Genomic DNA, 54,758 nt, shown 5'->3' on the forward strand with positions numbered 1-54,758 from the left:
GACTACAAGGCCGCACAGGAACTCGCGGCCCTGTGCGGCGAGCCGGCGGTGGAATTCCCCGGCGGGCACAACGGGAACCTGACCCACCCGGCCGCGTACGCCGCCAAGGTGTGTGAGGTCCTCGGGGCGGCGGAGTAGGCGGTTCGGCGCGCTCGCGGGTGGCCCTCCGCGCGTTCGGTCCGCTCGCCGACGGGTGGCGTGGCCCACACGAAAGGCACCCGCCAGGACTTGTGAAGGTGCTCACAGTGAGGAATGCCGACGCTGGCGAGGGAGGGCCGCCCGTCGATCGCTAACAGTACAAGCGTTACGCTAAAACCGCACGTCAGCGCTACCGGCCAGTAGATTGCACCTTTGCAATTCAGTGGCAAATTTTGCAGAGTTAGCAAAGGTGTCCGAAAACCTAGCTGAGATTCACACTAACAACAGGTAGACGCCCATTTCTTCGTGTGCCATCGTGTGAAAGTACACCCCAAGGGCCTAGCAAGCCTGCAAATTGCCGCTCCAGCAGTACGAGCTGCCTCGTAGCTCGGGACCGGGCGGCATGGACCGAACGAAGAAGTGGAGTCACAGATGTCGACCACCGGCACCCCGAGGACCGCCGCGGAAATCCAGCAGGATTGGGACACCAACCCCCGCTGGAAGGGCGTCACCCGTAACTACACCGCGGAGCAGGTGTCGAAGCTCCAGGGCACCGTCGTCGAGGAGGCCACCCTCGCCCGCCGCGGTTCGGAGATCCTCTGGGATCTCGTCAACAACGAGGACTACATCAACTCCCTCGGCGCTCTCACCGGCAATCAGGCGGTCCAGCAGGTCCGCGCCGGCCTGAAGGCCATCTACCTGTCGGGTTGGCAGGTCGCCGGTGACGCGAACCTGTCCGGCCACACCTACCCCGACCAGTCGCTGTACCCGGCCAACTCGGTTCCGTCCGTGGTCCGCCGCATCAACAACGCGTTGCTGCGCGCCGACGAGATCGCCAAGGTCGAGGGCGACACCTCCGTCTCCAACTGGCTGGCGCCGATCGTCGCCGACGCCGAGGCCGGCTTCGGTGGCGCGCTGAACGCCTACGAGCTGCAGAAGGCCATGATCGCCGCCGGCGCCGCCGGTGTGCACTGGGAAGACCAGCTGGCCTCCGAGAAGAAGTGCGGCCACCTGGGCGGCAAGGTGCTTATCCCGACCCAGCAGCACATCCGCACCCTGACCTCCGCGCGTCTGGCCGCCGACGTCGCCGACGTGCCGTCGGTGATCATCGCCCGCACCGACGCCGAGGCCGCCACCCTGATCACCTCGGACGTGGACGAGCGCGACCGTGAGTTCCTGGACGGCACCCGCACCCCCGAGGGCTTCTTCGGTGTGAAGAACGGCATCGAGCCCTGCATCGCGCGTGCCAAGGCCTACGCCCCCTACGCCGACCTCATCTGGATGGAGACCGGCGTGCCGGACCTCGAGGTCGCGCGCAAGTTCGCCGAGGCCGTCCGTAGCGAGTTCCCGGACCAGCTGCTGGCCTACAACTGCTCGCCGTCCTTCAACTGGAAGGCCCACCTGGACGACGCGACCATCGCGAAGTTCCAGCGTGAGCTCGGCGCGATGGGCTTCAAGTTCCAGTTCATCACCCTGGCCGGCTTCCACTCGCTCAACTACGGCATGTTCGACCTGGCCTACGGCTACGCCCGCGAGGGCATGACCGCCTTCGTCGACCTGCAGGAGCGCGAGTTCAAGGCCGCCGCCGAGCGTGGCTTCACCGCCATCAAGCACCAGCGTGAGGTCGGCGCGGGCTACTTCGACACCATCGCCACCACCGTGGACCCGAACACCTCCACCGCGGCGCTCAAGGGCTCCACCGAAGAGGGTCAGTTCCACTGAGAACGGCGCTCGACGGCCTCGCGCGTGAGTTCGGTCGCGTAACCAGCCGAACTCACGAACGGATGCCTACCACCGGTGCTCGCTAGGGAAATGAGGTTCCCGACGTGAAAACCGCCGATCCTCTACTCCGGTAGGGGTGTACTGCCCTCCCCGCTGAACAGCCCCGGCGGGGAGGGCATCCCTATACCTTGGACCATCGAAGGACGCGCTCACACCGGAGCGACACCTTCGCAGACCAGCCACCCCAGAGCCAGACAACCCAGCAGGAGCGGGACGTGAGCAGCGAAAAGATCCAACGCGTCGGCATTATCGGCGCCGGCCAGATGGGCGCAGGAATCGCGGAGGTGTGTGCCAGGGCGCACGTCGACGTGCTGGTGTACGAGCAGACGCGGGAACTGGCCGCCGCGGGCCGCGCACGCATCCTGCGTTCCCTCGATCGCGGCGTGAGCAGCGGCAAGATCACCGAGCGCGAGCGCGAACAGGCCGCCTGGCGTCTGCGGTTCACCTCCGACCTCGGCGACTTCGCCGATCGCCAGCTGGTGGTCGAGGCGGTGCTCGAGGACGAGAAGGTCAAGACGAGCATCTTCGCCGAACTCGACAAGGTCGTCACCGACCCCTCGGCCGTGCTGGCCTCCAACACTTCGTCCATCCCGATCATGAAGATCGCGGTCGCCACGGCGAACCCCGAGCGCGTGGTCGGCATGCACTTCTTCAACCCGGTCCCGGTGCTGCCGCTCGTCGAGCTGGTCACCACGCTCAAGACCAGCGAGTCGGTCTCCAAGCGGGCCGAGGCCTTCGCGGGCGAGGTGCTCGGCAAGCAGGTCGTGCGCTCGGCCGACCGCTCCGGCTTCGTGGTCAACGCGCTGCTGGTGCCGTACCTGCTGTCGGCGATCCGCATGGTCGAGTCCGGCTTCGCCACCAAGGAGGACGTCGACAAGGCGATGGTGCTCGGCTGCGCCCACCCGATGGGCCCGCTGGCGCTGACCGACCTGGTCGGCTTGGACACGGTCAAGTCCATCGCCGACTCCATGTACGGCGAGTTCAAGGAGCCGCTGTACTCGGCCCCGCCGCTGCTCATGCGCATGGTCGAGGCGGGCCTGCTCGGCAAGAAGACCGGCGCGGGCTTCTACCAGTATCGGGCCTGACTTGCAGCGCCTGCGGCGCTGCGTGTTCGCGGCCCCTGGAAGTCTCGCGTCCGAGCGTCCCCTGCTCGCGCCTGCGGCGCATGCGCAACGGACACTCGGAGGCGAGATGGGCCGCGAACGGTGCTCGTAAGACTCGCACCCGGCGGGTCAGGCAGGCGAGTTCCGAACGATTGACCGACGCCACGGTGCGCGACCGGTGAGAAACGAGACCGGCACACCTCGATGCGGAGTCGACCAGAAGTTGGTGTTGCCGAGCCGGTGACGGCAATCGGCATAAGCTGCACAACAGCCGGGCCATGTCGACGGCTCGGCTGGGTATCCAGAGCGCAGCGCTGGATCGTCCCGTCGATCTCGGCGGGCCGCGCAGGTGATCGAAAGGGGTTGTCCCGCTCATGGTGAACGTGACCGACGGCTACGGGTCGAGCATTCTCGGCTATCCCAGGATCGGGCCGCACCGCGAACTCAAGCGGGCGCTGGAGGCCTACTGGCACGGTTCGCTCGACCGCGAAGAACTGCTGGCGGTGGGTCGTGAGATCCAGGAGACCCAGTTCAACGAACTGGCCGCCACCGGCCTGACCCAGGTGCCGGGCAACACCTTCTCCTTCTACGACCACGTGCTGGACAACGCGCTGCTGTTCGGTGCGGTGCCCCGGCGGTTCGAGCCCTACCGCGACGGACTGCACCCGCTGGACTTCTACTTCCTGATGGCGCGCGGCCGCCCGGATCTGCCGCCGCTCGAGCTGGTCCGGTTCTTCGGCACGAACTACCACTACCGCCAGCCGGAAGTGGACGCGGGCACCGAGTTCTCGCTGCACCCCGAGGCGCTGCTCGACGAATTCGACCGCGCGAAGGCGGTCGGCATCGAACTGCGGCCGGTGGTCATCGGCCCGGTGTCGCTGCTGCTGCTGTCCAAGGCCGGGCACATCCCCGGTGAGTCCGGCGGATTCGACACCCTCGGCCTGCTGGACAAGCTGCTACCGGTCTACGAGGAACTGTTCGAGATCCTCGCCAAGCGCGGCGCCACCTGCGTGCAGCTGGACGAGCCCGCGTTCACCAGCGAGCGCACGCCCGCCGAGCTGGCCGCGTTCGAGGCCGCCTATCACCGCTTGGGCAAGGCCCCGCTGCGCCCGCGCATCCTGGTCACCGGACAGTACGGCGATTTCGGCGAGGCGCTGACCATCCTGGCGGGCACCAATATCGAGGCGATCGGTCTCGACCTGGCCAGCTACCGGATGCGCCCGGAGGATCTCGCCAAGGTGCCCGGCATCCGCCGCAAGCGCCTGTACGCGGGTGTGATCAGCGGTCGCAACGTGTGGCGCGCGGACCGCTACGTCACGCTGGAATACCTCAACGAACTGGCCCAGGTGTGCCCGGACCTGGTCGTCTCGACCGGGACCACGCTGCTGCACGTGCCCTACGACCTGCTGATCGAATACGACATCGAAGGGCACGTCGCCGACCGGCTCGCGTTCGCGAAACAAAAGGTGGGCGAGGTGGTCTCGCTCGCGAAGGCGCTCACCGAAGGCCCGTCGGACAAGTGGCGCAAGCGCCCCACCGAGGTGCACTTCAAGCAGAAGCACGCGGTGCGGCAGCGGGTCTACGCGGTCACCCCGGACATGCGCTCGCGGGAGCCCTACGAGGTGCGCCGCGAAGCCCAGCAGCGCAAGCTGAACCTGCCGCCGGTGCCCGCGACCACGCTCGGTTCCTTCCCGCAGACCGCCGGCATCCGCCAGGCGCGCTACGAACTGGGTGAGGGCCGGTTGTCCTACGAGGAGTACCGCAAGCGGATCGAGGCCGAGATCGAGGCGACGATCCGCTTGCAGGAGGACATCGGCCTCGATGTGCTGGTGCACGGCGAGCACGAGCGCAACGACATGATCCAGTACTTCGCCGAGCTGCTCGACGGCTTCGCGACCACCCGCTTCGGCTGGGTGCAGGTGTACGGATCCCGTTGTGTGCGGCCGCCGATCATCTACGGCGATGTGTCGCGCCCGGCGCCGATGTCGGTGGAGTGGATCAGCTACGCGCAGTCGCTGACCGACAAGCCGGTCAAGGGCATGGTCACCGGGCCGGTCACCATGATCGCGCGATCCTTCGTCCGGCAGGACCAGCCGCTGCACGAGACCGCCGACCAGGTGGCGCTGGCCATTCGCGACGAGGTGGTGGACTTGGAGAAGGCGGGCATCGCGATCATCCAGGTCGACGAACCGGCGATCCGGGAGATGCTGCCGCTGCGCCCGGAAGGCCGCGCCGAATACCTGCGCTGGGCGATCGGCGCGTTCCGGTTGGCCACCTCCGGGGTGCAGGCCGAGACGCAGATCCACACGCACATCGGATATTCCGGCCGCGCCGAGGTGGTGGAGGCGATCGATGAACTCGACGCCGATGTCACCGCCATCGTGGCGACCCGCTCGATCGAGTGGGTGCTGCGGGCGCTGAAGGAGGACTGCGCCTCCGGGCACGGGCTCAGTCACGGTGTCGGCCCCGGCGTGTACGAGAGCCGGTCCGCGCGCATCCCGGACATCGATGAGCTGGACGAACTGCTCACCGCGGCAGCCGAAGCGGTGACGCCGCAGCGGTTGTGGGCCAATCCGGACGGCGGTCTGAAGACCCGGCACTACTGGCAGCTCGAGCCGTCATTGCGCAATTTGGTCGCCGCGGCGCGCCGCATACGCAGGCGGGTGGAGTCCACCGACTGAGGCGGAATCGCGCGCCGAGGGCCGTCTTCGTTCGACCGAACGCGGACGGCCCTCGGTCTTTCTCTCCTTATTTCAGTACAGTACGTACTGTATTATTCAAGGTATGCGCACCGATGACAACTGGCCCGACACCCTGCGCGTCGCGCAGGTCCGGATCGCCCGCCCCACCGACCGGCTCGACGAGGTGGTCCGCTTCTACGTCGACGGACTCGGGCTGCGCGAGCTCTACCGATTCCAGAACCACGCCGGTTACGACGGGGTGATGCTCGGATTGCCGGGAGCCGGATACCACTTGGAATTCACCACGCATGTGGACGGCAGTCCCGGCGAAGCGCCGAGCGGGGAGAACCTGTTGGTGCTCTATTTCGCGGGTGAGTCGGACATGTACGACGTGGCACAGCGGCTCGGTGAGTTCGGCGTCGAACCGGTGCCTGCCGAGAACCCGTACTGGGCGGCCAACGGCGGCTTGACCTTTCCCGATCCGGACGGCTGGCGGGTCGTCCTGATGCCGCGGCCGGTCTTCTGATGGCGGGGCGAACCCGCGACGACCGCATCGACGCCGCGGTGCTCGTCGCCGCGCGTGAGTTGCTCGACGAGGTCGGGTACGCCGACCTGTCCATCGGTCAGGTCGCGGGCAGGGCGGGCCTGCACCGGCCCGCGATCTACCGCAGGTGGCCGTCCAAGCGGCACTTGGTGGTCGACGTGGTGGCCGGTCTGCTCGGCCTGCAACCGACTCCGGACACCGGCGACCTCCGCGCCGACCTGACCCGCGCCATGCGCGATCTCGTCATCGCACTGCGCGACACCTCGCTGCACCGGGTGCTGCCCGCGCTGGTCGCGGACTTGGCGGGCGACGAGCAGTTGCGCGCCCACTTCCTGGCCACCGTCTTCGAACCGCGGCGGCAAACCACGGCGACGGCCCTGCGCTCGGCCATCACGCGCGGCGAAGTGGACCAGGGCATCGATGTGGATTTCGTGCTGGACTCGGTCGCCGCGCCGATCTACTACCGCGCGTTGTTCGGACACCTGCCGCTGACGGACGAACTCGCCGAACAGTCGGTCGCCGCGGTGCTCAGCGCGATCGCCCGCTGACGGCGGGCAGGGCGCTCAACGTAGCGAGCAGGTCGGTGGCGGCGTCGGCCACCGCGTCGGTCTCGGCGACGGCCAGCGCGGCCGCCGTGGCGGCCCGCACGCGCGGCAGCAGCGCCAAGCAGTCCGCGGCCGCGGCGCGGTCGGCCGGGGTGAGTTCGGCGTCGTCCTCGGCGGCGGATTGCCATGCCGCGGTGGCGATCACCTCGTGCAGCCAGTTGAGCAGTTCCACCCGCAGCGGTTGCGGCTCGCGCAGCCAGGCGCGGGCGTAGGTCACCTCGGTGCGCTCGTGTAGCAGGGCGCCGAGCACGACTTCGGCGGCGGGCGCGGTGACGGAGTAGATCGACCCTTGATGCAGGACGGCGGAGAACAGGAAGACGACCCCGCGCACCTGGTCGTCGACATCCGCGCCGATCAGATCGGCGAGCATGGCCGGAGCGTCGCCCGCGGACCCGTGGGCGTGCGCGAGCGCCGCCCAGTCCGTCTCGCGCAGCACGGTCGCGGCGCGCTCGTGGTAGGTCGGAGCGAGCGCGGCCGCCGCCCGGGTGCGGGCTTCGGCATCCGCCGAATCCAGCGCACGCTGGAACGCCGCCAGCGCCACGTCCGGTTCGCCGAGCCGCTCGCTGAACACCCCGACCTCGAAGCTGGCCCGCGCCGCGACCGCGGGATCGTCCGATTCGGCCATGGACCGGCTGATTTCCCTGGCCCCCGCCCAATCGCCCGCCTCGCCGAGATGCTGCACCAGATCGCCCGCGACGATCAGCGCCTGATCCCCGGGCCAGTCATCGATCACGGAGCGGTAGGCGGCCTTCACGCCCGCGAGGTCGTCCTCGGTGCGCAGGAGGTAGGCCAGGTTGGACAGCGCCAGCCGGGCGATATCGCCGGGTCCGGCGTCGATGGCGTGCTGGTAGGCCGTGCGCGCCGCGTCCGAGTCGCCGCGCTTGGCCCGCGAGTAGCCGAGATTGATCCAGGCCCGTGGTGCGGCGTCGGCATGGCCGGACGCGGCGGCGCGCTCGTACATCGCTTCGGCCGCCGCGGTGTCGCCGCGCTCGGCCAGCAGCAGGCCGAGATTGTAGGCCGCGCGCGGCGCCGCGTCTTCGTGGCCGGAGTCGACCGCGACATGGTAGGCGCCTTCCGCGGCCGGCTTGTCACCCGACGCGCTGAGCAGCCCGCCCAGCTCCGCGGCGGCCAGCGGCGCCCAGTTCGGATGACCGGAGGCGATCGCGATCTGGAACGCCTCGCGCGCGGCCGCCAGGTCGTTGCGCCTGCGGTGCATCTTGCCGAGATCGAAGGCGAGGTCCGGCGGCCGCTTCAGCATTGTTCCCATCCAGCCTCGGCACCGAGTGGTGCGAATCGTTTCCGAGAAGTTCTACATCGACGCGCGATCCCTGGCTACCCATGGCGTGGGATACGCCGGTCACCGGCGTGGACTCATTCCGCGGGCGGGTTGTGACGGCCCGCCAGGCGGAGGGTCAACTGCCGTGCGAACTTCCGGCGCCGCTTGGGCGGACTCGTGTGCTCGATGTCGGCCTCCACGTCGGCCGGGACGTCGTAGCGGCGGATGTAGGCGCCGGCGAACGCCTGCACCGTCGCGGTGACCGGGATGGCAAGCAGTGCGCCGGTCGCGCCGAGCAGCGCCGCGCCCGCCAGCACCGCCCCGAACGCGACGGCCGGGTGCATGTCCAAGGTGGTCGCGGTGACGCGCGGTTGCAGCACGTAGTTCTCGAATTGCTGGTAGAGCACGATGAACCCGAGAATCCACAGCGCGGTGCTCGGGCCGTGCACGAGCCCGACGATCACCGGCAGCGCGCCGGCCAGATAGGTGCCGACCGTGGGGATGAACTGGGAGACCACGCCCACCCACAGCGCGAGGGCGAACGCGGACGGCACGTCCAGTACCCGCAGTATCACGTAGTGCGCCAGCGTCGAGGCGAGCGCGAGCAGCCCGCGCGAGTAGATGTACCCGCCGGTCTTCGCCACCGCGATGTCCCATGCGCGCAACACATGTCGCTGGCGCCGCGGCGGCAGCAGCGAACAGACGGTCGCGCGGATCCTGGGCCCGTCGGCGGCGAAGTAGTAGGTGAACAGCAGGATGCCGAGGCCCTGGAAGAGCGCGCCGAGCGCGGCGGTGCCGATGCCCCAGACGTTGCCCGCCAAGCCGGTGAGGTAGCCCTCCAGGGTCGAGCTCCAGTCGGTGGCGTACTTCTGGATGTCGGTACTGGACAGATCCTGATGGAAGGTGTGGTTGATCCACTCCACGCCCCGGTCGGCGTATTCGGGGGCGTTCTTCACCAAGGTGGTGACCTGCTCGACCAGCAGGGCGCCCAGCGTCCAGAGGAAGCCGAAGACGAGGGCCGTCAGGACGAGGAACACCAGTCCGGTCGCGGGACCACGCCGCATACCGCGCCGTGCCAGCCAGTTCACCGCGGGCTCGATCGCGAAGGCGAGGAACAGCGAGACCAGCAGAACCGTCAGCAGGCCCCGCAGCCGCTCGAGCACCCAGAAGGACGCCAGCAAACCGGTGACCGTCGCCGCGGCGAGCAGGAACGCGCGCGGCAGCCACGGCGGCATGCCCCGGGCGCCGTCGGCGGATGGCGTCTCGTCGTCGTCCTGCACAGACACAACGCCAAGGTACCCACGCCGCGACCGGTTCGCGGCCGGACTTCGCGGGGCCGCGCCGATACGGCGAGCAGGCTCACATGGTCGAGACGTCGATGACGAAGCGGTAGCGCACGTCGCTGGCCACGACCCGGTCGTAGGCGCCGTCGATCTCGTCGGCGGCGATCAGCTCGATCTCGGCGCCGATGCCGTGCTCGGCGCAGAAGTTCAGCATCTCCTGGGTCTGCGCGATGCCGCCGATCATCGAGCCCGCCAGCGAGCGGCGGTACCCGGCGAGGTTGAACGGCTTGACGCTCATCGGGTTGTCGGGGAGACCGAGGATCACCAGGGTTCCGTCCAGGTTCAGCAGCCGCAGGTAGTCATCGATGGGCAGGTCCGCCGACACGGTGTTGAGGATCAGGTCGAACCGGCCGCGCAGCTCGCGGAAGGTCTGCTTGTCGCTGGTCGCGTAGTAGGCGCTCGCACCGAAGAGCTTGCCGTCGTCCTGTTTGCTCAGCGAATGGCTCAGCACGGTCACGTCGGCGCCCATGGCGGCCGCCAGCTTCACCCCGAGGTGGCCGAGTCCGCCCATGCCGATGATCGCGACCCTCTTGCCCGGGCCGGCGTTCCAGTGCCGCAGCGGCGAGTACAGCGTGACGCCCGCGCACAGCAGTGGCGCGGCCACATCCAGGCCGATTCCCTCGGGGATGGCGACGACGAAGTTCTCGGTCACCACGATCTGCGTGGCGTAACCGCCGAGGGTGTGCCCGCCGGGCTGCACCGCTGGGGCGACCGTGCTGTTGTAGGTCATGGTCGCGCCCGCGGTGCAGTACTGCTCCTCGTCGGCCAGGCAGGGCGCGCAGACCCCGCAGGAATCGACCATGCAGCCGACGCCGACGCGGTCGCCGACCTGATGCCTGGTCACCGCGGCGCCGACCGCGGCGACCACACCCGCGATCTCGTGGCCCGGCACGCAGGGGTAGCGGGTTCTGCCCCACTCGTCACGGGCGGTGTGGATGTCGGAGTGGCAGATGCCCGCGAATTCGATGTCGATCAGCACGTCCTGCGGGCCCAGGTCCCTGCGTTGGATCGTGACCTTCTCGAACGAGCCATCAGGGGTGGACAGGGCATAGGCGGCGGCTGTGCTCATGAGGACATGCCTACCGTCGCATGGGTGCGATTGCCAACTGTGACCCGAAAAAGACCCGCTCACGGCACATTTTCCGGCGCGGAAGCCGGATCGATGATCTTCGGCGGCGTTCTCCGGCGACAATGGATTCGGTGAGCGGTTCGGCCGAGGCGGGAGTGCCATGGACGAAGAACGGCAACAGTGGACCGGAGCGCGGCGCACGCCGCGTGGTGGCCGGGTGTTCGTGCTCGTCGTCACCCTCGTGCTCGCGGTCGCCGCGTTCCTCGGATATCGCGGCGAACCGGCCGGTAGCGACCGGCCCGGCCCCGCCGGGACCGCGGCCCCGGTCGCGTTCGCTCCGCCCGAGCCGCTGGATCTCGGGCTCGTCACCGCGGCGGTGCGACCGGCGCTGGTCAACATCAACGCCTCGACCGAGCGGTCCGGGCCCGGCGCGGCGGGATCCGGCATCGTCCTCACCGCCGACGGCGAGGTGCTCACCAGTCATCACGTGGTCAAGGGCGCCGACACCGTGACCGTCACCGACGTGGGCAACGGCAAGGTCTACGACGCGGAGGTGCTCGGCTACGACGCCGAGGCCGACATCGCGCTGCTCGACCTGGCCGCGGCCACCGAACTGCCCACCGCGACCATCGGCACGTCGGCCGGACTGCGCGTGCGCGAGGAGGTCCTGGCGATCGGCAACGCTGGCGGGACCGGCGGCACGCCGACCGCGGTGCACGGCCCCCTCACCGACCTGGACACCGCGATCGTGGCGGTCAACGCCGCCGATCTGTCGCGCAAAGCGCTCAACGGGATGCTGGAGGTCGCGGCGGCGGTCACGCCGGGACAGTCCGGGGGAGCGCTGGTCGATCGGAAGGCCGCCGTGGTCGGCGTCATCGCGGCGGCGTCGGGCGAGGGAGCGCGGGCGGCCGACCACCCCGCGAACGGCTACGCGGTGCCGATCGACGCCGCGATGCGGGTGGTCGCTCAGATTCGCTCCGGCACCCCGACCGACACCGTGCACATCGGACCCACTGCCACTCTCGGCGTGCTGGTCTCCAACGCACAGCCGGTCGGTACCGGCGCCCGGGTGGACGCGGCGCTGTACGGGTTGCCCGCCCATGCCGCCGGTCTGGCCGCCGGTGACGTGATCACCTCGATCGACGACCGCACCGTCACCAACGCGCAGTCCCTGCGCAGTGCGCTGAACACACACAAGCCCAACGACACCATTCGCTTGGGCATCACCGGCGCGAGTGGCCGGCGCACGGTACCGGTGGCGCTGGTCGCAGGCCCGCCGAACTGATCCGGATCAGACCAGCGACAGCCAGTAATCCTGGAAGCGCAGGAACACCAGCAGCAGCACGACCGCGAAGAACAGCGCGACGAGCGTCCAGCGCCATTCGGCGAGCACGCCGAGCGGACCACGGGAACGCCCCCACAGCTGATCGGTGCTCACCGCGAGCAGCGGCGTGATGATCGCCCAGACCACCATGCAGTACGGGCACAGCGCGTTGATCCGGTACAGGCTCTCGAAGATCAGCCAGCAGACGAAGGCGAGCCCGAGCAGGTTGCCCAGCCAGAGCCCACCCCAGACCCAGCGCGGGAAGCCGACTCCGGCCACCGACAGCGCGGCCAGTGTGACGACGACCGTGAACCCGACGATGCCCATCAAGGGGTTGGGGAACCCGAAGACCGAGGCCTGGTCGGTCACCATCACCGACCCGCAGGACAGGATCGGGTTGATGCTGCACGACGGCGTGTAACCGGGATCGGTGAACAGCTTGAACCGTTCCACGGTCAGCGCCACCGCGGCCAGCCAGCCGGCCAGCCCGCCGACCAACAGGACCCAGGCCGCCCGGGGCCCCGCGGTGATCATCGGCCCGCGGCGGCGCTGATCACGGGTGCGAGAGCGCCGTTACCGAAGATCTCCTGGCTGGACTCGACCTTCTTACCGTCGACGAACACCGACGGCGTCGACTGGATGCCGCTGTCCAGCACTTCCTTGGTGCGGGCCTGGATGTACTTGTCGTACTTGTGGTCGGTGATGCACTGGGCGACGGCGTCGTCGGTGTAGCCCGCGCTCTTGGCGATCTGGACCAGCTGGTCGTCGGACAGACCCGCGCCGCCCTCCGGCGGCTGCTGCGCGAACATCGCCTTCAGCCAGGCCTGGTATTTCGACGGGTCGGCTTCGGCGACGCAGTAGGAGGCGCTGCCGGCGCGCGAGGAGTACCGGGTGGTGGAGGCCTTGTCCAGGAAGGCGATCACGTTGTATTCGACGGCCGCGGTGCCGTTGGCCACCGCGTCCTCGAGCACCTGTCCGTTGGCCGCCTCGAAGGCCTTGCAGGCGGGGCACTGGAGGTCGGCGACGACGCGCACGGTGACCTTCGCGTCCGGCTTGCCGATCCGGATGGCGCCGTTGTCGGTGATCGAGGCGGGCACGGGGCCCGCGTTCGTGGTGCCGGTCGCCGCGATGGACGGGGTGGGGCCGGGATCGTCGTTGCGGGCCTTCTTCACCGCGATGCCGATGCCGATCGCCGCGATCAGCGCGACGAGCACGGCGGCGACGGCCACCTGGATCAAGATCTTGCGGTTGCGGTCGGCGCGTTCCGCCGCCAGCAGCGGGTTCGACTTCCCACCCTGGTTTTTGCTCACCGTGCGCTCACCACGCCTTTCGCTCGCCGGACGGTTCCTGCCGCCACGATCGTAGATCCGCAGGCCACCCACCCGCGTGATCGGCCCACAGTGGTCATCATCGTCGGCTTTCCTGAGAGATTCCGAAACATCCGTCCCGCCACCGGTGATACCGGCCGGATCACACCGGCGGCGGCATGGTCAGCGCGGTTCGATGCCGGTGAGGATCAGATCGACGGCGTGACGGGCCAGGCCGGGCGGCAGCTCACCGCCGAGCTGCGTGACGTGCAGATGGACCAGGCCGCCCAGTGTCAGCATGGTCAGCCGGGGGTCCACCGTCGCCGCCACGTCCCCGCGGGCGATACCGCGCCGGACGATCTCTTCCGACGACGACAGCCGCCGCAGCCAGAATTCGCGCCGGATGGCCTCTACCTCGGGATCGGACTCGGCGATCACGGTGCCGCGGATCAAGGCCCGGCCCGACGGAGTCTCCGCGAAGCGAATGAGATCGGTCATGAACCGCTCCAGATCGCCGCGCAAGGAACCGGTGTCCGGTAGCGGGATCTGTTCGCCCACCCTGGACAGCAGCGCGTCCAGGAGCAAGCGGGGCAGCGATTTCCACCGACGGTAGATCGAGGTCTCGTGCACGCCCGCGTCCGCGGCGACATCGGCGATCCGCACGTCGCCGATACCGGCCGACTCGATGCGGGCCAGCGTCGCGTCGAGCACGGCCTTCTGTAACCGCGCACCGCGGATCTGTGCGGGGGAGTCGCCCATGCGGCGATTATCGCAAGTCCTCTTGCGTTCCTTCGATGCGGAGCCTTAGCGTGGTGCTATCGCAACTCAACTTGCGATAGCAGGAGGAAGCGGCATGGAGCAGGTGGTGGCGTCCTCGGGACGCTGGCGTGGCGAGGCTCGCGGTGCGGTCGCGGTGTTCCGCGGGATTCCCTACGCGCGGGCCGAGCGGTTCGGCGCGCCGGAGCCGGTCGAGGCCCACGAGGGGGTGTACGACGCGACGCGCCGGTACGCCATCGCACCGCAGTCGCCGGGACGGCTCGAGGGCGTGATGGGGCGGGCGGGTGCCCTCGAGCAGTCGGAGGACTGCCTCGCCCTCACCGTCACCACCCCCGTGGGCGCCGAACCGGGCAGCTGTCCGGTCCTGGTGTGGCTGCACGGCGGCGCCTATCTCGCGGGCAGCGGGCAATGGAACCTGTACGACGCGGACCGGCTGGTGCGGCAGACCGGCATCGTGGTGGTGTCGGTGAGCTACCGCCTCGGCGTGCTGGGCTACCTCCGCGCACCGGGCGTCTCGGCGGGAAATCTCGGTCTGCGCGACCAGATCGCGGCGCTGGGGTGGGTGCGGGAGCACATCGCCGAGTTCGGCGGCGATCCGGAACGCGTCACCGTATCGGGACAGTCGGCGGGCGCGCAGTCGGTGGTCGCGCTGCTGGGGATCGCGGAAGCGAGGCGGCTGTTCGCCCAGGCGCTCGTGCAGAGCGCACCGTTCGGCGTCGGCTTCCAGAGCCACCGGCGGGCCGAGCGGATCGGGGCGATGTTCCTCGCCGAACTCGACGCCGATCCGCGCACCGCTCCGGTACCCGACCTACTCGCCGCGCAGGGACGTACGGTCCGCCGGGTGGCCGGGCCCGCCGCGCTGAACCCCGCCCCGCCCTTCTTGCCCGTGGCCGATGCGGGCCCACTGCCCGGCCAGCACGCTTGGCGGCGAGCGGTACGAGACGCGGCCACCGATCTGCCGGTGGTGCTCGGGTGCACGGCCGAGGAGTCGCGAGCGTTCTACGGCGGCCCGCATCCGGTTTTCGGCAGGTTACGGCGACTGCCGGTGACGGGCGCGCGGCTCGACGCGGCGGTACAGCATCTCATCGGGCGAAAGGCGTTCGAGCACGGGTTGTTTCGTTTCGCCGACGAATTGGCCGATGCCGGGGCGCGGGTGTACTGCTACCGCGTGGAGCAGCTTCACCCCGCGAATCCGTACGGCGCCTGCCACTGCATCGATCTGCCGCTGCTGTTCGCCGACGGCGACACCTGGCACGACGCTGCGATGCTCGCGCCCCTGACCGCCGCGGAGATCGACGCGCTCGGCCACCGAACTCGGGAGTATTGGGGCGAATTCGTGCGCACCGGACGGATCGCCGACGCCGGCTGGGCGCCCCACCGTCCCGGCTCGCGTATCGTCCGTCAGCTGCCCTGAGCAGGCACGCGCGTAAGCGGCGAACTAGCGGAACCCGCCGGAACGCTGCGCGAGGCGGCCGCGGAGCAGAGGGCGCGACGCGGTGACCTAGGCCTGCGCCAGGCGCCGCTTCTGCTGCTCGACGTCGAACGTCGGCAAGGGCCAGTCCAGGTCCAGCCGTTCCAGGGCCGCGATCAGCAGTTCGGTGACCGCGAGCCGGGAGAACCACTTGCGGTCGGCGGGCACCACGTGCCAGGGCGCGTACTCGGTGGACGTGCGGTCCAGCATCGCCTGGTAGGCCTCCTGATAGGCGGGCCAGTACGCGCGCTCGTCGATGTCGGCCGGGTTGAACTTCCAGAACTTGTCCGCGCGTTCCAGCCGCTCGGCCAGCCGCCTCTTCTGTTCGTCCAGCGAGACGAACATGGCCACCTTCACCAGCGTGATGCCCTCGTCCACCAGTTCCCGCTCGAACGCGTTGATCTCGTCGTAGCGCGGCTCCCACACCGTCGGCGGCACCAGGTTGTGCACCCGCACCACGAGCACGTCCTCGTAGTGCGAGCGATCGAACACGCCGAGCTGACCCGCGCGCGGCAGCGCCTCGCGGATGCGCCACAGATAGTGATGGCGCTGCTCCTCTTGCGTCGGCACGCCGAACGCGGCGTGATCGACGCCCTGGGGGTCGACCGAACCGATGACGTGCCGGACGATGCCGCCCTTACCCGCGGTGTCCATGCCCTGCAAGACCAGCAGCACGCTGCGCCGGTCGCCGGAACGGCCGTTGGCGTACAGCTTCTCCTGGAGATCCGACAGCACCTGGCTGCGTTCGGCGAGCAGTGCGACGCCCGCCTTCTTGCCGCCGGTGAACCCCGGCGTCCCGGAGGTGTCCAGCTCGGCTACTCGCAAGCCGTCGGCTTTCATGGCCTCGGCAGGACACACCGTCCACTGTTCAGGCATAGCCCCACCCTAACCACGCGGTAGTTCGCGGCCCGGTCACACTTGCGCGAGCCGCAGCAGCTGGGTGGCGAACTCCTCGTCCGACACGGGAGTGAGGGCGAGATCGTGCGCGGTGGTGAGCAGGTAGCGACCGTCGCCGGTGAAGTCCAGCCAGGTGCGATGGCGGGTGGGCGGGGACATCGGGTTCTCGGGTTCCACCGTGACGGTGATGAAACCGCGCCCGTCCACCGGCTTGCGCAGTGTCTGACGGAATTTCGCCGCGCCGCGATGGCCATTGGTGACGAACGGCTCGGTGCGGTCCGGGCTGAGCACGGCGTCCTGCGGCTCGCGCATCGGGGCGAGCTTGCCCGGCCGCGCCGAACCGATGATCTGCACCAGGCGGTCGCCTATGGCACGGGCATGGCACATCTGTACGGTCACCCGGTCCGGGGTGGCGACCAGGATGCCCGCGTGGTTGTGCACGACCGCGGCGAACGCGAGAATCCGTTCGGTCTCGCTTTCGCTCCCATTGCGCGCGAGGGCGGAGCGTTCGCCGGAGACGGTGATGGTGGTCGCGTCGTTGCGCGCGCAGAGCACCAGCGCGGCCGCCAGGTCGGGCTCGGCCTGCCGGGCGAAGCGCTGCGGCAAACGCAAGGCGTGGTATTCCGATTCGGTCCGCGCCGTGGCCGAGGGGACCATGTTGACCGGGTAGGGCCTACGGTCCAGGCTCGTTTCGTTCGTCCAGACATGCGTGAATTCGTCCGGGGTCAGCACCCATTTCACCGTGCGCCGCCTCCGCGGACGGAATTCGGATCGCCGGATGCGTTGTCGGCCGCCGAACCTTCGTGCGGCCGGGGGAATCGGGGAACACAGTCGCCGGTGGCCGGCATCGTCGGGGTATAGACGTAGGTCATCGTGTCCCGGACATCCGCCTCGATGTCTGCCGCCGCACTATCGTGTTCCATCCTACGTTTTCCACCGTAAACCGCTTCGGCGGCCGGGTCCGCCAGCGGCCGATACCGCTGCGGCGGCGCGATCGCGCCCCGGACCGTTTGCGCGGCATCGCTATTCAACTCCATCAGCCGAGCGACCGCCCGGCACACGTCCTGGGCATCCCCGCCCGCGCGGACGAACTGCCTGGTCGCGCCCACGGCGGCGTCGGCTGCGCGGCCGGACCAGCGCGCGAATTCCCGGTTGGTGGCATCGGAGAAGGCTTGGAACGCGTCGGCCACCGCGGCCGCGTTGGCCTGCCATGCCTCGGCGATCCGGCCGAGCGCCGCCGGGTCGAGCGCTTCGTGCACCAGATCCCAGATCTGCTGATGGGTGTACGCGCCGAACAGTTCCCGATCCGGCGCGTAGGCGGGATCGGTCGCCCTGTCGGCGAATCCGGCCAGCTCCTGCCGGATGTCGTCGGCGGCGGCGCGTGCCGCGGAGTCTGCCATCCGTCGTCCCCCTCAGTCGGTCCCGGCGCGCGGGTGCGTGCTCAACTGGGCTCCAGGTATTCGGCGATCAGCCGCAGCGCGGCCTGATTCGCCGCCTCCGCGTCGGCCAGCCGGTTGGCCGCGGCGAGATACGCCGCCTTGAACAGCAGGGCCGTCTCCTGGAACGCCGCCAGGGTGTCCAGGTACTGCCGTCCTTTCGCGGCGAAACCGCGGGACAGGCCCTGTCCGGTGGGCAGGTCGGGAAAGCCGGTCACCTCGGTGACGAGGTGTTCCCCGGCCATCGCGCGACGTAGATCGTCGACCAGTTGGTCGCACGCGGCGGCCAGATTCTCCGCGACCGCCGTATCCAGCTCGAACTTCTCGCCCCCGCCCGCGCCGACGGCCGCCGCGTACAGCTCTCGCGCCGTCCCCTGTCCGGTATCGGGTACCGCCACGTGGAAGCCCCCTTCCGCTCGGTCCTGTTCGTACCGCGCTGTACTGGATCCGCACTTTACCGCTCGGTTCAGCGCGGCGGACCGCCTCGGTATGCGCCTTGTGCCGCGCCCCCGGAACTCGCATCCGCCGTTGTTACACTGACCAGCGGTCGGAGGGGCGGTATCCGCAGGGGAAGGCGACCGGTGGCCGAAAACGACGACGTAGTCCCGAAATACCTGCAGATCTCGGGTCATCTCCGTGCGCTGATCGAACGCGGCGAGCTGGCGCCCGGCGCCGAGGTGCCCTCGGAGCGGGAGCTCGCCGCGCGCTGGAAGGTGGCCCGGCCCACCGCCGCCAAGGCGCTGAATACGTTGCGCCAGCAGGGCATCGTCCGGTCCCGCCGCGGATCGGGCACCTATGTGGCCGAACAGCCTGTGCTGCTGCGGGAGAGTGCGCCCCGGTACGGACCGTCCTCGCCCGAGAGCCGGTCGGTGACCGTGCTGCGAGCCGGAGTGGTGGAAGGACCGCGGGAGGTCACCGATCCGCTCGCCCTGCCCGCTGCCGGCTCGGTGATCCTGCGAAAGACGTTGCATGAGGACGTATCCGGATCTGCTCGATTGGCCACCTGCTGGTATCCGGGCGGTTTCGCCGAAACCGCCGCCCTGCTGCTCGAACCCGAGGCCGTGCCCGGTGGAGTCGCGCGGTATTTGGAAGACGCGACCGGACGCGCCCTCACCGTCGTGCGCGAGAGTGTCGGCGCCCGGCTGGCCACCGACGACGAACGCCGCCACCTCACGCTTCGGCGCCCGGCGGCGGTGCTGGTCGTGCGCCGCCTCGGCCTGGACGCTCAGGGCGTCCCGCTCGAGTACCGCGAGACCGTCCACCCGCCCGGCCGGTGGATCATGCCGCGCGAGTATTTCACCAGCTCAACGGCCGATTCCCGCCGTTGACACCCCGCTGCCGCAACTGGCATAGTCCACTTGTCGGAAGTGTCGAAGGGTGGGAGGGGCGATGTCCGATCGGTTGACCGTCGGCGGCTGGGTGATCGTGGGGGAGCAATGCTCGGTCCGCCTGGCCCCGGTACCGCGCGACGACTACCTCGCGTTCGTCTTCGAAAGCGGCGGAACCGAATTCGAATTGGCCCTGGCTCCCGCGATCCTGCACCGCATGGTCGATCTCGGCTCCGGGCCGCCGGTGCCGTGACAGCTGGTGCCGGGATGTCACTTCGGCCGAGCGCATCTTCCGCTCCGGCAATCCCTCAGGCATGCCTGTGCGCGTCGCAGCAAACACCAGCCGTAGCAGGCGGAGGTATCTGCGAACCGGGTATGGCTGCCGAATAGCTGTCACTCACCAGCGCCTATGTCAATCTTCGCAATATAAAAGAACTTTGAGAATTTCGGCACTGAGATTCCTCGCCGGAGGCAGTTAGGCTCAGGCAACGCATTGCCGAGCCGCACAGGGTGGCCTCGGGGCAGGGCAGAGGATGTGACATGGCAGCGGCGGAATCGATCGGGGAAATGCGCTGTCAGAGGGGTTGGCATTGTCGTCGAGTCTGAACAGAGGATCGCACAGCGGGACCTCGCGGCCGGTTACGTGCCATGAGCGCTCGTTCGTTCCCGACGAGTACACCGATGTGGAGTTGCTGCGGGCCCACGTGCGGGGGCGGCGGCACGCGTTCGCGGCGTTGCTGCGCAGGCACAACGATCATCTGTGGCAGATCGCGTTGCGTACGTCCTATACGCGAGAGGATGCGGCCGATTCGCTGCAGGATGCGTTGCTATCGGCTCATCGCACGGCCGCCTCGTTCCGGGCCGAGGCAGAGGTGCGCAGCTGGTTGCATGCGATCGTGGTGAACGCCTGCCTGGACCGGATCCGGCGCAACACGGCCAGGCGGGTGTTGTCGCTGTCGGTGGAGACGATGCCCGAGCCGGCGAACGCCCGCGACGAGATCGCCGAGCTGGAGACGTCCTTGGTGATCGACCGCGCGTTGTTCTCGCTACCGCCGGATCAACGGACGGCGCTGGTCGCGGTCGATATGGAGGGATACAGCGTGGCCGAGGCGGCCGCACTGCTCGGTGTTCCCGAGGGTACGATCAAGAGCCGCTGCGCTCGCGCGCGGCGGCGGTTGAAAGAGGGCCGATACCTTGTTTCGCTCGGCGCCCGATCGCCGAACGCTGCCGGTACCGCGCCCGACGAGGGATGTGGGTCCGCCTTGGCGGCTGCGGGCTGATGGCGACGAGACCATCAGGAGTGAGCGCTGTGCACAGTGGCGAGTCGAACTTCGCCCGCTTGCTACGTACGTGGCGAAAAGACCATGGCTTGACACTGAAGACCGCGGCGAAGCGCAGCAATGTGTCGTCGCAGGCTCTGTGGTTGCTGGAAAGCCGCAATCACATACCGACTCTGCCCATCATCTCCGCTGTCCTGGACGGACTGCGCGTGCATCCGTGGCGCCGGCCCGCCTTCTTGGCCCAGATGCCGCAGCAGCAATTGCTCAACCAGCTGCGCTGGAACCTGCCGAAGACTGTGCCGCCGAGTGACCAGGTCGGCCTGGACCAGATCGGCGATCCGGCCTGTTACCACGATCCCGGGTTCGATCTATACGCGGCCAATTCCCTCTTCCTCGAGGTATTTCCCGGCCTCGAACCACCGCAGCCGGAGACGATCGGCCGTTCCAATCTGCTGACCTACGTGGTGACCGATCCCCGCGCCAAGATCGCGATCCGTAATTGGCGTCAGCGCGCAGCGGTCATGGTGGACGCGTTCTTGACTGTGGCGCCCGGACGGATACCCGAGGAGCGGTTCGACGAGATCGTCGCCGTGTGCGAGCAGGCGCCGGAGTTCGCGGAGCTGCGTGCGTTCAAGGCCACCGACAGCGACATCTTCGACCAGACGATCATCCTGCGCAATCCCCGACGCGGCAGATACGAGAACCGCTCGGTTGTCGCCTGGACGCCCAAGTACCCGCCACGCCCGTGGGACATCCTGATCTTGCAATCCGCGACGGACACCGATCAGGACGTCGAGCCGCTCGCCCCATGAGCGCCATGTCCTGGCGGCCGAAGCCGTGCGCTTTCGCCGAGGCGTTGGCCGCCCGCAAGCTCGGGAAAGGGCTGTCAGCCGGGCCGGTCGCTCGTTCGTGGACATGTGGCGGAAGCTACTGGTGGACAGCGATTTTCAGGAAGGCTGCCCCATGCTCGCGGTCTCGTTCGAGGACGACCAGCCGCAGCGGGCGGGCTGTCACCCGCGATTGATCACCGCGCCGGTCGCCGTCTTCTGCGCCGCCTGAGCGGGCTTCGTCGCGCTGACGTACTGGAGCAGGCGATGGACCCGCTGGTCGATCTCCACCAAGCCCTGTTCGGCGAAGAGGGCCGGGAAAGTCCGCGTGCCGAATACCCGTAGACCGCTCAAACCGCCGACCACGCGGCTCACCTCGCCGATGGGGTTGGCGGCCCGATGGCTGGTGGTGATCGCGATGCGGCCACCGGGGGCGAGGACGCGAATCATCTCGCGGGCGGCGACGAGCGGGTTGGGAATGAGGTAGAGCGCGCCGAAACAGCAGACGGCGTCGAAGGTGCCGTCCGCGAACGGGAGTGTGCGCGCGTCGCCGCGCAGATATCCGACGCGTGGTCCGGCGTTGTCGGCGACGGCGCGCGCCAGCATCGGCTCGGAGTAGTCCAAGCCGATCGCGTAGCCGTCGCCGGACAGCGCCTCGCTCAGATATCGGGTGAAATTGCCCGGCCCGCAGGCGATGTCGAGCACCTTCTGCGCGCCGCCGAGCCGCAGGGTGGCGGCCGCGTCACGCCGGTCCGCCGCTGTCGTCCGCCCGCTGGCGAGATAGAACAGCGTCGGCCGCCAGGCTCGCTCGTACACCGCCGCGAGCGCGGGGGCGTTCATCGTTTTTCGTGCGAGGTTCACCGGTGTGCGTCTCTCAGGCGCGGTCCACGGTGATGGTCATGCCCGCCGCGCGCAGCCGCTCGGTGAGCGCGTCGCCCATCGCGGCGGCGGGTGTGAGGATGCCCGCGAGCTCGGGTTGGTTGTCGGTGTCGAACGCCAGGCACAGGCCGCTCTGGCCGAGCAGCACCGCGGTGGCCTGGTAGCCGGGATCGCCGGTGCCGGAGAAGGTGGCCACGTACTTCGCGCCCGAGGTGGTGTGCGCGAACGTCTTCATGGTGAACCAGCCACTCTTGCGCGCCTTCTCGTCCGGCCCGGTGCCCGGCTTGGGCAGCACGCGGTCCAGCAGCTTGCGGCCCGCGGCGGCCCGCGACAGCAGCGCGCCCGCGGTCAGGCCCGCCACGATGCCGCCCGCCATGCCCGCCGCGACCAGCGGCGCCATCCGCGACCTTCCCGCGCTCATCACTTCGCGGTAGCGGAAGTTCTTGCCGTACACCCAGCCGAGCAGGCCGTTGGTGCGCCGCACGACCTTGGTGTTGTGGGCGGCCATGACGAACGTGCTCACCCACCCGTCCAGGCTCGGATCGACGGCACTCGCCCGGGACAGCGCCTGGTCGGACTGGCGGCCGACGTCGGGATCCATCGACTTGTCCGGGCTCAGCGAATACGGGTGCGAGAGAACCTTGCCCTTGGCCGGATCGGTGGCGACCGCCTCCATCATGGCCCGGCCGGAATCGATGGTGCCGCCGCTGACGCCGCCTTTGAGCGAAGCCACCAGCGTGGTGTCGACGAGCTCGCCGGCGTTGTCCTCGACCGTGCGGCGGTAGAGCTGGTAGACGCTCAGATCGGATGGAATCGAGTCGTAGCCGCACGAATTGACGATTTTCGCGCCCGTGGCGACGGCCTGTTCGTGATAGGCGTCGATGGCTTCGCGGATGAACAGCGGCTCACCGGTGAGGTCGGCGTAATGGGTGCCTGCCTTGGCGCACGCCGCCACCAGCGGCAACCCGTAGCGCAGGTAGGGGCCGACCGTCGTGACCACGACCTTGGTGCGCGCCGCCAACTCGTCCAGTGCGGCCTGGTCTTTCGAGTCGGCCACCACCAGGCCCCAGCTCGCGGCCTTCGGGCCGAGGTCGTCGCGCACGGCGGTCAGCTTGTCCAGCGACCGTCCCGCGAGCGCGATCCGCGCGGATTCCGGCGCGGCCCCGGTGAGGTACTCCGCGGTCAGCTTGCCGACGAAACCGGTGGCGCCGAAGAGGATCAGGTCGTATTCCCGAGTGTCTGCCATGGGTCTTCCGTTCTGCGGTCGTGTCGCCGTTCGGCGGCTACTTCGTGGTCTTCTTGCGCGGCCGTTGCGGCGCTGCCTGCGGGCGGCCGTCGAGCCAGGCGTGATGGGCGCGGCCGAGTTCGGTGGCCGGTGGTTCGTCGTAGAGCCATTCCCGGGCGATGCGATGCCAGTTCGCGGTGCAGCCGAGCTGGCCGAGCATGCCGAAGGTCAGGAAGTCGGCGCGGCGGGAGAAGAGATGTTCCGGCGGCAGGTTCTGCTGCTTCATGCCGGTGAACTCGCTGGCCCTCGGGTCCACCGCGAGCAGGAAGGCGCCGCTGGCCAGCTCCGGGGTGATGGTCAATTCCTCGTCGACCAGACACCATTCCGAGGCGGCGAGTACGTATTCCAGGCACTCCTCGGCGCCGATCTCCTCCGGTGAATCGATGACGCCGCGCCGGATCATCAACTCGCGCAGATCTTCCGCGCGGTCTTCGGCGGCGGCGCGCAGACAGACCAGCTCGAACTGCACGTGCTCGGGATCCATCCGGTTGAACAGCCCGAAATCCAGGAACCCGACCCGGCCGTCGGCGGCCAGCAGGACGTTGCCCGGATGCGGGTCGCCGCAGAACTCGTTGAAGGTGAACAGCGACCCCATGTAGAACCGGTAGATGATCTCGCCGATCCGGTCGCGCTCCGCCTGGGGCAGTTGCCGGATCTCGTCGAAACCCTTGCCCTGGACGTACTCGGTGACCAGGACCCGCGTGGTGGAGAACTCCGGCAGCGAGCGCGGCACGATGACGAACGGGTGCTCGGCGTAGAGCTCGGCGATCTGCAACTGGGTGGCCGCCTCGGCCCGGTAGTCGAGTTCGGCCTCCATGTTCAGCCGCAGCTCGTCCAGTACCGCGGGCGTCACCCACGGCATGGCGGACTGTAGTACGCGCCGGAACATGGCCAGATTCTTCAGGTCCGCGCGCACCGCGGCGTCGATGCCCGGGTACTGCACCTTCACCGCGACCTGACGGCCGTCGTGTAGTCGCGCCCGGTACACCTGGCCGATCGAGGCGGCGGCGACGGGCTCGGCGTCGAACTCGGCGAAGACGGCGTCCAGCGGCTTGCCGAAATCATCCTCGATCACTTGGCGCATGGCCGCGAAGGACACCGTCGGGGCCGCGTTGCGCAGCACGGCCAGGCGTTTCTGGAACCGCTCCCGGTGGTCCTCGGGAACCAGGTCCAGATCGAGCACCGACATCATCTGGCCGAGCTTCATCGCGACGCCCTTCATGGTGCCCAGCACCATGACCACCTGCTCGGTGGTGCGGATCATGGATTCCTCGGCCATCTTCGCCCGGACGGCCTCGGATCTGCCCCGCATGGTCAACCGCGTGCGCTGGGTGCGAAGCACCGAACTGGCTGCCACCGCACCCAGCTTGGTGCCACGAGCAAGCCGAGAGGTCGGTACTTGCTTCGCCATCGAGGTACCTCCGTTGGTGCCGCGGTCGGAGCGACGGACGCGCAGGCGGCAGCGTGCGGACCGTCGTGTCCCGCGCGGACCGCCGTCGAGTACGGCGCCGGCGGTGACGCAGCGCACTCGGCGCACCGCTCGGGTTCAGACTAGCCAAGGTTCCGGCAAAGTCGACAGTGCCGGTGAACTTCAGCAAGCGGTCCAGCTAGCACCTGGGCCGACGGCCCGAGTCAGTCCTGCGCGGGCGCCTCGGGGGTGGGCAGCACGTGCTGCTGCGCGTTGAAGGTCGCGGGCGAGCCGCCCGCGCGGGCCATGCCCTCGATGGCGCTCCAGGCCAGCATGGTGAGGTAGTCGATCACGTCCTCGCGGGACAGCGACTTGTTGGTGGTCCACCAGTGCGTCGCCAGCTGAATGCCGCCGACCAGCACGTACGACGCCAGCGCGGCGCCCTCGGTCGCCACGCCCCGCTCCCGGGCGCGCTCGGTGATGACGGCGCACACCACCTCGGCGAACAGCTTCTCGAACTCGGCGAGCGAGGACTGGTCGGCCGAGCCGTTGCCCATGATGAACCGGTAGACCTCCGGGTCCTCGTCCACCGTCCCGACGTATTCGGCGAGCGCCGAGCGCACCAGCTGGTATTCGTCGGCGTCCAGGCTGATCGCGCCGTACACCCGGGGCATCAGCGTGGTCTCGATGAACCGCTGCATGGTCGCGTGGACCAGGTCGTTCTTATCGGAGAAGTAGCGGTAGAGGACGGTCTTGGAGACGCCGATCTCCGCGGCGATCTCGTCCATGCCCGCGTTGCTGCCGCGGGCGCGCACCGCGGCGAGGGTTCCGTCGACGAGTTCCTCGCGGCGGTCGATCTTGTGTTGCCGCCACCGGCGCTTGCGGCCGTCCATCCGGCCGCCGCGCACCGCCGACGGTCGCTCGCCGATATCGACAAGGTCTTCGGTGGACAGCGTGGGCTCCCTCGTTCGTCTGGGCTCGGTGGCTACCAGCTTAGGTCCCCGCTACCCGTGATATGCGCTTTTGAGCCCGGATGCGGTAGGAACCACAACTTCGGGCGCGTCCGGCGAGTCCACATCACGCTCGCCCGCTCGCCCACTTCGCCGCGCACAGCAGAATGGGAGGCATGGAGAAAGCTCCCGGCAACACCGCGGTGGCGGACGCCCCCGCCGGGCCTGCCGCCGCGCCCTTCGGCTTAGCCGCCGTACTCGACGAGGCTGCCAAGCGTCGTGACCTCTGGCGGATGAAGGCGTTCGCCACCGGCCTGCTCGGCCTGGCCACCGCGATCTATCTGTTCTGCCGCTGGACCGAATCGCGGGGGGCGGGTGGCGACTGGGTCGGCTACCTGCGGGCCGCGTCGGAGGCGGGCATGGTCGGCGCGCTGGCGGACTGGTTCGCGGTGACCGCCCTGTTCCGTCATCCACTCGGCCTGCCGATTCCGCACACGGCGATCATCCGGCGCAAGAAAGACCAGCTCGGCGCCAGCCTCGGTAGCTTCGTCGGCACGAACTTCCTGGCGCCGGAGGTGGTGTCGGCGAAGGTGAACTCGGCACAGGTCTCCTGGCGGGTCGGGCGCTGGATGGCCGATCCCGGTCATGCCGCTCGCGTGGCGCAGGAGAGTTCGACGATCTTGCGGGCCGTCGTCGGCGTGCTGCGCGACGAGGACGTGGAGCAGGTCATCGACAACACCATCGTCAAGCGGATCGCCGAGCCGCTGTGGGGTCCGCCGATCGGGCGGGTGCTCGCGGAACTGCTCGCCGACAACCGGCAGCTGGCGCTGCTGGATCTGCTCGCCGAGCGCGCGCACCAATGGGCGCTGGGCTCGCAGGAGACGATCGATCGGATCGTGCTGCGGGACGCACCGCAATGGGCGCCGAAATTCGTCAACATCCTGCTTTCCGAACGGATCTACCGGGAACTGGTCGAGTTCACCTGGAAGATCCGCTCCGATCCGGAGCACGAAGTCCGCCTCGCCGCGAATCGGTTCCTGGAGGAATTCGCCGAGGACCTGCAGAACGACGACGCCATGATCAAGAAGGCGGAGCGCATCAAAACGCAGATCATGGGCAGGGAGGAAATCACCGGACTCGCCTCGGCCACCTGGCGCGCGGCGAAGCGGCTGATTCTGGAGTCCGCCGACGATCCGCGCAGCACGCTGCGGCGCAAGGTCGCCGAGAACGTGCAGCAGCTCGGCGAGCGATTGCGCGACGACGCGGACATGCGCGCCAAGGTGGACGGCTGGATCGACCGCGGCGCGCGCTACTTGGTGGAAAACTATGCCGGTGAGATCAGCACCCTGGTCACCGACACGGTTGCCAGGTGGGATGCCGAAGAGGCGAGCAAGAAGATCGAATTGCAGGTCGGCCGGGATCTGCAATTCATCCGCATCAACGGAACCGTCGTCGGTTCGCTTGCCGGACTGGCGATCTACACGATTTCCCATTTGATGTTCGGCGGTTGAGCCGCGGCACGCGGACCGTTTGCCCGAACACTGCTAGCAGACTGCTTGCAATAGCTAGCACCCTGTCCTAGAATCGAACTCGTACAACCGCCAGAAGGTGAGTGATGGCAGACCAGCCCGAGGTTTCCGCCGAGTACACCGACAGATCGGACGAGCACTCGTCCGGCGTCGGCGAACGAGGAGGGCGCGTCGTCAATGCGGCGCACGACATCGGAGGCTTCATCAGGGCGCAGCGGGAAGCCGCGCAGGTCTCGCTGCGTCAGCTCGCCCAGCTGGCGGGGGTGAGCAATCCGTACCTCAGCCAGATCGAGCGCGGACTGCGCAATCCGTCCGCCGAGGTGCTCACGCAGATCGCGAAAGCGCTGCGGGTCTCCTCGGAGGTCTTGTACGTACGGGCCGGCTATCTCGAGCAGCGGCCGCACAGTCCGGTCCGGGATGCCCTGCTCGCCGACACGTCCATCAGTGAGCGGCAGAAGCAGGTGCTGCTGGACATCTATGAATCGTTTCGCCGGGAAAACGGAGGAAACGAGGCAGGGGGGGATGTATGGGACAGCGACGTTCCGCGCACGACAACCGACACTCCGCCACGCCAGGAGAACGAAACATCATGACCGAGAAGAACGCCACCGTCACCAAGCCCTTGCTCGCCACCGTCGGTGCGGGTGACGCCCTCTACGCCGCCGTCAACGACGTGGTCGCGCAGGTGCGCGAACGCGCGGTCACCACCGACGTGCAGGCCCGGGTCGAGGAGGCGCGCGAGCGCTTCGCCACCGTCCCCGCCGACGTCCAGGCGCAGTTCGAGTCGCTGCGCGAGCGGCTGTCCGGGCTGCCGTCGGAGCTGCCGGAGGACCTCGCCGAGCTGCGCGAGAAGTTCACCGCCGAGGAGCTGCGCACGCTGGCCGAGAAGTACTACCGGCAGGCGCTGGATCTCTACGCCGACCTCGCCGTCCGCGGTGAGGAGGCCATCGAGCGGCTGCGCGCCAACCACTTGGTCGAGGAGCGGATCGGCAAGGTCGAGACCATCTACGGCGACGCGGTGAGCCGGGCCGAGGACGTGTTCGGGCGTGTCAACGGGCTGCTCGGCCGCCCGGCCAAGGTCGAGGACACCGAGGCCGCGCCGGTGTCCGAGCCCGCGCCGGTCGTCGAGGCCGAGGTCGTCGAGGTGACCACCGAGGCCACCCCGGCTCCGGTGACGAACGGTGCGCCGAAGAAGGCTCCGGCCAAGAAGGCCACCACCACCACCACCACCACCCCCGCCGCCGCGGCCAAGAAGGCTCCGGCGAAGAAGGCCGCTTCCAAGAAGGCCTGACCGCCCGCCGCCGAAGCTGTCCGACGCCCCCGCGCACCCCTGGTGCGCGGGGGCGTTGCTTCTATGATGGGTGGGGTGAATATGGTGCACGGATTGACCGGGATGATCCTGCTGGTGTTGTGGCTGGCGGCGCTCGGTGCGACGATTTTCGCGCTGATCCACGCCGTTCGTCAGCGTCCGGACGCGTTCACCGCGGTGGACAAGCTGACCAAGCCCATCTGGCTGGCGATTCTCGGGGCGGCTGTGCTCGTGCTCCTCCTCTCGCCCGCGGGTCTGGGCCTGCTTTCCTTCGCGGCGATCATCGCCACCGGCGTCTACTTGGCCGACGTCCGGCCCAAGGTCGACGAGGTGCAGCGGGGTCCGCGCTGGTGAGGGCGGAGATCGCCGACCGGTAAGGGTGCTTGCACTAGCAAGCGGTACGAATCGGGGTTACTGTATCTAGCAGTAACACAAAGGAGTGTCCGATGCGTGCCATGCTGCCGACCGCGTTGACGAGCTTCCCGGGGCTGCTCCGGAGCTTGCGCGACGCGCACAGCGCCGACTTGCGTTCCCGTACCTATCGGATCGCGGCGTTCAATCCGCCGACCGTGCCCCACGAGGTGATCCCGGTCCGCGCCGGGGACGGAGCCCGGCTGCGCGTCCACGCCTACGGTTCGTCGGACAAGCCGGTCATCGTGCTCGTGCACGGGTGGACCTGCTGCCTCGAATACTGGAATCCGCAGATCAACGCGTTCGCGGGCGAGTACCGAGTGATCGCTTACGACCAGCGCGGCCACGGCGAGAGTGAATACGGGTCGAGCGAGTTGACCATGGACCTGCTGGCCGACGACCTGGCCGCGGTGCTCGACGCGGCGCTCGCGCCCGGACAGCGCGCCGTGCTGGTCGGGCACAGTCTCGGCGGCATGACGCTGCAGGCGTGGGCGGGACGCTACCCCGAGCGGGTCGCGCGCCAGGCGCAGGCGGTGCTGCTGACCAATACCGCGGCCGATCGGCTGATCCTGGAGACCACGGTGGTGCCGCTGCTGAACCGGCCGTGGCGGATGCTGCAATTGAAGGTGCCACTGCCGTTCCTGTTCGGCAGGCTGGGGCTCGGCGCCCCGATGGTCTTCCCGCCCATCGCGCCGATGCGCTGGCTGTTCGCGCGTCAGATCCTCAGCACTGCGGCCAAAGGCGAGCTGCTGGACTTCAGCATGGCCATCGTGCGGTCCTGCCCTGCCCGGGTGCGTTCCAGGTTCGGTTTCCTGCTCGCCACGATGGATGTGGGGGAGTCGGCACGCAATCTCGTGGTCCCCACGACGGTGCTCTCCGGACAATTCGATGACATGACGCCACCGGTCCACTCCGAGCGGATCGTCGAGCTGCTGCGGGAGACCGGGAGCCGCGTGCGTTACCAGATGCTGCCGACCGGCCATCTCGGCAATGTCGAGGCTTATGAGCGGTTCAACGAGGAACTCGGGCGCCTGCTCGCCGAGGTGGGCAAGCGCGCCCGCGCCGACCTCGCGGGCTGACGCGCCGGGGTGGCGTTCCCCCCGTCAGGAGAAGACGACCGTCCGGCGGCCGTGCACCAGCACGCGTCCCTCCAGATGCCACCGCAGCCCCCGCGCCAGGACCACCCGCTCGATGTCGCGGCCCTGGCGGACCATGTCGCGCACTTCGTCCGCGTGATCGATGCGGATGACGTCCTGCTCGATGATCGGGCCCGCGTCCAGTTCCGCGGTCACGTAGTGACAGGTGGCGCCGATCAGCTTCACGCCGCGGGCGAACGCCTGGTGGTAGGGGCGAGCGCCGACGAACGACGGCAAGAAGCTGTGATGGATGTTGATGGCCTTGCCCGCCCAGTGCTCGCACAGCTCGGCGGGCAGCACCTGCATGAACCGCGCCAGCACCACCGCGTGCGGGTTGTGCGCGTCCACCAGGGCGCGGACCTCCTCGAACGCCGGACCGCGCTCGGCCGGGTCCTTCGGGAACGGCACGTGATGGAACTTCACCCCGTGCGCCTCGGTCATCGCCGCGAGATCCGGGTGGTTGCCGATCACCGCCTCGATGGTGGCGGGCAGTTCACCGCTGGCGGCGCGCCCGAGCAGATCGTGCAGGCAGTGGCCGTCCTTGCTGACCAGCAGCACCGCGCGGCGGCGGGCGCGGGAGTCCAGCAACTGCCATTCGGTCTGCGGACCCAGGTCGGCCGCCACCCCGGCGAACCTGTCGCGCAGTTCCTCGATCCCGAACGGCACCGTCGCCGCCTTGATCGCCTGGCGAGTGAAGAACCAGCCCGTCTCCACGTCGGAGTGGTACCCCGCCTCCACGATCGAGCCGCCGAACTCGGCGATGAACGACGTGATCCCGGCGATGATGCCCGGACGATCCGGGCAGCCGAGCGTCAGCACGTAGCGGCGGTCGTCCAGGACGGGTGGAGCGGAACTCATGCGTTCATCCTCGCAGGTGCGCCAGGCGGGATTCGCCGCGCCTTCGCCCAGCCTTCGAGAGGCGCCAAAGGCCTGCGGGCAGGGTCGGCGACGCCTTCGACCTGGCCGCGTCCACCGCCTACGCCGAACTCATGGCCACCGCCCGTGCCGCCGGGGCCGCGATCGGGACCGCCGACGGCTACATCGCCGCGACGGCGGGCGCCGCAAACATGGCCGTGGCCACTCGCGATACCGCGCCCTTCCGAGCTGCCGGCGTACCCGTTATCGACCCGTGGGCTTAGCGCATGCTGTGCGCTCGGCTCGGCGGGCTGAACTGCACCCGGTCGGCATCGACTGTTCGGGTCGCGGTCAAAGGTTGTAAAACGGCTCCGCGTAGTGGAATTCGCCGGTGATCCGGGAGTCGTAGGCCGACAGGGAGCGGACCTGGAAGTGGCTGATCCAGGCCGGGTCGTCCGGGGTGATGCCGAGGCGGGCGGCGGGGACGAAACCGAAGCGCGGGTAGAACTCCAGGCTGCCGAGAAGGCCGATCAGGGGTTCGTCGAGGGCGTCGGCGGCGCCGAGCGCCGCGTGCATGAGGGCCGAACCGACCCCGGAGCCTTGATGATCGGCGAGCACACCGATCGGGCCGAGCGCCAGCACCGGGAACGGGCCGACGGCGGCTCTGGTCAGGCACAGGTGACCGACCACGCTGTCGTGTTCGATCGCCACCAGGGAGAGCGTCGGGATCCAGCCCTCGTCGCTGCGCAACCGCGTGATCAGGTTCACCTCGGGCGGATCGGCGCTACCGGGAACACCAGCGCCATCTGTATCGCCGGCATCGGCATAGCGCGGTGCGAATGCGCTGCGGTGCACCGCCGCGATCGCAGCGGCATCGTCGGCGCGTTCGCGACGGATCAGCACGGTCGTCTCCTCCCGAACGAAGTAGGGCCCATCCGCACACGTTAGTCAGTCGACCGTGGCGAAACGTTCTCCGATGCGCCATCAGCTACGAGTGTGCGGGAAGCGCCGCCAGGCGCGCAACGGAATTCGCCTCCGGTGTGCCAGACTCTCACCCCATGGCAAGTTCCGCGTCGCTGACCAGGGCCGAAGTGGCCGCCATGATCGATCACACGCTGCTCGCCCCGGAGGCGACGGCCGCCGAGGTCGACGTGTTGATCGAGGATGCGCGGGCATTGGGCGTGTTCGCGATCTGTGTGTCGCCGTCCATGTTGCCGGTGCGCGCGCCCGGACTGGTGGTCGCGACGGTCGCCGGATTCCCTTCGGGGAAGCATCATTCGCTGGTGAAGGGCGCGGAGGCGCGGCTCGCGGTGGACCAGGGCGCGGCCGAGGTCGACATGGTCATCGATGTCGGCGCGGCCCGCGCGGGGGATTACACGGCGGTGCTCGCCGACATCGTCACGGTGCGTGAAGCGGTGGGCGATCGGACCCTGTTGAAAGTGATCATCGAATCCGCCGCCCTGCCGGACGAAGCGATCGTGCAGGTGTGCCGGGTCGCCGAGCGCGCGGGAGCCGATTTCGTGAAGACCTCCACGGGGTTTCATCCCGCCGGCGGCGCGAGCGTCCACGCTGTGCGGTTGATGGCCGAAACAGTCGGCGGGCGGCTCGGCGTCAAGGCCAGCGGCGGGATCCGGACCGCCGAGGCGGCCGCGGAGCTGATCGCGGCGGGCGCGACCCGGCTCGGGCTGTCGAGATCCCGTGAGGTGCTCGACGGCTTCGCGCCCTGATCGGCAGCCGAGAAGCGTTCGCGGATATCCGGTCTTCCCCCGAGTGCCTCCGCTACGCCCGAAGGCGTTGTGGCGGGGCGCGTTCAGCAGCGCATATCGGAGCTGTCGCCCGCGGGCTCGAGCTGGGTGCGTCCACCCGACAGGTGGACCGCGACGCCGGAGTCGGTGACCTGTAGTTCGGTCGCCGCCATGCCGAGCGGGTAGCTCTGCAGGCTCTGGGTGAACAGGTCGACGATGCTCTGTACCAGGTCGGCGGGCAGGCCCATGCCGAGCAGCTCCGCCGACATCGTCTCCACCTGCACCGTCCCGTTCACGATCTGGGGCTTCAGCTGGAGCTGGGCGAGGCCGCCGAGCACCGACAGGGTGAGCAGGCCGGTACTCGCCGAGGAGCTCACGTCACTGACCATGCCGCCGAGGGTCTCCTTGATCCCCTCGTTGCTCCACGTGACATCGGCCGAGGAACTGCCGATCTCGCCGCCACCGTGGTCGGCGAGGTCGACGTCCCGGAAGACGGCGCGCACCACCATCCCGACGGCGGGCCCGAACTTGGTGTCGTCGCTGTTCACCCGCACCGAGGGCACCTTGCCGTCGATCCAGGTGATCAGCATCGGCTTGGGGCCGAAGCCGACGTCGATCTTCGATCCCATTTCCTTCTCGAACTGCGAACTGATGCACTTCGACACCGTGTGCCTGGCGTAGGCCTCGCCGCCGACCAGGATCGTGGCGAGCAGAACAGCTACCACGGTCAGGGCGATCAGCAGGGCTCGCCGGTTGATCGTCTTGGTGGAGGTTGTGTTCGTACTCATGGCGAAAATTCTTCCCGACCTTTCTGTGCCGTCTCTGAGGAGGCAGTGAGGGGTTCGAATGTGACATGCAGCACAAAAACCGAGCGTAGCCTGATGCCCATGGCTGGCGATGTGGCAAGCCGCGCGATCGGATCCGCGGAACAAGGATGGCGTGTTCTGCGCCGCTGGGCCGGTCGGCACGCCGGTTTCTTCACGACTCGGCAGGTACTGCGCACGGGGTGCGGGGCGCGAGTGCGGGCAGGACTCGGCGACGGTTCGGTGACCAGGGCGGGAATCGGCATGCTGCGGTTGGCCGGGTGGCCGGAAGGTCCGCTCGACGAATACGCGATGTGGGCTGCCTGGTTCGACGGCGCCGCGGTGGTCTCCCATCAGAGCGCGGCGGAGTTGCACGGGCTCGGCAGTCTCGGCCCGCGGTTCCTGCACCTGTCCGTGCGCGCGGGACGTCCACCGGTGACGCCGCGGCTGGCGGTCGTGCGCCGGTCGCTGGCCGGCGCCGATGTCGAATCGGCAGGCCCGTTCCTGGTGACGACGCCGGTGCGCACGGTGCTGGACCTGGCCGAGGGCGATATCGGGCAGGCGGCGTTGAACGAGGTGGTCGCCGACGCGGTCGCCATCGACCGCTGCGCGGGCCGGGAGATCACCGACGCGGGAGCGCGCCTCTCGCCCCGCGCAGCCAGACGGGTGTACCAGGCGCTAGCCGTAGCGTGACGAAACTCTGGCTAGCCCGGATCGAGCGGCGCGACGGCCGACCACGGCACCGAGAGCACATTGTCGCGCAGGCGGCGGCGGTAGGGGCGGATCGGGAAGCCTTCCGCGCGCAAGGCTTGGGCAGCCGCACGCCAGCGGACACGGGGACCGAAAGGCGCCATCGGCGCGGCGTGGGCCCAGGCACGATCGGCTGCCGCGAGCAGCGCGTGGATGGGTTCCCCGGGGACATTGCGGTGGATCAGCGCTTTGGGCAGGCGTTCGGCGAGGTCGGAGGGCCGCTCGACGGTGAACGGATCCCAAGCCAGCGTGAGCGAGCGCGGCCCGTCCCGGTCGAGCAGGATCCACGCGCAGCGTCTGCCCAATTCGTCGCAGGTGCCGTCGACCAGCAGTCCGTCCGGCGCCAGCCCCGCCAGGACCGTCGACCACGCGTCCGGGACCGCCGATTCCGGATACTGCCGCAGCACATTGAAGGCGCGAACGAGGACCGGCCGCAGCCCCGCCAATTCGAAGCCGCCGCGTGCGAAAGTGACGCCGTCGCGGCCGGGCACCACGCGCTGCGGGTCGATCTCGAGCCCCACCACGCGCACGTCGGCGCGGATCGTGCGCAGGCGCGCCGCCAGCTCGAAGGTGGTCCACGGGCTCGCGCCGTACCCGAGGTCGACCACCAGCGGATCGGGTGCGCGGACCAGCCGGTCGGCGACGAGGTCGTCGTGGATCAGCCTGCGGTCGCTGCGGCGGAGGCGGTTGACGGCGGTGGTGCCACGGGTGATGTTGCCGACCGGTCTGGTCAGCGAGTGGGGTGCTGTTCTTCCAGCCACTTGACCGTGAACTCGGCCTCGCCGCGGAACAGGTCGACCAGGTTCACCAGCATCAGCTGCTCCAGGCGCGGCCCGACCATCGGGATGAACACCTTCGCCTCCGAGGAGAAGCGCATGGTGCAACCGGTGTCGGTGGGGAAAAGGCGGATGGTGCCGCCGAGGCTGCCGGGGCCCGCCGGAATGGCCGCCGAGTACTTGCCGGTGACCTCGTCCGGGGCGAACGGGCTGTAGGTCTCCTTGCGGGTGATCACCATGTCCTTGCGGATGACCGTCTGGGCGATCTCGGGCAGCATCTCGCGGGGCAGGATGTGGTGCAGTTCGACGTCGATCCCGCCGTCGCCCGCCTCCAGCCGGACCACCTCGTTGCCGGGCGAGTACTTCCTCATCTCCTGCATCCGCGCGTCCCAGTAATCGCGGTTCGACAGCGCCGCGTACAGCTCTTTTGCGGTGTGCAGCGGATAGCGGGCGGAGTAGTCCAATCGGCGTGCCATGGGCTCACACGTTACTGGGTGCGGCGCCGCCGACCTCGGCGGGCGGGTGGAGTGCGGACCTGCCACGAACGCGGGGACCGCACGGTGTGACGTCGAACAAAGTCCGCATTCCGCGCGTGGATCAGTGCTCCGCGAGCCAGCGGCCGGTGAATTCCGCCTCGTTCTTCAGCAGCTCGGTGAGGTGCTCCGCGATCGCCTTCTCGATCTTGCTGCCGAACAGCGGGATCTTCACCTCGATGGTGCCCTCGACCGTGGCGACGGCGCCGGAGCCGTCGGCGGCCAGCGTGACGGTGCCGCGCACCTCGGCGGGCGCGCCCTCGACGCGGGCTTCGAAGTCGGCCCGATCGCCGGTCCAATCTTCGACGCGCGGGATGATCAGATCGCCGGGACGCACCGCGGTGACCGCGGCGGGCAGCTGTTCGGCGGCGATGGCCTGCACCATCTCGACGCGCACCTGATCACCGCTGACGGTGACCGAATCCAGCCGGGCATTGGGGCCGCCGACCGCCGCGATGCGATCCTTCCAGTACTGATCGTTCGCGAACGCCGCGCGCACCGCGGCGGGCGGATGAGAGTAGCGGGCCGTGTACGCCAGCGGTGTAGCCATGGGTGCACACGCTACCGTGCAGCGCCGGAGCCACACGAGTGGTGTTGTCCGATCTGCTCGCGGGCCGAACGACGCCCCTGCGGCCATCGGCGCGCCCGCTATCGGGTGGCGCTCGTGCTGTCCGAGTGGTGCCATCCGATCCGCCGCGAGAGGAATACACCAGCGTGTAGCCGTCGGCACGCACGCTACCGTTTAGCACCGTGCGAACTTCACGAGTTGTGCCGTCGGACCTCCTCGCCGGTACCGGTGCGCGGTTGCGCGCCGACGTGCGGCTGGCAGAGCTGACCACACTGCGGGTCGGCGGCCCCGCCCTGGTCGCCGAATGCGCGACGACCGAGGCCCTGGTCGCGACGGTGCGCGCGCTGGACGCGGCGGGCGTCCCGGTCCTGCTGCTCGCGGGTGGCTCCAATCTGCTCATCAGCGACGACGGCTTCGACGGCGTGGTGGTCCGGGTCGCCACCACCGGCGTCGAGATCGGCGATGGTGGTGTGGTCGCCGAGGCGGGCGCGAACTGGGACGCCGTGGTGCGTGCGACGGTCGACGCCGGTCTCGGGGGACTGGAGTGCCTGTCCGGCATTCCCGGTTCGGCGGGCGCGACGCCCGTGCAGAACGTGGGCGCCTACGGCGCGGAGGTGGCGGGCCTGCTGCGCCGGGTGCGCCTGCTGGACCGCGCGAGCGGGGAGATCCGCTGGGTGGAGCCCGGCGAACTCGGCTTCGGTTATCGCACCAGCGTGCTCAAGCACCGTGACGACGCCGTCGTGCTCGCGGTCGAGTTCGCGCTGCGCCCGGACGGTTCCAGCGTGCCGCTGCGTTACGGCGAACTGGCCTCGGTGCTGGGCGCCGGGGACGGGGAGACCCGGCCCGCGGCGCAGGTCCGGGACGCGGTGCTGCGGTTGCGCGCGGGCAAAGGCATGGTCCTCGATCCCACCGACCACGACACCTGGAGTGCGGGCTCGTTTTTCACCAACCCGGTCGTCGCGCCGGAGCGGGTGGCGCAAGTGCGCGCCGCGATCGCCGCGCACCTGGGCGATGTCGCGGTGCCGACCTACCCGGCGCCGGAGGGGGTCAAGTTCTCGGCGGGCTGGCTGATCGAGCGTGCTGGTTTCGCCAAGGGCTTCCCCGGCGCCGGAGCTCCGGCTCGGCTGTCGACGAAACACACACTGGCGCTGACCAATCGCGGCGCCGCCGGTGCCGCCGATCTGGTGGCGCTGGCCCGGACGGTCCGCGACGGCGTCGCCGAGCGCTTCGGGATCCGGCTGGAGCCGGAGCCGGTCACCGTGGGCGTCACGCTCTGACGCGCTGAGGCCGACACCACACGCCGCGGAAACGAGACCGGCCGCGCGCCGCGCGTAGATTCGACGAAGTGAACCACCGTCCGATGATCCGCCGATCGGTTGCCGTGGCGTCGGCCGTCCTGCTGGTGGTTGTCGCCCTGGTGGCCGGTTGCACGATAGACCGTGACTCCGGCCCGTCGAGTCGCGACTCCGGCCCGATCGCCAAAGTGAAGTTGACCCCCGCCGACGACGACGCCGACGTCAACCCGACCGCCCCGGTCTCGGTGACGATCAGCGACGGCACCATCGATCAGGTCGCGCTGACCAACGCCGCGGGCAAGCAGGTGCGCGGTGAGCTCGCTCCGGATCGGCGCGGCTACACCATCACCGAGCCGCTCGGCTACGACGCCACCTACACCTGGTCGGGCACCGCCGTCGGCACCGATGGCAAGCCGATCCCGATCGATGGCTCGTTCCGCACCCTCGCGCCCAAGAACACCGTCCCCGCGACCCTGAACATCGGTGACAACCAGGAGGTCGGCATCGCGGCGCCGATCATCTTGCAGTTCAAGTCCTCGGTCGTGAACAAGGCCGCGGTGGAGAAGGCGCTCACGATCACCACCGACCCGCCCACCGAGGGCGCGTGGGCCTGGTTCCCGGACGACGGCGGCTCACGCCTGCACTGGCGTCCGAAGAACTACTGGACCCCGGGGACGAGCGTGCACGTCTCGGCCCGGCTCTACGGACTGGACCTCGGCGCCGGCAACTACGGCGATTCCGACCTGACCACGGATTTCCGCGTCGGCCGCAGCCAGATCGTCAAGGCGAGCGCTCCCAGCCACCGCATCCAGGTGGTGCGTGACGGGCGGACCGTGTTCGATCTCGCGGCCAGTTACGGCGAGGGCAACGAACCGCGCAACGTGACCCGCTCCGGCGTTCACGTGGTCACCGAGAAATACGAAGACTTCATGATGTCGAACCCGCCGTACTACACCAACGTTCGCGAACGCTGGGCGGTACGCATCTCCAACAACGGCGAATTCATCCACGCCAACCCGGAATCGCTGGCGGCGCAAGGCTCGGCGAATGTCACCAACGGGTGCATCAACCTGTCGCCCGCCGACGCCCAGGCCTATTTCCCCACGGCTTTGTACGGCGATCCGGTGGAGGTGACCGGAACATCGATTCCGCTCTCGGCCGCCGACGGCGACCTCTACGACTGGACCATCGACTGGAGCACCTGGAAGACCATGTCGGCGTTGCAAGGCGCGCCGTCGCCCGTGGTCTCCGCCACGCCCCTGCCCCCGCAGCCCGCGGGAGCGCGCTGACCGGTTCTAGCGCACCTTCACGTTCTGCTCTTCGGACTCGCTGTCGGCCGCGTGTTCCGCTTCGATTCTGCGGTCGGCGGATTGTTGCGCGCGGACCGCTTCGTGCCGCTCGGCGAGCAGGTCGCGGATCTCGGTCAGCAGCTCGATCTGGCTCGGTTCGGCGGCTTTGGGGGTACCGAAGCGGTTCTTGATCGTCTTCATGGGCAGGATCAGCACGAAGTACAGCACCGCGGCGACCATGACGAAATCGATGGCGGCCGTGATGATCGGGCCGATGGCGATGAATGTGGCGGGCTTGGAGGGGATCAGCTGAACGCCGAGGCCGAGCGCGTTGGTACTGCCGAACACCGCGAGCAGCGGGTTGACAACGCCTTTCGTCACCGAGGTCACCACGGAGGTGAACGCGGTGCCCATCACGACGGCGACCGCGAGATCGATGACGTTCCCGCGCATCAGGAACTCTTTGAAGCCCTTGAGCATGAGCCGAACCACTCCCATCCGATGTCCCTACACTGACAGCTCCTCGGATGCTAACGGCTCGAAACGCACAGCGAAGACCGAGCAATCCGCGACCCGGCTCAGGTCGGCGAGCGAGTGATGCGATTCGGCTATGAAAGGTTCAGGTGCGGCGGGCGAACCGCCCCGCGTCGGCCTGGTCACGCGGCTTGATGATGATCTGGTCCAGGTTGACGTGCGCGGGCCGGGACGCGACGAACCCGATGACCTCCGCGATGTCCTGGGCGACCAGCGGGTCGATGCCCTCGTACACCTTTGCCGCCCGCTCGGCGTCGCCATCGAATCGCACCAGCGAGAACTCGGTTTCCACCGCGCCGGGAGCGATCTCCGTCAGGCGTACCGGCTGCCCGAGCAGCTCACCGCGCAGGGTGCGGTGCAGCACCGCCTGCGCGTGTTTGGCGGAGGTGTAACCGGAACCGTTGTCGTAGGCGGTGAACGCGGCCACCGAGGTGACGGTGACGATCAATCCGTCGCCGGAGGCGATCAGTTTCGGCAGCAGGGTTTTGGTGACACGCAGCGTGCCGAGCACGTTGGTCTCCCACATCCAGCGCCAGTCGTCCAGGTCGGCCTCGGCCACCGGCGCCAGGCCCTTGGCGCCGCCCGCGTTGTTGACCAGCACGTCGACGCGTTCGACCGCTTCGCCGAACGCGCGCACGGACTCGTCGGAGGTGACGTCGAGTTCCAGTGCGGTGCCGCCGATCTCCTCGGCGAGGCGGTGCAGCCGATCGACCCGGCGCGCACCGACGTAGACGTGATAGCCCTGCTTCGCCAGCTCCCGGGCGGTGGCCTCGCCGATGCCCGAGCTGGCTCCGGTGACGACGGCGCTGCGAGTGCTCATGCCGTTAGATCCTAGGTGCGCGAGGTTTGCCCGATCGTTCGCGGTCACCGGAACGACGGTTAGCCTCGGTGGCATGGCTATTCGGGACGTGGTGAGCGCGGACGGAACGAACATCGTCTATCGGGTGAGTGGTCCGGCGCACGGTCGCCCCTTGCTGCTGGTGCACGGCTGGTCGGCGAATCTGCGCTGCTGGGGTGCGGCCGCCGACGACCTCGCCGCGCGCTTCCGGGTCATCGCCGTCGACCTGCGTGGCCACGGCTACTCCGACGCGCCCGCGACGGGCTACGACGATCCGAAGAACTGGGCGGCCGACCTCGCGGCGGTACTGGCGGCCGAGGACATCGCGTCCGGCGCGGTGCTGCTCGGCTGGTCCTACGGGGGGATCGTGCTGTCGGACTACTTGACCGCCTACGGCACGAGCGCCGTCGCGGGCGTCGTCTACACCGGCTCGATGGCGAACATCGGCCCCGGTGTGCCGGGCGCGGCGACCGGCCGCATGATGGGCGAGGCCATACCGGGCGTCTTCGAGGAGAGCGCGGGGCGGGCCGTGCGTGCCTTCGGTGTGTTCGGCAACGCCAACACCGGACCGGGCGCGGACAAGGGGCCCGACGCGCAGCGCCTGTTCGGTGCCAGCCTCGCCACCCCGCCCGCGGTGCGCAAAGCGCTGTTCTACCGGACCGTCGACAACACCGAGACACTGCGCACGCTGGACGTTCCCGTGCTCGTCCTGCACGGCACGGCCGACCAGGTCGTGCCGATCGAGAACGGCCGCTACATCGCCGAGGCCGTCCCGGACGCGCGCGCGTCGTTCTGGGAAGGGGCCCAGCACGGGCTGTTCATCGAGGACCGTTCCCGTTTCGTCACCGAGGTGAGCGCGTTCGTCGACAGTCTGTGATCGGATTCACGCCCGCCCTGTGATAGCTCTCACTTGCCGCGGATAGCGTGTCTGGGCCGGGGAACGCAACGTGCACTATGGATAGTGTGAGCCAGCGCCCGGACCTACGGCCGAACCGTATCGCCGTGTTATCGGTGCACACCTCACCACTCGCGCAGCCGGGCACCGGCGACGCGGGCGGCATGAACGTCTATGTCCTGCAGACGGCGGTCGAGTTGGCCCGGCGCGGCACCGAGGTGGAGATCTTCACCCGGGCCACGTCGTCGAACGTCCCGCCCGTCCAGGAGGCCGCGCCCGGCGTGCTGGTGCGCAATGTGGTAGCAGGCCCGTTCGAGGGGCTGGACAAGCACGATCTGCCCACCCAGCTGTGCCCCTTCACCGCGGAGGTCCTGCGACAAGAGGCCCGGCATCTGCCCGGTTACTACGACCTGGTGCATTCGCACTACTGGCTGTCCGGCCAGGTCGGCTGGCTGGCCAGGGACCGGTGGCGGGTGCCGCTGGTGCACACCGCGCACACCCTGGCGGCGGTGAAGAATTCCGCGCTGGCCGAAGGCGACTGTCCCGAACCGGTGACCCGCGAGATCGGCGAGAAACAGGTGATCGCCGAATCCGATCGGCTGGTCGCCAACACCGCCGAGGAGGCCCGCCAGCTGGTCGAGCTCTACGGCGCCGACCCGGAGCGCATCGACGTCGTACCGCCCGGCGCCGACCTGAGCCGTTACCACCCCGGTGACAAGGCGGCCGCCCGCGCCGAACTGGGGCTGGCCGCCGACGAGCGGATCGTCGCGTTCGTCGGCCGGATCCAACCGTTGAAGGCGCCCGACGTGCTGGTGCGCGCCGCGGCCGAGGTGTTGCGCGCCGACCCGGAGCGCAAGCTGCGCGTGCTGATCGTGGGCGGTCCGTCCGGCAGCGGGTTGGAGCGGCCGCACGCGCTGATCGACCTGGCCGCCGAGCTGGGCATCGCCGAGCGGGTCAGCTTCCTGCCCCCGCAGCCACCGCAGCGGCTGGTACAGGTCTACCGCGCCGCCGACCTGGTCGCGGTGCCGAGCTACAACGAGTCCTTCGGCTTGGTCGCCATCGAGGCGCAGGCCAGCGGCACGCCGGTGCTCGCCGCCGACGTCGGTGGTCTCGGCACGGCCGTGCGGCACGACGTGTCCGGTCTGCTGGTCCCTGGGCACCGCACCGCGGACTGGGCGAACGCGCTGGGCCTGCTGCTGGACGACCCCGACCGCCTGCACCGGATGAGCGAGCAGGCCGTCACGCACGCGGCCAACTTCTCCTGGGCGCACACCGCCGACGGGCTGCTGGCCAGCTACGCCGCGGCCCTGGCCGGTTTCCGGGAGGAGCGGACGGGGCTGGGCGGCCGCGGCCTGGCGCACAGCGTCGTGCGGGAGGATGCGTACGATTCGGACTCCGCCGAGCGCACCGGCCCGGCCGGCGAGCGGACGGCGGCCCTACTCGGTGAGACCAGCCAGGCCAGATCACGGGCGCTGTGGCGGCGCCGGATGGGAGTACGCCGGTGAACGAGGTGCAGGCGACCGCGCAGCTCATCGACGCGACGCTGCGCGACAGGGAGATCGAGTACACCCGGCCGGGCGAGGAGACCTTCGTCGTCGTCCTGCCCGGTGAGCGCAAACTCAAGACCACGGTGATGCTCACGGTGGGCAAGCACGGTGTCCGGGTCGAAGCGTTCGTCTGCCGCAAGCCGGACGAGAACTTCGAAGGCGTCTACAAGTTCCTGCTGCGCCGCAACCGCAGGCTCTACGCCGTCGCCTACACCCTCGACCGGGTCGGCGACATCTATCTGGTCGGCCGCCTGTCCACGCATGCCGTCACCCCCGACGAACTGGACCGGGTGTTCGGGCAGATTCTCGAGGCCGTCGACGCCGACTTCAACGTACTGCTGGAACTCGGCTTCGCCGAATCGATTCGGCGGGAATGGAAGTGGCGCGTCTCGCGCGGTGAATCGTTGCAGAACCTGCGCGCTTTCGAGCATCTGGTCGACTCCGCCGACAAGCCCTGACCGGTCGCCGGATCCGGCCCGCCGTGGCGCCGACCGGGCGACAATCGCAGGTGGCTCGGATCGGCGAAGGGACACGACGTTGGCGATTCTCGCTCTGGACATCGGCGCGACCAAGTTCGCGGCCGGAGTGGTGGGACCCGGTCCCGAGGTGCGCGGAGTACGCCGGGTGGACGTGCCGGACGCGGGTGTATGGAGGGCCTGTCGGGAACTGCTGCTCGCGGTGGCGGGGGCGGAACCGGTCAGCGCCGTAGGGATCGGTGCGGCCGGTCCGGTGGACGTGCGGGCCGGCGTCACCGGTCCGTTGAACATTCCCGAGTGGAAAGCGGGCTTCCCGGTGGTCGCCGCCGTGCGAGAGCTGTTCCCGGCCGCCACGGTTCGCTTCGCCATCGACGGCGCCTGTCTCGCGCTCGCCGAACACCGCCTCGGCGCGCTGCGCGGAGTGCCCGACGCGCTGGCCATGACGGTGTCGTCGGGGATCGGCGGTGGGATCGTCGCCGGCGGAAAGGTGCTGCTCGGGCGCACCGGCAACGCGGGCCACGTGGGGCACATCGTCGTGCCCGGCTGGGACACACCCTGCGGTTGCGGCGGCCGCGGCTGCGTCGAGGCGATCGCCAGCGGCATGTCGTCGGTGCGCTGGGCGCGCGAGCAGGGCTGGTCCGGCGGCACGGGTGCGCGGCTGGCCGCGGACGCGCACGCGGGTGACGAGATCGCGGTCGCCGCCCTGCACCGGGCGGGCACCGCGCTCGGCGCGGCGATCGCCTCGGCCGCCGCCCTGCTCGACGTCGACCGGGTGGTGATCGGCGGCGGGTTCGCGCAATCCGGTGCGCCGCTGTGGGATCCGCTGCGCGCCGCGGTGGACGCGCACGCCGGGCTGAATTTCCTGCACGGCCTGCGGGTGGAACTCTCCGGGATCACCGAGGGCGCGACGCTGGTGGGCGCGGGCGTGCTCGCCACCGATGAACCGGTCTGACATCGCGCTTTGCCGCGGAGGCGGTGGCGGCGGGGCGGGAACCGATGCGACCCGGCCGGGCGCGCATGGGAGGATGGCCGCATGACGTACACCCTCGTGCTGCTGCGCCACGGCGAAAGCGAATGGAACGCCCTGAACCTGTTCACCGGCTGGGTGGACGTGCATCTGACCGACAAGGGCATCGCCGAGGGCAAGCGCGCCGGGGAGCTGCTGGCCGAGCACGGCATCCTGCCGGACGTCGTCTACACCTCCCTGCTGCGCCGGGCGATCTCCACCGCGAACATCGCGCTGGACGCCGCCGACCGGCACTGGATCCCGGTGATCCGGGACTGGCGGCTCAACGAGCGCCACTACGGTGAGCTGCAAGGCAAGAACAAGGCGCAGGTCAGGGAGAAGTACGGCGACGAGCAGTTCATGCTGTGGCGCCGCAGCTACGACACCCCGCCGCCGCCGATCGACCCGGCCAACGAGTACAGCCAGGAAGGCGATCCGCGCTACGCGGGCATCGACGTCCCGAAGACCGAATGCCTGCTCGACGTGGTCAACCGGATGGTTCCGTACTGGGAGTCGACCATCTCCAAGGACCTGCTGTCCGGCAAGACCGTGCTGGTCGCGGCGCACGGCAATTCGCTGCGCGCCCTGGTCAAGCACCTCGACCAGATCTCCGACGAGGACATCGCGGGCCTGAACATCCCCACCGGGATCCCGCTGCGGTACGAACTGGACGAGGACCTCCGCCCGGTGCGCCCGCACGAGTACCTGGACCCCGAGGCGGCCGCCGCGGGCGCCGCCGCCGTCGCCGGTCAGGGCGGCAAATAGCCGGCACATCTCGAACTCCGCAACGCGCTGTCACCCGTTCGGGTGGCAGCGCGTTGTCGCTTCAGGCGCGGGCTCAGGGGGTTGCGGGCGACACGCCGGTAGTGGGGCATCGAACGGTGCTACAGCATCGGCCGATTAAGTTACCCACTGTTTTTACCGGCAAGTAGGTCGGTACACTCTGGTCGTTCGACCAGCCGAGAGGTGGATCACGTCCGATGAAGCACGCGTTGCGGGCCACGGTGGCGGCAGTTGCCGTCACGATGCTCGTCCCCTTCCTCGCAGGCGGCGCGGATGCCGTCGCGCCGCCCACCGGCCCGGACGGCGGCGCCGCCGGAGCGGACTGGGCGGCCACCCAAGACGGCCCCCAGCAGTACCCGGGCATCAACATCCAATGGGACGTCCCCATCACGATGAGTGACGGGACCGTCCTGAAGGGCAACGTCTACCGCCCCGCGGACGCCTCCGGCCGGCCCATCGACACGCCCACGCCGACGATCGTCAACCTCACGCCCTACACCAAGCTGGTGTCGAACCTGGCCGATCACGCGCAGTCGATTCCCGGCCTGTCCGACGCGCTGATCGAGCTGTTCCGCCAGATCGACATGAGCGGCACCCCGCTGTCCGGCGTCACCGATCTGACCAAGGCGTTCGGCGGCGGCGAACTGCGCAACTTCACCGTCGACCGGCAGCTGATCAAGAGCGGCTACTCGCAGGTGGTCGTCGACGTGCGCGGCACCGGTTTCTCCCAGGGCGTCTGGGACATGCTGCGCGACCGCGAGCAGCAGGACACGGTCGAGGTGATCGACTGGGCGTCCCGGCAGCCGTGGTCCAACGGCCGGATCGGCATGAACGGCATCTCCTACTCCGGGATCAACCAGGTGCAGGCCGCCGAGCAGCGCCCACCCGCCTTGCAGGCGATCTTCCCGGTGGTGCCGGGCAGCGACCTGGTCAACGACGTGCTCGCGCCCGGCGGCGGCTTCGGTTTCAACTTCATCCCGCTGTGGCTGACCGCGATCAACGGTCTCAAGCTGATCCCCGATCTGGCTTCGGTGCTCAACGGGCAACTGGACACTACGTGGCTGGCAGACCGCGCCCGAGATCCGTTGACGTTCATGGACGTCCTGCTGAACGTCTACACCACCGCGCGCCTCGAGGATCTCGATCCGCGCGCCAAGGAACTGCTGACCGACGGTTCCCGGCCGCGTCGGGACTGGCTCGGTGACCCGAGCGGGATCCGGACGCCGACCTTCGTCACCGGCGGTTGGCACGACCTGTTCGCCTACTCGGAATCCAAGATCTACAACGAGATTCCGCTGCCGCCGGGCCAGAAGCAATTGCTGATGGGCAACACCTACCACCTCAATTCGGGCAACGAGTACGGCCGGCCGGGCCTGCCGCCGAGACTGGACGTGTTGCAGCGCGCGTGGTTCGACAAATGGCTCAAGGACGTCGACAACGGCATCGACCGGTACGGCCCGATCACTCTGCGCCAGCAGGGTGGCGGCTGGATCACCACCGACTCGTTCGCCGCGCCGACCCCCGCGGCGGAGGCGCGACAGGCGGTGCACCGCAGGATGTATCTGTCCGCCGCGCCCAGCGGCACCGCCAACAGTGTCCACGACGGTTCGCTCAGCCCCGAGGACAGCGGCGAACCCGCCCGCCTGACCGTCGCGCCCGGCCTGACCAGCCTGTGCTCCAACGACGCCGCACAGGGCACCGCCGGTGTGCTCTCGGTGATCGACGGTTGCGCCAAGGACTCCAGGGTCGAGGAGCTGAACGGCCTGACCTTCACCAGTGCCCCGGTCGCCGAGCCGACCTCGATCTCCGGGCGGATCGCGGTGCGGCTCAACACCGTGCAGGACGCGGCCGACGGCTACTGGGTGGTCACCGTGAACGACGTCGCGCCGGACGGGCAGTCAAGCGTGCTGTCGTCGGGGCAGCTCATGGCTTCGCTGCGGGCCATAGACGACGCGAACAGCAGCAGGTCGGCCAGCGGCGACTACACCGATCCGCGGCCGTTCACCTCGCTGGAGCAGCGGCAGCCGACGGTCCCCGGCGAGGCGACCACGCTGGACATCGCGCTGCCCGCCACCGAGGCGCTCTTGCAGCCGGGCCACCGCCTGCGCGTCGACGTGTACGCGGGCAACTTCCCCAAGGGCCTGCCCATCCTGCCGATGCTGATCGACACCGGCCTGCGGCCACAGCATCTGGAGCTGGACCCCGGCCGTCCGAGCTTCGTCAACATCCCGGTCAGAGGAAATCCGGGCTGGTAGATCCGGGCGTGTGCCCTTCGCGCATCATGATCGACGCCGCGGGGTATGGGCGAGGGCACACGCTCCGATCGAAAACTGGCGAACCGGATCGAAAAAAATCTCGGCGCGTCTGTCGATCTTCGAAGGCCCTCGTTCGACCTATGGGTGAGAGGGTCCGGAGAGGGACCCGGACAGCCAGGGAGACAACCATGAAGTACATGCTGATCATGCGCGCCACCGACGAGGCCTACGCGGGGATGGTGAACACCGACTTCGACCAGCTGCTCGACACGATGGGCAAGTTCAACGACGAGCTGATCCGGGCGGGCGTGCTGCTCGCGGCGGAGGGGTTGGAGGACGCCGCCGAGGGCGTGGTCGTCGACTACTCCTCCGAGACACCCGTCGTCACCGACGGCCCGTACGGCGAGACCAAGGAGCTGTTCGGCGGGTTCTACATCCTCAACGTGGCCTCGAAGGAGGAGGCGATCGAATGGGCCAAGCGGATGCCGATGACCGGTCCCGGCTTCAAGACCGAGATCCGCCGGGTTCCCACGATCGACGAGTTCCCGCAGGACAACGTGTGGATTCAGAAGGAGCGGGCGTGGCGCGAGGCCACCGGCCAGCTCTGAGCGGATCGAGCGACGATGGGCGACCACACCGGCCGTGAGGCCGTCGCCGCGGTCTGGCGGATCGAGTCGGCCCGGATCGTCGGTGCGCTCGCGCGGTATACCGGCGACTTCGGGTTGGCCGAGGATCTGGCGCAGGAGGCGCTGGCCGAGGCGCTCGTGACCTGGCCGCGCGACGGCGTGCCGCGCAATCCCGCCGGGTGGTTGCTCACCGTCGGCCGCCGCCGCGCGATCGACGCGTTCCGGCGGCGCTCCGCCCTCGACGAGCGGTACGCCGCCCTCGCCCGGGATCTGGGCGAGGGCGGCGCCGTCTCGGGAGGAGCGCCGGCCGATCCGTCCCGGGACGCCGAGGATGTGCTGTGGGATCCGGACCGGATCGATGACGACCTGCTCGCGCTGATGTTCATCTCCTGCCATCCCGTGCTGTCACGGGAGGCGCGGGTTGCGCTCACCCTGCGTGTGGTCGGCGGTCTGACCAGCGACGAGATCGCCAAGGCTTTCCTCGTTCCGGCCGCCACCGTGCAGGCCCGGATCACCAGGGCGAAGAAGACCCTCGCGGCGGCCCGGGTGCCTTTCGAGGCGCCGCCGGCCGAGCAGCGCACCGAGCGTCTCGGCTCGGTGCTCAGCGTGGTCTATCTGATCTTCACCGAGGGGTCATCGGCCAGCTCCGGCGCGGACCTGATCCGGCTCGACCTCGCGGGCGGGGCGCTGCGCCTGGCCCGGGTGCTGGCCCGGCTGGTGCCGGAGGCGCCCGAGACGCACGGCTTGCTGGCGCTGCTCGAGCTGACCACGGCGCGATTCCCCGCCCGCACCGGCCCGGACGGCGAGCCGGTGCTCCTCGAGCACCAGGACCGCCGCCGCTGGGACCGCGCCGCCATCCGCCGGGGCCGAGCCGCCTTGGCCCGCGCCGAGCAGGTCGGCCGGGGACTGGGCGCCTACGGGTTGCAGGCGGCGATCGCCGAATGCCATGCCGTCGCCCGGTCGGTCGAGGCGACGAACTGGGAGCGGATCGTGCTCATCTACGAGGCGCTCGGCAGGCTCGCGCCCTCGCCGGTGGTCGACCTCAACCGGGCGGTGGCCGTCTCGATGGCGCGCGGGCCCGCCGCGGCGCTGCCGATCGTGGACGAACTCGCCGCCGCCGCGGCGCTGTCGCATTGGCACTTGCTGCCGAGCGTTCGCGGGGAACTGCTCGTCCGGCTGGGACGCACGAAGGAGGCGCGCACCGAACTGGAGCGCGCCATCGGGCTGTGCGGCAACCAGCGCGAGCGGGCGGTGCTGGAGCGCAAGCTCGCCGACCTCGGCTCGGTCGATCCGGCCTGATTCCCGGACGTCAGTCGGTGACGGCGAACGCGGCGTCCACCGGCGGGAACATCGCGCGGACGTCGTGTCCGGCGAACCAGAGACCGACGGTGAACACCGATACAGCCTCCAGATAGCGGGCCCGGTGCAGTCCGCCCGCCGGGATCGGTTGCAGCCCGAGGTCTTCGGCCAGCGCCGCGACCGCTCGCACCGCCGCCTCGTCGTCGCCGCACAGCGGGATCGCCAGGCGGCGGCCGTCGAAGATCCGCTCCTTCGCCTCCCATACCTCGGCGGCACAGAGGTTGAACGCCTTCACCACGCGCGCACCGGGCGCCTGCGCCGCGATCCCCTCCGCGACAGCGTCTTCGGCGAGCACGAACGCGGTGGTTCCCTCGGGTGCCGCGGCGTCCGGTGCGAAGGCGTTCGTGCAGTCGACGATCGTGCGGCCGGCCAGCAGGGTCCCGACGGCGTGCAGCACCTCCGGCAACGCCTGGACCGGCAACGCGAGCACGACGACATCGCCGAATCCGGCCGCCTCCCTGATCGTTCCGGCCCGAGCGCCGATCGCGGCGGCCAGTTCTCCTGCGGCGGTGGCGGACCGGGCGCCGACGAGCACCTCGTGACCGGCCGCGCTCCAGCCGCCGCCGAGCGCCCGCGCCATCGCGCCCGCCCCGATGATTCCGATTCGCATTCCAACTCCTGACTAGACAGTGTTCGCTCACAACGCTAGGAATCCCGATGGGCACTCCGGGGTGCGCGACGGCGCTGGCAAGCTGGAACGGTGAGCACGGCACCGATCGAACCGGTCACCGCCGAGCGGGTGGAGTTCGCGCCGTACGGCGACTTCGAATCCGATTGCCCCGCGCGGATGGGTGTGGACATCTTCGGCAACTCCTGGTTGCCGGTGATCGTGTACATGCTGCGGGAGGGGCCCATGCGGCCCGGTGAGCTGCGCGCGGCCATCGGCGGGATCAGCCAGAAGATGCTGACGCAGACGCTGCGGCGGATGGAGCGGATGACGCTGGTGCGCCGTCACCGCTACGCCGAGGCGCCCCCGCGAGTCGAGTACGAGCTGACCGCCGCGGGCGCGGACCTGCTGATCCCGATCTACGCCCTCGGCGACTGGGTGGACAAGCACGGTCGCGCCGTGAACGAGGCGCTCGCCGACGCCGACGACGAAGCAGACTGACCGCCCGGTGAATAGGTTGCCAGTACCCCATGCCGAACAGTGCGTAAACATGCGGCTAACGGGGCCGGAAGGGCCTGTGACCTGCGCGAAACTTCACGTACCCGGCGGTGGCCTACTGGTCGGCGACCGTACGATTCAGGGGTGAGTGTTCCCCAGGCCGTGCTGCTGGCCATCTTGGCGGCTGTCGTCGGCCTGGCAGTCGGCGGGCTATTGATCCCGTATGTGAATGCCAGGCAGGCCGCGCGCAGGCAGGCCGACTCCGGTCTCACCATGTCCCAGGTCCTCGACCTGATCGTGCTCGCCTCCGAGAGCGGTATCGCGGTAGTCGACGAATACCGCGACGTCGTGCTGGTCAACCCGCGCGCGGAGGAGCTCGGGCTGGTCCGTAATCGCCTGCTCGACGAGCGCGCCTGGGCCGCGGTGGAGAAGGTGCTGGCCACCGGCGAATCCGCCGAGTTCGACCTCACCGCGAAGAATCCGGTCCCCGGCCGGGGCCGCATCGCGGTACGCGGCGTCGCCAGGCAACTGTCGCGCGAGGAGACCACCTTCACCGTGCTGTTCGCCGACGACGATTCCGAACAGGCCCGCATGGAGGCCACCCGCCGCGACTTCGTCGCAAACGTCAGCCACGAACTCAAGACCCCGGTCGGCGCGATGAGCCTGCTTGCCGAGGCTCTCCTGGAATCCGCCGAGGACCCCGACGCCGTGCGACACTTCGGTCAGCGCGTGCTCGGCGAATCGCGCCGCCTCGGCAAGATGGTGACCGAGCTGATCGCCCTCTCCCGCCTGCAGGGCGCGGAGAAACTGCCCGAACTCGAGGTGGTGGACGTGGACACCGTGGTCACGCAGGCGGTCGATCGTTCCCGCACCGCCGCCGAAGCCGCCGGGATCACGGTCAGCACCGACCGCCCGAGCGGGCTCGAGGTACTCGGCGACGAAACCCTGCTGGTCACCGCCCTGTCCAACCTGGTGGAGAACGCGATCGCCTACTCACCGGCCGGTTCGCACGTGTCGGTGAGCCGCTCGCTGCGCGGTGATCACGTGGCGATGGCGGTCACCGACCGCGGCATCGGCATCGCCAAGGAGGACCAGGAGCGGGTGTTCGAGCGATTCTTCCGGTCCGACAAGGCGCGTTCGCGTCAGACGGGCGGCACCGGACTCGGCCTGGCTATCGTCAAACACGTGGCCGCCAACCACAACGGGGAAATCACCCTGTGGAGCAAGTTGGGCACCGGATCGACGTTCACCTTGCGCATACCCGCCCACCACGAAGCAGGCGCCGACGACGACCACGACGGCGCCGTGGTGAGCACGATAGAAACAAGCCCGCGTCCTACCGGACCGGGCCGACCGAATGGTGTGGAGGCACGCAGATGACGAGTGTTCTGATCGTCGAGGATGAGGAGTCGCTGGCCGATCCGCTCGCGTTCCTGCTGCGCAAGGAGGGTTTCGAGGTCACCGTGGTCGGTGACGGGCCGTCCGCGCTCGCCGAGTTCGACCGGTCCGGTGCGGACATCGTCCTGCTCGACCTCATGCTGCCCGGCATGAGCGGCACCGACGTGTGCAAGCAGTTGCGCACCCGCAGCGGCGTCCCGGTGATCATGGTCACCGCGCGCGACAGCGAGATCGACAAGGTGGTCGGCCTCGAGCTGGGCGCCGACGACTACGTCACCAAGCCGTATTCCGCGCGCGAACTCATCGCGCGCATCCGCGCCGTGCTGCGCCGCGGCGCGGGCGACGAACTGGACGGCACCAACGAGAGCGGCGTGCTGGAAGCCGGTCCGGTCCGGATGGACGTGGACCGGCACACCGTGATGGTGAACGGCAAGCCGGTCACGTTGCCGCTCAAGGAGTTCGATCTGCTCGAATACCTGCTCCGCAATTCCGGGCGGGTGCTCACCCGCGGTCAGCTGATCGACCGCGTGTGGGGCGCCGACTATGTCGGCGACACCAAGACTTTGGATGTGCACGTCAAGCGACTGCGCTCGAAGATCGAGGCGGACCCGGCCAAGCCGGAACACCTGGTCACGGTGCGCGGCCTCGGCTACAAACTGGAGGCATGACCGCCCGCGCGGCGCGGAACACGAACGGCCGAGAGCACCGCGGTGCTCTCGGCCGTCGCGTCGGCGGACGTCAGGGGAAGTAGATCCAGGTGGTGCCGAGCGGGGTCTCGGTCTTCTGCAGGGTGATCCAGCCCAGATCGTCTTCCTGCATGCAGTCGTAGAGGTCCGCGGTGTTGGTGCCGCGGCAGGCGATGGTGTGCGAGGTGCCGTACGGGCTGGCGATCAGGAGCTTGCCCGCGGCCTTGGCGTTGACCGCCGCCGGATCGGTGGCCGCCACGAACTCCGTGGTGAAGTCGTAGAACTTGTGCGGGTCGCCGTTCGGCTCCGCGTGGGCTACTCCGGTCAGCGAGAGGGCGGCGCCCAGGGCGATGGTCGCTGCGGTGAGAACTTTCTTGGACATAACCGCACATCAAACCCCATCGGAGTGAAGCGCGCATGGCGACGGGGTGAACCACGCGCGGTACCGAGCGGCGAACGGCCGCCCTATCGGGCGCTCGGTCGGCAAACGATCAGGCGAGCGGATCCGTGGAATCGGGCATCCGCTCGGCATGCACCGTCGCCGGATGGACGGCGATCAGGCCGAGGCCCTCGCGGCGCTTGCAATGCCTGGCCAGCTCCGCGTAGGCGGGCGCGCCGATCAGTTCGGTCAGCTCGGGGCCGTAGGACCGCCAGACCGGCTTGCTGCCGACGTGCGCGTCGGGGGAGCCGGAGCAGTACCAATCCAGATCGGCGCCGCCGGGCCCCCAGCCGCGGCGGTCGTACTCGGTGATCACGGTGCGCAGGATCTGCACGCCGTCGGGCCGGTCCACCCAGTCCTGGGTGCGGCGGATCGGCAGCTGCCAGCACACGTCCGGCTTCACCTCCAGCGGCTCCATGCCACGCCGCAGCGCCATGGTGTGCAGGGCGCAGCCGACGCCCCCCGCGAAGCCGGGGCGATTCAGGAAGATGCAGGCGCCTTCGAACCGGCGTGTGCGCAGCGCGGGCTCGTCGTCCAACTCGTCGAGTTCCAGGTAGCCGGCCCTGGTGATCTTGCCCTGCGCGTTGGTCGCCTCGCCCCGCAGCTGCCAGTCCTGGGGTGTGAGCATCTTCACAGCGCGACTCAGCCGTTTGCGGTCGTCCTCGTCGGAGAGGAACGCGCCGTGCGAGCAGCAGCCGTCATCCGGCCGGTCGGACAGGATGCCCTGACAGGCGGGGGTGCCGAACACGCACGTCCACCTCGACAGCAGCCAGGTCAGATCGGCGACGATCAGATGCTCGTCGTTTGCCGGATCGACGAACTCGATCCACTCCCGGGGAAAGTCGGGATCGACTTCGGGGGCTGGGTCGATCTTCCCCGCTGGTCGGGGCCGGGTCTGGCTGCTCTGGGATGCGCCTACCGTCACGAAATAGGACGCTAACAGTTCAGTCGCCTGGGTTGTAGTGCCGCGTCACCCAGTACCGTGTTCATGTGCGGCTTGGGGTACTCGATGTCGGAAGCAATACCGTTCACCTGCTCGTGGTGGACGCGCATCGTGGCGGTCACCCCCTGCCGATGAGCTCGACGAAGGCCACCTTGCGGCTGGCGGAGAACATCGACGCCGCTGGGTGCATCACCGAGGCGGGCGCGCAGCGGCTGATCGACACCGTCGCCGAATTCGCCAGCATCGCCGAGACGTCCAAATGCGTCGAACTGATGCCGTTCGCCACCTCGGCGCTGCGCGAGGCGGCCAACTCCGAAGAGGTGCTCGGCCGCGTGCGCGCCGCGACGGGCGTCGACCTGCGGGTGCTGACCGGCGTCGACGAGGCGCGGCTGACCTTTCTCGCGGTGCGCCGGTGGTACGGCTGGAGCGCCGGGCGCATTCTCAATCTGGACATCGGCGGCGGCTCGCTGGAAATGACCAACGGCGGTGACGAGGAACCCGACGTCGCGGTGTCCCTACAGCTCGGCGCGGGCCGGTTGACCAGGGAATGGCTGCGCGAGGACCCGCCGGGCAAGCGGCGGGTGGCCGTGCTGCGCGACTGGCTCGACGCCGAATTGGTGGTGCCTGCGAAGAAGCTGCTCGAGCCGGGCAAGCCCGATCTGGCCGTTGGCACTTCGAAGACATTCCGGTCGCTTGCCCGACTGACCGGAGCGGCGCCCTCGGCGGCGGGCCCGCGGGCGCGTCGTACACTCACGAGCTCGGGCCTGCGCCAACTGATTGCGTTCATCTCGCGAATGACGGCGGCGGACCGTGCAGAATTGGAAGGCGTAAGTTCCGATCGGTCACAGCAATTGGTGGCCGGCGCATTGGTCGCGGAGGCGAGTATGCGGGCACTTTCGCTTGATTCCTTGGAGATTTGTCCGTGGGCGCTGCGTGAAGGGCTCATCCTGCGCAAACTGGATACCGATATGAATGGTGGACCCGAAGCAACGTACTCAGCGGGCACGGCGACCGGAGACGGTCGGCCTGCGTCCGGCGGCGGCACGCCCGCGCCGGGCTCGATCGGGACGGTGTCGTCATGAGTGAGGACTCCAAACAGCTGTCGGTCGCGGAACTGCTGGCACGAAACGGCCAGCAGAGCGGTGGCTCGTCCGGCGGT

General features: G+C 69.2%; 60 protein-coding genes (2 of these 60 running past the window's edge). 35 read left to right on the forward strand and 25 right to left on the reverse strand.

Features of this window, described 5'->3' with window-relative positions; genetic code table 11:
* The 6 genes from ACGF7Y_RS12770 to ACGF7Y_RS12795 form a co-directional block, all read left to right on the forward strand.
* Positions 1-138: the 3' end of an alpha/beta fold hydrolase gene (locus tag ACGF7Y_RS12770; RefSeq protein ID WP_393232788.1), read on the forward strand. Its footprint begins 699 nt before the window's first position; the window shows 138 of its 837 coding nt (coding positions 700-837); the start codon falls outside the window, past its left edge; its stop codon occupies positions 136-138.
* A gap of 432 nt (positions 139-570) precedes the next feature.
* The gene (gene aceA / locus ACGF7Y_RS12775; RefSeq protein WP_357034596.1) at positions 571-1,860 is read left to right on the forward strand and encodes an isocitrate lyase; all 1,290 of its coding nucleotides are present in this window, start codon (positions 571-573) and stop codon (positions 1,858-1,860) included.
* Between the two features lie 275 nt (positions 1,861-2,135).
* Positions 2,136-3,005 (forward strand): 3-hydroxybutyryl-CoA dehydrogenase, encoded by an 870-nt coding sequence (locus ACGF7Y_RS12780; RefSeq protein WP_357034594.1) that lies wholly within the window; start codon positions 2,136-2,138, stop codon positions 3,003-3,005.
* 392 nt (positions 3,006-3,397) lie between these two features.
* Positions 3,398-5,704 (forward strand): 5-methyltetrahydropteroyltriglutamate--homocysteine S-methyltransferase, encoded by a 2,307-nt coding sequence (metE, locus tag ACGF7Y_RS12785; RefSeq protein ID WP_393232790.1) that lies wholly within the window; start codon positions 3,398-3,400, stop codon positions 5,702-5,704.
* A gap of 103 nt (positions 5,705-5,807) precedes the next feature.
* Positions 5,808-6,230, forward strand: a complete 423-nt coding sequence (locus ACGF7Y_RS12790; protein ID WP_393232793.1) for a VOC family protein — start codon at positions 5,808-5,810, stop codon at positions 6,228-6,230.
* Positions 6,230-6,796, forward strand: coding sequence for a TetR/AcrR family transcriptional regulator (locus ACGF7Y_RS12795; protein WP_393232796.1), 567 nt, complete (start codon positions 6,230-6,232; stop codon positions 6,794-6,796). The genes ACGF7Y_RS12790 and ACGF7Y_RS12795 overlap by 1 nt, the downstream gene beginning before the upstream one ends.
* Here the strand turns inward: ACGF7Y_RS12795 and ACGF7Y_RS12800 are convergent.
* The 3 genes from ACGF7Y_RS12800 to ACGF7Y_RS12810 all read right to left on the reverse strand — a co-directional run bounded on the left by ACGF7Y_RS12800 (position 6,777) and on the right by ACGF7Y_RS12810 (position 10,541).
* Positions 6,777-8,120 (reverse strand): tetratricopeptide repeat protein, encoded by a 1,344-nt coding sequence (locus tag ACGF7Y_RS12800; RefSeq protein WP_393232799.1) that lies wholly within the window; start codon positions 8,118-8,120, stop codon positions 6,777-6,779. The two genes, ACGF7Y_RS12795 and ACGF7Y_RS12800, sit on opposite strands and share 20 nt — an antisense overlap.
* A 104-nt stretch (positions 8,121-8,224) precedes the next feature.
* On the reverse strand, positions 8,225-9,415 hold the full coding sequence (locus ACGF7Y_RS12805; RefSeq protein WP_393232802.1) for an AI-2E family transporter: 1,191 nt from the start codon (positions 9,413-9,415) through the stop codon (positions 8,225-8,227).
* 73 nt (positions 9,416-9,488) lie between these two features.
* Positions 9,489-10,541, reverse strand: a complete 1,053-nt coding sequence (locus ACGF7Y_RS12810) for an NAD(P)-dependent alcohol dehydrogenase (RefSeq protein WP_393232805.1) — start codon at positions 10,539-10,541, stop codon at positions 9,489-9,491.
* 160 nt (positions 10,542-10,701) lie between these two features.
* Here ACGF7Y_RS12810 and ACGF7Y_RS12815 point away from each other — a divergent pair, with 160 nt between their 5' ends.
* Positions 10,702-11,826, forward strand: coding sequence for a S1C family serine protease (locus ACGF7Y_RS12815; protein WP_393232807.1), 1,125 nt, complete (start codon positions 10,702-10,704; stop codon positions 11,824-11,826).
* 6 nt (positions 11,827-11,832) lie between these two features.
* Here ACGF7Y_RS12815 and ACGF7Y_RS12820 read toward each other — a convergent pair whose 3' ends face one another.
* From ACGF7Y_RS12820 to ACGF7Y_RS12830, 3 genes are all read right to left on the reverse strand, one after another.
* Positions 11,833-12,399: a vitamin K epoxide reductase family protein gene (locus ACGF7Y_RS12820; RefSeq protein ID WP_393232810.1), complete on the reverse strand. Its 567-nt coding sequence runs from the start codon at positions 12,397-12,399 to the stop codon at positions 11,833-11,835.
* Positions 12,396-13,175: a DsbA family protein gene (locus ACGF7Y_RS12825; protein WP_393232813.1), complete on the reverse strand. Its 780-nt coding sequence runs from the start codon at positions 13,173-13,175 to the stop codon at positions 12,396-12,398. The genes ACGF7Y_RS12820 and ACGF7Y_RS12825 overlap by 4 nt, the downstream gene beginning before the upstream one ends.
* A 180-nt stretch (positions 13,176-13,355) precedes the next feature.
* Positions 13,356-13,931, reverse strand: a complete 576-nt coding sequence (locus ACGF7Y_RS12830; protein ID WP_393232815.1) for a TetR-like C-terminal domain-containing protein — start codon at positions 13,929-13,931, stop codon at positions 13,356-13,358.
* Between the two features lie 94 nt (positions 13,932-14,025).
* Here ACGF7Y_RS12830 and ACGF7Y_RS12835 point away from each other — a divergent pair, with 94 nt between their 5' ends.
* Positions 14,026-15,363, forward strand: coding sequence for a carboxylesterase family protein (locus ACGF7Y_RS12835; RefSeq protein ID WP_393232818.1), 1,338 nt, complete (start codon positions 14,026-14,028; stop codon positions 15,361-15,363).
* 87 nt (positions 15,364-15,450) lie between these two features.
* On the opposite strand, the gene ACGF7Y_RS12840 is transcribed toward ACGF7Y_RS12835, so the two are convergent.
* From ACGF7Y_RS12840 to ACGF7Y_RS12855, 4 genes are read right to left on the reverse strand one after another with little or no spacing between them, the layout of a single operon-like run.
* Positions 15,451-16,296 (reverse strand): polyphosphate kinase 2 family protein, encoded by an 846-nt coding sequence (locus tag ACGF7Y_RS12840; protein WP_393232821.1) that lies wholly within the window; start codon positions 16,294-16,296, stop codon positions 15,451-15,453.
* Between the two features lie 36 nt (positions 16,297-16,332).
* Complete coding sequence (locus ACGF7Y_RS12845) at positions 16,333-17,058, reverse strand: ESX secretion-associated protein EspG (RefSeq protein WP_393232823.1); 726 nt, start codon at positions 17,056-17,058, stop codon at positions 16,333-16,335.
* Positions 17,055-17,717, reverse strand: coding sequence for a hypothetical protein (locus ACGF7Y_RS12850; RefSeq protein ID WP_393232825.1), 663 nt, complete (start codon positions 17,715-17,717; stop codon positions 17,055-17,057). The genes ACGF7Y_RS12845 and ACGF7Y_RS12850 overlap by 4 nt, the downstream gene beginning before the upstream one ends.
* Positions 17,718-17,758: 41 nt before the next feature.
* On the reverse strand, positions 17,759-18,151 hold the full coding sequence (locus tag ACGF7Y_RS12855; protein WP_393232828.1) for a hypothetical protein: 393 nt from the start codon (positions 18,149-18,151) through the stop codon (positions 17,759-17,761).
* Between the two features lie 183 nt (positions 18,152-18,334).
* Between ACGF7Y_RS12855 and ACGF7Y_RS12860 the strand changes: the two genes are divergently transcribed.
* The 4 genes from ACGF7Y_RS12860 to ACGF7Y_RS12875 all read left to right on the forward strand — a co-directional run bounded on the left by ACGF7Y_RS12860 (position 18,335) and on the right by ACGF7Y_RS12875 (position 21,173).
* Complete coding sequence (locus tag ACGF7Y_RS12860) at positions 18,335-19,081, forward strand: GntR family transcriptional regulator (RefSeq protein WP_393232831.1); 747 nt, start codon at positions 18,335-18,337, stop codon at positions 19,079-19,081.
* 61 nt (positions 19,082-19,142) lie between these two features.
* Positions 19,143-19,334 carry a hypothetical protein gene (locus ACGF7Y_RS12865; protein ID WP_040870500.1) on the forward strand — a complete coding sequence of 64 codons (192 nt, stop codon included), beginning with the start codon at positions 19,143-19,145 and terminating at the stop codon, positions 19,332-19,334.
* 430 nt (positions 19,335-19,764) lie between these two features.
* Complete coding sequence (gene sigM, locus ACGF7Y_RS12870; RefSeq protein WP_393232833.1) at positions 19,765-20,361, forward strand: RNA polymerase sigma factor SigM; 597 nt, start codon at positions 19,765-19,767, stop codon at positions 20,359-20,361.
* Entirely contained in the window at positions 20,361-21,173 is an 813-nt protein-coding gene (locus ACGF7Y_RS12875) for a helix-turn-helix domain-containing protein (protein ID WP_393232835.1), read from the forward strand. The genes sigM and ACGF7Y_RS12875 overlap by 1 nt, the downstream gene beginning before the upstream one ends.
* Before the next feature lie 198 nt (positions 21,174-21,371).
* Here ACGF7Y_RS12875 and ACGF7Y_RS12880 read toward each other — a convergent pair whose 3' ends face one another.
* The 4 genes from ACGF7Y_RS12880 to ACGF7Y_RS12895 form a co-directional block, all read right to left on the reverse strand.
* A complete protein-coding gene (locus tag ACGF7Y_RS12880) occupies positions 21,372-22,028 on the reverse strand; it encodes a class I SAM-dependent methyltransferase (RefSeq protein WP_393232838.1) in 657 nt (218 codons plus the stop codon).
* A 34-nt stretch (positions 22,029-22,062) separates the two neighbouring features.
* Positions 22,063-23,313, reverse strand: a complete 1,251-nt coding sequence (locus ACGF7Y_RS12885) for a saccharopine dehydrogenase family protein (protein WP_393232841.1) — start codon at positions 23,311-23,313, stop codon at positions 22,063-22,065.
* Positions 23,314-23,350: 37 nt separating this feature from the next.
* Positions 23,351-24,763, reverse strand: a complete 1,413-nt coding sequence (locus ACGF7Y_RS12890; RefSeq protein WP_393232844.1) for an ABC1 kinase family protein — start codon at positions 24,761-24,763, stop codon at positions 23,351-23,353.
* 221 nt (positions 24,764-24,984) lie between these two features.
* The gene (locus ACGF7Y_RS12895) at positions 24,985-25,668 is read right to left on the reverse strand and encodes a TetR/AcrR family transcriptional regulator (protein WP_393232847.1); all 684 of its coding nucleotides are present in this window, start codon (positions 25,666-25,668) and stop codon (positions 24,985-24,987) included.
* Between the two features lie 218 nt (positions 25,669-25,886).
* Between ACGF7Y_RS12895 and ACGF7Y_RS12900 the strand changes: the two genes are divergently transcribed.
* From ACGF7Y_RS12900 to ACGF7Y_RS12920, 5 genes are all read left to right on the forward strand, one after another.
* Positions 25,887-27,221: a DUF445 domain-containing protein gene (locus ACGF7Y_RS12900; RefSeq protein ID WP_393232849.1), complete on the forward strand. Its 1,335-nt coding sequence runs from the start codon at positions 25,887-25,889 to the stop codon at positions 27,219-27,221.
* Positions 27,222-27,325: 104 nt separating this feature from the next.
* Positions 27,326-27,832: a helix-turn-helix transcriptional regulator gene (locus ACGF7Y_RS12905; RefSeq protein WP_357034552.1), complete on the forward strand. Its 507-nt coding sequence runs from the start codon at positions 27,326-27,328 to the stop codon at positions 27,830-27,832.
* Positions 27,829-28,530, forward strand: coding sequence for a heparin-binding hemagglutinin (locus ACGF7Y_RS12910; protein ID WP_393232852.1), 702 nt, complete (start codon positions 27,829-27,831; stop codon positions 28,528-28,530). The genes ACGF7Y_RS12905 and ACGF7Y_RS12910 overlap by 4 nt, the downstream gene beginning before the upstream one ends.
* Before the next feature lie 81 nt (positions 28,531-28,611).
* Positions 28,612-28,902 (forward strand): DUF2516 family protein, encoded by a 291-nt coding sequence (locus tag ACGF7Y_RS12915; protein WP_040870424.1) that lies wholly within the window; start codon positions 28,612-28,614, stop codon positions 28,900-28,902.
* Between the two features lie 92 nt (positions 28,903-28,994).
* On the forward strand, positions 28,995-30,038 hold the full coding sequence (locus ACGF7Y_RS12920; protein WP_393232855.1) for an alpha/beta fold hydrolase: 1,044 nt from the start codon (positions 28,995-28,997) through the stop codon (positions 30,036-30,038).
* A 24-nt stretch (positions 30,039-30,062) separates the two neighbouring features.
* Here ACGF7Y_RS12920 and purU read toward each other — a convergent pair whose 3' ends face one another.
* The gene (purU, locus tag ACGF7Y_RS12925) at positions 30,063-30,953 is read right to left on the reverse strand and encodes a formyltetrahydrofolate deformylase (protein WP_040870422.1); all 891 of its coding nucleotides are present in this window, start codon (positions 30,951-30,953) and stop codon (positions 30,063-30,065) included.
* A gap of 131 nt (positions 30,954-31,084) precedes the next feature.
* Here purU and ACGF7Y_RS12930 point away from each other — a divergent pair, with 131 nt between their 5' ends.
* A complete protein-coding gene (locus ACGF7Y_RS12930; protein WP_393232857.1) occupies positions 31,085-31,234 on the forward strand; it encodes a hypothetical protein in 150 nt (49 codons plus the stop codon).
* Between the two features lie 67 nt (positions 31,235-31,301).
* Here the strand turns inward: ACGF7Y_RS12930 and ACGF7Y_RS12935 are convergent, their stop codons facing one another.
* The gene (locus ACGF7Y_RS12935) at positions 31,302-31,853 is read right to left on the reverse strand and encodes a GNAT family N-acetyltransferase (RefSeq protein WP_393232860.1); all 552 of its coding nucleotides are present in this window, start codon (positions 31,851-31,853) and stop codon (positions 31,302-31,304) included.
* A gap of 155 nt (positions 31,854-32,008) precedes the next feature.
* Here ACGF7Y_RS12935 and deoC point away from each other — a divergent pair, with 155 nt between their 5' ends.
* Positions 32,009-32,677: a deoxyribose-phosphate aldolase gene (deoC, locus tag ACGF7Y_RS12940; protein WP_393232863.1), complete on the forward strand. Its 669-nt coding sequence runs from the start codon at positions 32,009-32,011 to the stop codon at positions 32,675-32,677.
* 83 nt (positions 32,678-32,760) lie between these two features.
* Here deoC and ACGF7Y_RS12945 read toward each other — a convergent pair whose 3' ends face one another.
* Positions 32,761-33,483 (reverse strand): DUF2993 domain-containing protein, encoded by a 723-nt coding sequence (locus ACGF7Y_RS12945; RefSeq protein ID WP_393232866.1) that lies wholly within the window; start codon positions 33,481-33,483, stop codon positions 32,761-32,763.
* A 99-nt stretch (positions 33,484-33,582) separates the two neighbouring features.
* Here ACGF7Y_RS12945 and ACGF7Y_RS12950 point away from each other — a divergent pair, with 99 nt between their 5' ends.
* Complete coding sequence (locus ACGF7Y_RS12950) at positions 33,583-34,191, forward strand: hypothetical protein (protein ID WP_062968373.1); 609 nt, start codon at positions 33,583-33,585, stop codon at positions 34,189-34,191.
* Positions 34,192-34,202: 11 nt separating this feature from the next.
* Here the strand turns inward: ACGF7Y_RS12950 and ACGF7Y_RS12955 are convergent, their stop codons facing one another.
* From ACGF7Y_RS12955 to ACGF7Y_RS12965, 3 genes are all read right to left on the reverse strand, one after another.
* Complete coding sequence (locus tag ACGF7Y_RS12955) at positions 34,203-35,009, reverse strand: class I SAM-dependent methyltransferase (RefSeq protein WP_393232869.1); 807 nt, start codon at positions 35,007-35,009, stop codon at positions 34,203-34,205.
* Positions 34,979-35,500: a DUF2505 domain-containing protein gene (locus ACGF7Y_RS12960; RefSeq protein ID WP_393232871.1), complete on the reverse strand. Its 522-nt coding sequence runs from the start codon at positions 35,498-35,500 to the stop codon at positions 34,979-34,981. The genes ACGF7Y_RS12955 and ACGF7Y_RS12960 overlap by 31 nt, the downstream gene beginning before the upstream one ends.
* A 121-nt stretch (positions 35,501-35,621) precedes the next feature.
* On the reverse strand, positions 35,622-36,107 hold the full coding sequence (locus ACGF7Y_RS12965) for a DUF2505 domain-containing protein (protein WP_393232873.1): 486 nt from the start codon (positions 36,105-36,107) through the stop codon (positions 35,622-35,624).
* A gap of 200 nt (positions 36,108-36,307) precedes the next feature.
* Between ACGF7Y_RS12965 and ACGF7Y_RS12970 the strand changes: the two genes are divergently transcribed.
* Both ACGF7Y_RS12970 and ACGF7Y_RS12975 read left to right on the forward strand, forming a co-directional pair.
* Positions 36,308-37,402 carry a UDP-N-acetylmuramate dehydrogenase gene (locus ACGF7Y_RS12970; RefSeq protein WP_393232876.1) on the forward strand — a complete coding sequence of 365 codons (1,095 nt, stop codon included), beginning with the start codon at positions 36,308-36,310 and terminating at the stop codon, positions 37,400-37,402.
* 83 nt (positions 37,403-37,485) lie between these two features.
* The gene (locus ACGF7Y_RS12975) at positions 37,486-38,709 is read left to right on the forward strand and encodes an Ig-like domain-containing protein (RefSeq protein WP_393233162.1); all 1,224 of its coding nucleotides are present in this window, start codon (positions 37,486-37,488) and stop codon (positions 38,707-38,709) included.
* Between the two features lie 6 nt (positions 38,710-38,715).
* Here ACGF7Y_RS12975 and mscL read toward each other — a convergent pair whose 3' ends face one another.
* The gene (mscL, locus tag ACGF7Y_RS12980; RefSeq protein WP_393233164.1) at positions 38,716-39,189 is read right to left on the reverse strand and encodes a large conductance mechanosensitive channel protein MscL; all 474 of its coding nucleotides are present in this window, start codon (positions 39,187-39,189) and stop codon (positions 38,716-38,718) included.
* A 139-nt stretch (positions 39,190-39,328) separates the two neighbouring features.
* On the reverse strand, positions 39,329-40,063 hold the full coding sequence (locus ACGF7Y_RS12985; protein ID WP_393232879.1) for an SDR family NAD(P)-dependent oxidoreductase: 735 nt from the start codon (positions 40,061-40,063) through the stop codon (positions 39,329-39,331).
* Between the two features lie 73 nt (positions 40,064-40,136).
* Between ACGF7Y_RS12985 and ACGF7Y_RS12990 the strand changes: the two genes are divergently transcribed.
* The 8 genes from ACGF7Y_RS12990 to ACGF7Y_RS13025 all read left to right on the forward strand — a co-directional run bounded on the left by ACGF7Y_RS12990 (position 40,137) and on the right by ACGF7Y_RS13025 (position 48,968).
* Entirely contained in the window at positions 40,137-40,958 is an 822-nt protein-coding gene (locus ACGF7Y_RS12990; RefSeq protein WP_393232881.1) for an alpha/beta fold hydrolase, read from the forward strand.
* A 77-nt stretch (positions 40,959-41,035) separates the two neighbouring features.
* Positions 41,036-42,481, forward strand: a complete 1,446-nt coding sequence (mshA, locus tag ACGF7Y_RS12995) for a D-inositol-3-phosphate glycosyltransferase (protein ID WP_393232883.1) — start codon at positions 41,036-41,038, stop codon at positions 42,479-42,481.
* 5 nt (positions 42,482-42,486) lie between these two features.
* Complete coding sequence (locus tag ACGF7Y_RS13000; protein WP_393233166.1) at positions 42,487-42,981, forward strand: YbjN domain-containing protein; 495 nt, start codon at positions 42,487-42,489, stop codon at positions 42,979-42,981.
* Positions 42,982-43,060: 79 nt separating this feature from the next.
* Complete coding sequence (locus tag ACGF7Y_RS13005) at positions 43,061-43,951, forward strand: ROK family protein (RefSeq protein WP_393232885.1); 891 nt, start codon at positions 43,061-43,063, stop codon at positions 43,949-43,951.
* An 81-nt stretch (positions 43,952-44,032) separates the two neighbouring features.
* Positions 44,033-44,770 carry a phosphoglyceromutase gene (locus tag ACGF7Y_RS13010; RefSeq protein ID WP_040870406.1) on the forward strand — a complete coding sequence of 246 codons (738 nt, stop codon included), beginning with the start codon at positions 44,033-44,035 and terminating at the stop codon, positions 44,768-44,770.
* 215 nt (positions 44,771-44,985) lie between these two features.
* Positions 44,986-47,043, forward strand: coding sequence for a CocE/NonD family hydrolase (locus tag ACGF7Y_RS13015; RefSeq protein ID WP_393232887.1), 2,058 nt, complete (start codon positions 44,986-44,988; stop codon positions 47,041-47,043).
* Positions 47,044-47,231: 188 nt separating this feature from the next.
* A complete protein-coding gene (locus ACGF7Y_RS13020; RefSeq protein WP_040870403.1) occupies positions 47,232-47,651 on the forward strand; it encodes a YciI family protein in 420 nt (139 codons plus the stop codon).
* Between the two features lie 15 nt (positions 47,652-47,666).
* Positions 47,667-48,968, forward strand: a complete 1,302-nt coding sequence (locus tag ACGF7Y_RS13025; protein ID WP_393232891.1) for an RNA polymerase sigma factor — start codon at positions 47,667-47,669, stop codon at positions 48,966-48,968.
* Positions 48,969-48,978: 10 nt separating this feature from the next.
* On the opposite strand, the gene ACGF7Y_RS13030 is transcribed toward ACGF7Y_RS13025, so the two are convergent.
* Positions 48,979-49,638 carry an NADPH-dependent F420 reductase gene (locus tag ACGF7Y_RS13030; protein ID WP_393232893.1) on the reverse strand — a complete coding sequence of 220 codons (660 nt, stop codon included), beginning with the start codon at positions 49,636-49,638 and terminating at the stop codon, positions 48,979-48,981.
* Positions 49,639-49,728: 90 nt separating this feature from the next.
* Here ACGF7Y_RS13030 and ACGF7Y_RS13035 point away from each other — a divergent pair, with 90 nt between their 5' ends.
* The 3 genes from ACGF7Y_RS13035 to ACGF7Y_RS13045 all read left to right on the forward strand — a co-directional run bounded on the left by ACGF7Y_RS13035 (position 49,729) and on the right by ACGF7Y_RS13045 (position 52,199).
* Positions 49,729-50,136, forward strand: a complete 408-nt coding sequence (locus ACGF7Y_RS13035) for a helix-turn-helix domain-containing protein (protein ID WP_083864078.1) — start codon at positions 49,729-49,731, stop codon at positions 50,134-50,136.
* A gap of 141 nt (positions 50,137-50,277) precedes the next feature.
* The gene (locus ACGF7Y_RS13040) at positions 50,278-51,513 is read left to right on the forward strand and encodes a cell wall metabolism sensor histidine kinase WalK (RefSeq protein WP_062968188.1); all 1,236 of its coding nucleotides are present in this window, start codon (positions 50,278-50,280) and stop codon (positions 51,511-51,513) included.
* On the forward strand, positions 51,510-52,199 hold the full coding sequence (locus tag ACGF7Y_RS13045; RefSeq protein WP_043733312.1) for a response regulator transcription factor: 690 nt from the start codon (positions 51,510-51,512) through the stop codon (positions 52,197-52,199). The genes ACGF7Y_RS13040 and ACGF7Y_RS13045 overlap by 4 nt, the downstream gene beginning before the upstream one ends.
* 70 nt (positions 52,200-52,269) lie before the next feature.
* On the opposite strand, the gene ACGF7Y_RS13050 is transcribed toward ACGF7Y_RS13045, so the two are convergent.
* Both ACGF7Y_RS13050 and ACGF7Y_RS13055 read right to left on the reverse strand, forming a co-directional pair.
* The gene (locus tag ACGF7Y_RS13050) at positions 52,270-52,599 is read right to left on the reverse strand and encodes a hypothetical protein (RefSeq protein ID WP_040870397.1); all 330 of its coding nucleotides are present in this window, start codon (positions 52,597-52,599) and stop codon (positions 52,270-52,272) included.
* Between the two features lie 109 nt (positions 52,600-52,708).
* Complete coding sequence (locus tag ACGF7Y_RS13055) at positions 52,709-53,581, reverse strand: hypothetical protein (protein ID WP_393232898.1); 873 nt, start codon at positions 53,579-53,581, stop codon at positions 52,709-52,711.
* 65 nt (positions 53,582-53,646) lie between these two features.
* Here ACGF7Y_RS13055 and ACGF7Y_RS13060 point away from each other — a divergent pair, with 65 nt between their 5' ends.
* Positions 53,647-54,681, forward strand: coding sequence for a Ppx/GppA phosphatase family protein (locus ACGF7Y_RS13060; RefSeq protein WP_051175599.1), 1,035 nt, complete (start codon positions 53,647-53,649; stop codon positions 54,679-54,681).
* Positions 54,678-54,758 carry the beginning of a hypothetical protein gene (locus tag ACGF7Y_RS13065; protein ID WP_393232901.1) on the forward strand. 1,527 nt of this gene lie beyond the right edge of the window, so 81 of the gene's 1,608 nt are visible here — the first part of the coding sequence; its start codon is at positions 54,678-54,680; its stop codon lies off the right edge, out of view. Before ACGF7Y_RS13060 ends, ACGF7Y_RS13065 begins: the two co-directional genes overlap by 4 nt.

The organism is Nocardia sp. NPDC047654 (genome assembly GCF_043205035.1).
Taxonomy (GTDB): Bacteria; Actinomycetota; Actinomycetes; order Mycobacteriales; family Mycobacteriaceae; genus Nocardia.

Coding starts and splice junctions, on each gene's coding strand:
- aceA (WP_357034596.1), top strand. CDS start 571: ATGTCGACCACCGGCACCCCGAGGACCGCCGCGGAAATCCAGCAGGAT.
- metE (WP_393232790.1), top strand. CDS start 3,398: ATGGTGAACGTGACCGACGGCTACGGGTCGAGCATTCTCGGCTATCCC.
- ACGF7Y_RS12790 (WP_393232793.1), top strand. CDS start 5,808: ATGCGCACCGATGACAACTGGCCCGACACCCTGCGCGTCGCGCAGGTC.
- ACGF7Y_RS12795 (WP_393232796.1), top strand. CDS start 6,230: ATGGCGGGGCGAACCCGCGACGACCGCATCGACGCCGCGGTGCTCGTC.
- ACGF7Y_RS12800 (WP_393232799.1), bottom strand. CDS start 8,120: ATGGGAACAATGCTGAAGCGGCCGCCGGACCTCGCCTTCGATCTCGGC.
- ACGF7Y_RS12810 (WP_393232805.1), bottom strand. CDS start 10,541: ATGAGCACAGCCGCCGCCTATGCCCTGTCCACCCCTGATGGCTCGTTC.
- ACGF7Y_RS12815 (WP_393232807.1), top strand. CDS start 10,702: ATGGACGAAGAACGGCAACAGTGGACCGGAGCGCGGCGCACGCCGCGT.
- ACGF7Y_RS12820 (WP_393232810.1), bottom strand. CDS start 12,399: ATGATCACCGCGGGGCCCCGGGCGGCCTGGGTCCTGTTGGTCGGCGGG.
- ACGF7Y_RS12830 (WP_393232815.1), bottom strand. CDS start 13,931: ATGGGCGACTCCCCCGCACAGATCCGCGGTGCGCGGTTACAGAAGGCC.
- ACGF7Y_RS12835 (WP_393232818.1), top strand. CDS start 14,026: ATGGAGCAGGTGGTGGCGTCCTCGGGACGCTGGCGTGGCGAGGCTCGC.
- ACGF7Y_RS12840 (WP_393232821.1), bottom strand. CDS start 16,296: ATGCCTGAACAGTGGACGGTGTGTCCTGCCGAGGCCATGAAAGCCGAC.
- ACGF7Y_RS12850 (WP_393232825.1), bottom strand. CDS start 17,717: ATGGCAGACTCCGCGGCACGCGCCGCCGCCGACGACATCCGGCAGGAG.
- ACGF7Y_RS12865 (WP_040870500.1), top strand. CDS start 19,143: ATGTCCGATCGGTTGACCGTCGGCGGCTGGGTGATCGTGGGGGAGCAA.
- ACGF7Y_RS12875 (WP_393232835.1), top strand. CDS start 20,361: ATGGCGACGAGACCATCAGGAGTGAGCGCTGTGCACAGTGGCGAGTCG.
- ACGF7Y_RS12880 (WP_393232838.1), bottom strand. CDS start 22,028: ATGAACGCCCCCGCGCTCGCGGCGGTGTACGAGCGAGCCTGGCGGCCG.
- ACGF7Y_RS12885 (WP_393232841.1), bottom strand. CDS start 23,313: ATGGCAGACACTCGGGAATACGACCTGATCCTCTTCGGCGCCACCGGT.
- ACGF7Y_RS12890 (WP_393232844.1), bottom strand. CDS start 24,763: ATGGCGAAGCAAGTACCGACCTCTCGGCTTGCTCGTGGCACCAAGCTG.
- ACGF7Y_RS12900 (WP_393232849.1), top strand. CDS start 25,887: ATGGAGAAAGCTCCCGGCAACACCGCGGTGGCGGACGCCCCCGCCGGG.
- ACGF7Y_RS12905 (WP_357034552.1), top strand. CDS start 27,326: ATGGCAGACCAGCCCGAGGTTTCCGCCGAGTACACCGACAGATCGGAC.
- ACGF7Y_RS12910 (WP_393232852.1), top strand. CDS start 27,829: ATGACCGAGAAGAACGCCACCGTCACCAAGCCCTTGCTCGCCACCGTC.
- ACGF7Y_RS12915 (WP_040870424.1), top strand. CDS start 28,612: ATGGTGCACGGATTGACCGGGATGATCCTGCTGGTGTTGTGGCTGGCG.
- ACGF7Y_RS12920 (WP_393232855.1), top strand. CDS start 28,995: ATGCGTGCCATGCTGCCGACCGCGTTGACGAGCTTCCCGGGGCTGCTC.
- purU (WP_040870422.1), bottom strand. CDS start 30,953: ATGAGTTCCGCTCCACCCGTCCTGGACGACCGCCGCTACGTGCTGACG.
- ACGF7Y_RS12930 (WP_393232857.1), top strand. CDS start 31,085: ATGGCCACCGCCCGTGCCGCCGGGGCCGCGATCGGGACCGCCGACGGC.
- deoC (WP_393232863.1), top strand. CDS start 32,009: ATGGCAAGTTCCGCGTCGCTGACCAGGGCCGAAGTGGCCGCCATGATC.
- ACGF7Y_RS12945 (WP_393232866.1), bottom strand. CDS start 33,483: ATGAGTACGAACACAACCTCCACCAAGACGATCAACCGGCGAGCCCTG.
- ACGF7Y_RS12950 (WP_062968373.1), top strand. CDS start 33,583: ATGGCTGGCGATGTGGCAAGCCGCGCGATCGGATCCGCGGAACAAGGA.
- ACGF7Y_RS12960 (WP_393232871.1), bottom strand. CDS start 35,500: ATGGCACGCCGATTGGACTACTCCGCCCGCTATCCGCTGCACACCGCA.
- ACGF7Y_RS12965 (WP_393232873.1), bottom strand. CDS start 36,107: ATGGCTACACCGCTGGCGTACACGGCCCGCTACTCTCATCCGCCCGCC.
- ACGF7Y_RS12975 (WP_393233162.1), top strand. CDS start 37,486: ATGATCCGCCGATCGGTTGCCGTGGCGTCGGCCGTCCTGCTGGTGGTT.
- mscL (WP_393233164.1), bottom strand. CDS start 39,189: ATGCTCAAGGGCTTCAAAGAGTTCCTGATGCGCGGGAACGTCATCGAT.
- ACGF7Y_RS12985 (WP_393232879.1), bottom strand. CDS start 40,063: ATGAGCACTCGCAGCGCCGTCGTCACCGGAGCCAGCTCGGGCATCGGC.
- ACGF7Y_RS12990 (WP_393232881.1), top strand. CDS start 40,137: ATGGCTATTCGGGACGTGGTGAGCGCGGACGGAACGAACATCGTCTAT.
- mshA (WP_393232883.1), top strand. CDS start 41,036: ATGGATAGTGTGAGCCAGCGCCCGGACCTACGGCCGAACCGTATCGCC.
- ACGF7Y_RS13010 (WP_040870406.1), top strand. CDS start 44,033: ATGACGTACACCCTCGTGCTGCTGCGCCACGGCGAAAGCGAATGGAAC.
- ACGF7Y_RS13015 (WP_393232887.1), top strand. CDS start 44,986: ATGAAGCACGCGTTGCGGGCCACGGTGGCGGCAGTTGCCGTCACGATG.
- ACGF7Y_RS13020 (WP_040870403.1), top strand. CDS start 47,232: ATGAAGTACATGCTGATCATGCGCGCCACCGACGAGGCCTACGCGGGG.
- ACGF7Y_RS13025 (WP_393232891.1), top strand. CDS start 47,667: ATGGGCGACCACACCGGCCGTGAGGCCGTCGCCGCGGTCTGGCGGATC.
- ACGF7Y_RS13030 (WP_393232893.1), bottom strand. CDS start 49,638: ATGCGAATCGGAATCATCGGGGCGGGCGCGATGGCGCGGGCGCTCGGC.
- ACGF7Y_RS13045 (WP_043733312.1), top strand. CDS start 51,510: ATGACGAGTGTTCTGATCGTCGAGGATGAGGAGTCGCTGGCCGATCCG.
- ACGF7Y_RS13050 (WP_040870397.1), bottom strand. CDS start 52,599: ATGTCCAAGAAAGTTCTCACCGCAGCGACCATCGCCCTGGGCGCCGCC.